At 63.3% G+C, this 57671-nt stretch carries 52 protein-coding genes and 1 tRNA gene (2 of these 53 running past the window's edge); 25 read left to right on the top strand and 28 right to left on the bottom strand.

What is annotated here, in order from left to right:
* Positions 1-530: the start of a GGDEF domain-containing protein gene (locus MLB1_RS21705; protein WP_180751888.1), read on the bottom strand. Its footprint begins 535 nt before the window's first position; 530 of the gene's 1065 nt are visible here — the first part of the coding sequence; it begins with the start codon at positions 528-530; the stop codon falls past the left edge of the window.
* 75 nt (positions 531-605) lie between these two features.
* Between MLB1_RS21705 and MLB1_RS21700 the strand changes: the two genes are divergently transcribed.
* Entirely contained in the window at positions 606-1979 is a 1374-nt protein-coding gene (locus MLB1_RS21700) for a styrene monooxygenase/indole monooxygenase family protein (protein ID WP_180751887.1), read from the top strand.
* Here the strand turns inward: MLB1_RS21700 and MLB1_RS21695 are convergent.
* Genes MLB1_RS21695 through MLB1_RS21685 form a run of 3 tightly spaced genes read right to left on the bottom strand, consistent with a single transcriptional unit; the run spans position 1976 to position 6188 of the window.
* Positions 1976-3730 (bottom strand): long-chain fatty acid--CoA ligase, encoded by a 1755-nt coding sequence (locus MLB1_RS21695; protein WP_180751886.1) that lies wholly within the window; start codon positions 3728-3730, stop codon positions 1976-1978. The two genes, MLB1_RS21700 and MLB1_RS21695, sit on opposite strands and share 4 nt — an antisense overlap.
* 53 nt (positions 3731-3783) lie before the next feature.
* Complete coding sequence (locus tag MLB1_RS21690) at positions 3784-5004, bottom strand: lipid-transfer protein (protein WP_180751885.1); 1221 nt, start codon at positions 5002-5004, stop codon at positions 3784-3786.
* Between the two features lie 23 nt (positions 5005-5027).
* A complete protein-coding gene (locus MLB1_RS21685) occupies positions 5028-6188 on the bottom strand; it encodes an acyl-CoA dehydrogenase family protein (protein WP_180751884.1) in 1161 nt (386 codons plus the stop codon).
* A gap of 79 nt (positions 6189-6267) precedes the next feature.
* Between MLB1_RS21685 and MLB1_RS21680 the strand changes: the two genes are divergently transcribed.
* The 3 genes from MLB1_RS21680 to MLB1_RS21670 all read left to right on the top strand — a co-directional run bounded on the left by MLB1_RS21680 (position 6268) and on the right by MLB1_RS21670 (position 9139).
* Positions 6268-6852 (top strand): TetR/AcrR family transcriptional regulator, encoded by a 585-nt coding sequence (locus MLB1_RS21680; RefSeq protein ID WP_180751883.1) that lies wholly within the window; start codon positions 6268-6270, stop codon positions 6850-6852.
* A gap of 47 nt (positions 6853-6899) precedes the next feature.
* Positions 6900-7529, top strand: a complete 630-nt coding sequence (locus tag MLB1_RS21675; protein WP_180751882.1) for a TetR/AcrR family transcriptional regulator — start codon at positions 6900-6902, stop codon at positions 7527-7529.
* A gap of 119 nt (positions 7530-7648) precedes the next feature.
* Positions 7649-9139: a carotenoid oxygenase family protein gene (locus MLB1_RS21670; protein ID WP_180751881.1), complete on the top strand. Its 1491-nt coding sequence runs from the start codon at positions 7649-7651 to the stop codon at positions 9137-9139.
* Here the strand turns inward: MLB1_RS21670 and MLB1_RS21665 are convergent.
* The 3 genes from MLB1_RS21665 to MLB1_RS21655 are packed head-to-tail and all read right to left on the bottom strand — an operon-like array spanning position 9136 to position 11461.
* The gene (locus tag MLB1_RS21665) at positions 9136-9876 is read right to left on the bottom strand and encodes an ABC transporter permease (RefSeq protein WP_180751880.1); all 741 of its coding nucleotides are present in this window, start codon (positions 9874-9876) and stop codon (positions 9136-9138) included. The genes MLB1_RS21670 and MLB1_RS21665 overlap by 4 nt on opposite strands.
* Positions 9876-10586 carry a fluoroquinolone transporter permease gene (locus tag MLB1_RS21660; RefSeq protein WP_180751879.1) on the bottom strand — a complete coding sequence of 237 codons (711 nt, stop codon included), beginning with the start codon at positions 10584-10586 and terminating at the stop codon, positions 9876-9878. Before MLB1_RS21660 ends, MLB1_RS21665 begins: the two co-directional genes overlap by 1 nt.
* Positions 10583-11461: an ABC transporter ATP-binding protein gene (locus MLB1_RS21655; RefSeq protein WP_180751878.1), complete on the bottom strand. Its 879-nt coding sequence runs from the start codon at positions 11459-11461 to the stop codon at positions 10583-10585. The genes MLB1_RS21660 and MLB1_RS21655 overlap by 4 nt, the downstream gene beginning before the upstream one ends.
* 100 nt (positions 11462-11561) lie before the next feature.
* Here MLB1_RS21655 and MLB1_RS21650 point away from each other — a divergent pair, with 100 nt between their 5' ends.
* Entirely contained in the window at positions 11562-12011 is a 450-nt protein-coding gene (locus MLB1_RS21650) for a MarR family transcriptional regulator (RefSeq protein WP_180751877.1), read from the top strand.
* On the opposite strand, the gene MLB1_RS21645 is transcribed toward MLB1_RS21650, so the two are convergent.
* Complete coding sequence (locus MLB1_RS21645) at positions 12008-12520, bottom strand: MarR family transcriptional regulator (RefSeq protein WP_180751876.1); 513 nt, start codon at positions 12518-12520, stop codon at positions 12008-12010. The genes MLB1_RS21650 and MLB1_RS21645 overlap by 4 nt on opposite strands.
* A 92-nt stretch (positions 12521-12612) precedes the next feature.
* Here MLB1_RS21645 and MLB1_RS21640 point away from each other — a divergent pair, with 92 nt between their 5' ends.
* The 3 genes from MLB1_RS21640 to MLB1_RS21630 are packed head-to-tail and all read left to right on the top strand — an operon-like array spanning position 12613 to position 16748.
* Positions 12613-13599, top strand: coding sequence for a zinc-binding alcohol dehydrogenase family protein (locus MLB1_RS21640; RefSeq protein WP_180751875.1), 987 nt, complete (start codon positions 12613-12615; stop codon positions 13597-13599).
* 57 nt (positions 13600-13656) lie between these two features.
* Positions 13657-16116 carry a glycogen/starch/alpha-glucan phosphorylase gene (locus MLB1_RS21635; RefSeq protein WP_180751874.1) on the top strand — a complete coding sequence of 820 codons (2460 nt, stop codon included), beginning with the start codon at positions 13657-13659 and terminating at the stop codon, positions 16114-16116.
* The gene (locus MLB1_RS21630) at positions 16113-16748 is read left to right on the top strand and encodes a cysteine hydrolase (RefSeq protein WP_180751873.1); all 636 of its coding nucleotides are present in this window, start codon (positions 16113-16115) and stop codon (positions 16746-16748) included. The genes MLB1_RS21635 and MLB1_RS21630 overlap by 4 nt, the downstream gene beginning before the upstream one ends.
* A gap of 11 nt (positions 16749-16759) precedes the next feature.
* On the opposite strand, the gene MLB1_RS21625 is transcribed toward MLB1_RS21630, so the two are convergent.
* Positions 16760-17728 carry a TIGR03620 family F420-dependent LLM class oxidoreductase gene (locus tag MLB1_RS21625; protein WP_371750680.1) on the bottom strand — a complete coding sequence of 323 codons (969 nt, stop codon included), beginning with the start codon at positions 17726-17728 and terminating at the stop codon, positions 16760-16762.
* Positions 17729-17741: 13 nt separating this feature from the next.
* Positions 17742-18881 (bottom strand): acyl-CoA dehydrogenase family protein, encoded by a 1140-nt coding sequence (locus tag MLB1_RS21620; RefSeq protein ID WP_180751872.1) that lies wholly within the window; start codon positions 18879-18881, stop codon positions 17742-17744.
* A gap of 75 nt (positions 18882-18956) precedes the next feature.
* Between MLB1_RS21620 and MLB1_RS21615 the strand changes: the two genes are divergently transcribed.
* On the top strand, positions 18957-19256 hold the full coding sequence (locus tag MLB1_RS21615; protein ID WP_180751871.1) for a hypothetical protein: 300 nt from the start codon (positions 18957-18959) through the stop codon (positions 19254-19256).
* Here the strand turns inward: MLB1_RS21615 and MLB1_RS21610 are convergent.
* The 4 genes from MLB1_RS21610 to MLB1_RS21595 form a co-directional block, all read right to left on the bottom strand.
* A complete protein-coding gene (locus MLB1_RS21610) occupies positions 19253-20266 on the bottom strand; it encodes a M4 family metallopeptidase (protein ID WP_180751870.1) in 1014 nt (337 codons plus the stop codon). The two genes, MLB1_RS21615 and MLB1_RS21610, sit on opposite strands and share 4 nt — an antisense overlap.
* An 81-nt stretch (positions 20267-20347) precedes the next feature.
* A complete protein-coding gene (locus MLB1_RS21605; RefSeq protein ID WP_180751869.1) occupies positions 20348-20611 on the bottom strand; it encodes a protealysin inhibitor emfourin in 264 nt (87 codons plus the stop codon).
* A gap of 10 nt (positions 20612-20621) precedes the next feature.
* Positions 20622-21656 (bottom strand): M4 family metallopeptidase, encoded by a 1035-nt coding sequence (locus MLB1_RS21600; RefSeq protein WP_180751868.1) that lies wholly within the window; start codon positions 21654-21656, stop codon positions 20622-20624.
* 93 nt (positions 21657-21749) lie between these two features.
* Positions 21750-23336 carry an ABC-F family ATP-binding cassette domain-containing protein gene (locus MLB1_RS21595; RefSeq protein WP_180751942.1) on the bottom strand — a complete coding sequence of 529 codons (1587 nt, stop codon included), beginning with the start codon at positions 23334-23336 and terminating at the stop codon, positions 21750-21752.
* A gap of 157 nt (positions 23337-23493) precedes the next feature.
* Between MLB1_RS21595 and MLB1_RS21590 the strand changes: the two genes are divergently transcribed.
* A complete protein-coding gene (locus tag MLB1_RS21590; protein ID WP_255486070.1) occupies positions 23494-24450 on the top strand; it encodes a hypothetical protein in 957 nt (318 codons plus the stop codon).
* Between the two features lies 1 nt (position 24451).
* Here the strand turns inward: MLB1_RS21590 and MLB1_RS21585 are convergent, their stop codons facing one another.
* Positions 24452-25174, bottom strand: a complete 723-nt coding sequence (locus MLB1_RS21585; RefSeq protein WP_371750679.1) for a hypothetical protein — start codon at positions 25172-25174, stop codon at positions 24452-24454.
* A gap of 114 nt (positions 25175-25288) precedes the next feature.
* Positions 25289-25945: a M15 family metallopeptidase gene (locus MLB1_RS21580; protein ID WP_180751867.1), complete on the bottom strand. Its 657-nt coding sequence runs from the start codon at positions 25943-25945 to the stop codon at positions 25289-25291.
* A gap of 50 nt (positions 25946-25995) precedes the next feature.
* Here MLB1_RS21580 and MLB1_RS21575 point away from each other — a divergent pair, with 50 nt between their 5' ends.
* The 3 genes from MLB1_RS21575 to MLB1_RS21565 all read left to right on the top strand — a co-directional run bounded on the left by MLB1_RS21575 (position 25996) and on the right by MLB1_RS21565 (position 28445).
* On the top strand, positions 25996-27030 hold the full coding sequence (locus MLB1_RS21575; RefSeq protein WP_180751866.1) for a catalase family peroxidase: 1035 nt from the start codon (positions 25996-25998) through the stop codon (positions 27028-27030).
* Complete coding sequence (locus tag MLB1_RS21570) at positions 27030-27551, top strand: cytochrome b/b6 domain-containing protein (RefSeq protein WP_180751865.1); 522 nt, start codon at positions 27030-27032, stop codon at positions 27549-27551. The genes MLB1_RS21575 and MLB1_RS21570 overlap by 1 nt, the downstream gene beginning before the upstream one ends.
* A 66-nt stretch (positions 27552-27617) precedes the next feature.
* Complete coding sequence (locus tag MLB1_RS21565) at positions 27618-28445, top strand: glycoside hydrolase family 16 protein (protein WP_180751939.1); 828 nt, start codon at positions 27618-27620, stop codon at positions 28443-28445.
* Here the strand turns inward: MLB1_RS21565 and MLB1_RS21560 are convergent.
* Positions 28427-29317 (bottom strand): helix-turn-helix transcriptional regulator, encoded by an 891-nt coding sequence (locus MLB1_RS21560; protein ID WP_180751864.1) that lies wholly within the window; start codon positions 29315-29317, stop codon positions 28427-28429. The two genes, MLB1_RS21565 and MLB1_RS21560, sit on opposite strands and share 19 nt — an antisense overlap.
* Before the next feature lie 166 nt (positions 29318-29483).
* Here MLB1_RS21560 and MLB1_RS21555 point away from each other — a divergent pair, with 166 nt between their 5' ends.
* Positions 29484-30392 (top strand): alpha/beta hydrolase, encoded by a 909-nt coding sequence (locus tag MLB1_RS21555; protein WP_180751863.1) that lies wholly within the window; start codon positions 29484-29486, stop codon positions 30390-30392.
* Between the two features lie 260 nt (positions 30393-30652).
* Here the strand turns inward: MLB1_RS21555 and MLB1_RS21550 are convergent, their stop codons facing one another.
* Together MLB1_RS21550 and MLB1_RS21545 are read right to left on the bottom strand one after the other, a co-directional pair.
* A complete protein-coding gene (locus MLB1_RS21550; protein WP_180751862.1) occupies positions 30653-31753 on the bottom strand; it encodes a GGDEF domain-containing protein in 1101 nt (366 codons plus the stop codon).
* A gap of 149 nt (positions 31754-31902) precedes the next feature.
* Positions 31903-32673: a S1/P1 nuclease gene (locus tag MLB1_RS21545; protein WP_180751861.1), complete on the bottom strand. Its 771-nt coding sequence runs from the start codon at positions 32671-32673 to the stop codon at positions 31903-31905.
* 124 nt (positions 32674-32797) lie between these two features.
* On the opposite strand from MLB1_RS21545, the gene MLB1_RS21540 reads away from it, so the two are divergent.
* Positions 32798-33094, top strand: a complete 297-nt coding sequence (locus MLB1_RS21540; RefSeq protein WP_371750678.1) for a hypothetical protein — start codon at positions 32798-32800, stop codon at positions 33092-33094.
* Positions 33095-33101: 7 nt separating this feature from the next.
* Here MLB1_RS21540 and MLB1_RS21535 read toward each other — a convergent pair whose 3' ends face one another.
* Entirely contained in the window at positions 33102-35465 is a 2364-nt protein-coding gene (locus tag MLB1_RS21535) for an arylsulfatase (protein WP_180751860.1), read from the bottom strand.
* A 175-nt stretch (positions 35466-35640) separates the two neighbouring features.
* Here MLB1_RS21535 and MLB1_RS21530 point away from each other — a divergent pair, with 175 nt between their 5' ends.
* From MLB1_RS21530 to MLB1_RS21520, 3 genes are all read left to right on the top strand, one after another.
* On the top strand, positions 35641-36456 hold the full coding sequence (locus MLB1_RS21530; RefSeq protein WP_371750677.1) for an RsiV family protein: 816 nt from the start codon (positions 35641-35643) through the stop codon (positions 36454-36456).
* A 267-nt stretch (positions 36457-36723) separates the two neighbouring features.
* Positions 36724-37692, top strand: a complete 969-nt coding sequence (locus tag MLB1_RS21525; RefSeq protein ID WP_180751859.1) for a DUF6602 domain-containing protein — start codon at positions 36724-36726, stop codon at positions 37690-37692.
* A gap of 193 nt (positions 37693-37885) precedes the next feature.
* On the top strand, positions 37886-38920 hold the full coding sequence (locus MLB1_RS21520) for a hypothetical protein (RefSeq protein WP_180751858.1): 1035 nt from the start codon (positions 37886-37888) through the stop codon (positions 38918-38920).
* A 683-nt stretch (positions 38921-39603) separates the two neighbouring features.
* Here MLB1_RS21520 and MLB1_RS21515 read toward each other — a convergent pair.
* From MLB1_RS21515 to MLB1_RS21495, 5 genes are all read right to left on the bottom strand, one after another.
* On the bottom strand, positions 39604-42009 hold the full coding sequence (locus tag MLB1_RS21515; protein WP_180751857.1) for a hypothetical protein: 2406 nt from the start codon (positions 42007-42009) through the stop codon (positions 39604-39606).
* A 541-nt stretch (positions 42010-42550) separates the two neighbouring features.
* Positions 42551-42624: transfer RNA gene (locus tag MLB1_RS21510), tRNA-Ile, on the bottom strand.
* Between the two features lie 50 nt (positions 42625-42674).
* Complete coding sequence (locus MLB1_RS21505; RefSeq protein WP_180751856.1) at positions 42675-44234, bottom strand: DUF4173 domain-containing protein; 1560 nt, start codon at positions 44232-44234, stop codon at positions 42675-42677.
* Complete coding sequence (locus tag MLB1_RS21500; RefSeq protein ID WP_180751855.1) at positions 44231-45253, bottom strand: HAMP domain-containing sensor histidine kinase; 1023 nt, start codon at positions 45251-45253, stop codon at positions 44231-44233. Before MLB1_RS21500 ends, MLB1_RS21505 begins: the two co-directional genes overlap by 4 nt.
* The gene (locus tag MLB1_RS21495; protein ID WP_180751936.1) at positions 45250-45912 is read right to left on the bottom strand and encodes a response regulator transcription factor; all 663 of its coding nucleotides are present in this window, start codon (positions 45910-45912) and stop codon (positions 45250-45252) included. The genes MLB1_RS21500 and MLB1_RS21495 overlap by 4 nt, the downstream gene beginning before the upstream one ends.
* Positions 45913-46167: 255 nt before the next feature.
* On the opposite strand from MLB1_RS21495, the gene MLB1_RS21490 reads away from it, so the two are divergent.
* From MLB1_RS21490 to MLB1_RS21475, 4 genes are all read left to right on the top strand, one after another.
* A complete protein-coding gene (locus MLB1_RS21490; RefSeq protein ID WP_180751935.1) occupies positions 46168-47067 on the top strand; it encodes a metal-dependent hydrolase in 900 nt (299 codons plus the stop codon).
* A 50-nt stretch (positions 47068-47117) separates the two neighbouring features.
* Positions 47118-48191, top strand: a complete 1074-nt coding sequence (locus MLB1_RS21485; RefSeq protein ID WP_180751934.1) for a PDR/VanB family oxidoreductase — start codon at positions 47118-47120, stop codon at positions 48189-48191.
* 82 nt (positions 48192-48273) lie between these two features.
* The gene (locus MLB1_RS21480; RefSeq protein WP_180751854.1) at positions 48274-50115 is read left to right on the top strand and encodes an SDR family oxidoreductase; all 1842 of its coding nucleotides are present in this window, start codon (positions 48274-48276) and stop codon (positions 50113-50115) included.
* Positions 50112-51695 carry an NAD(P)/FAD-dependent oxidoreductase gene (locus MLB1_RS21475; protein WP_180751853.1) on the top strand — a complete coding sequence of 528 codons (1584 nt, stop codon included), beginning with the start codon at positions 50112-50114 and terminating at the stop codon, positions 51693-51695. Before MLB1_RS21480 ends, MLB1_RS21475 begins: the two co-directional genes overlap by 4 nt.
* Before the next feature lie 26 nt (positions 51696-51721).
* On the opposite strand, the gene MLB1_RS21470 is transcribed toward MLB1_RS21475, so the two are convergent.
* Entirely contained in the window at positions 51722-53098 is a 1377-nt protein-coding gene (locus MLB1_RS21470; RefSeq protein WP_180751852.1) for a metallopeptidase TldD-related protein, read from the bottom strand.
* Positions 53095-54609 carry a TldD/PmbA family protein gene (locus tag MLB1_RS21465; protein ID WP_180751851.1) on the bottom strand — a complete coding sequence of 505 codons (1515 nt, stop codon included), beginning with the start codon at positions 54607-54609 and terminating at the stop codon, positions 53095-53097. Before MLB1_RS21465 ends, MLB1_RS21470 begins: the two co-directional genes overlap by 4 nt.
* Positions 54610-54650: 41 nt before the next feature.
* On the opposite strand from MLB1_RS21465, the gene MLB1_RS21460 reads away from it, so the two are divergent.
* The 3 genes from MLB1_RS21460 to MLB1_RS21450 are packed head-to-tail and all read left to right on the top strand — an operon-like array spanning position 54651 to position 57581.
* Positions 54651-55517: a carbohydrate ABC transporter permease gene (locus MLB1_RS21460; protein WP_180751850.1), complete on the top strand. Its 867-nt coding sequence runs from the start codon at positions 54651-54653 to the stop codon at positions 55515-55517.
* Positions 55504-56319 (top strand): carbohydrate ABC transporter permease, encoded by an 816-nt coding sequence (locus MLB1_RS21455; RefSeq protein WP_180751849.1) that lies wholly within the window; start codon positions 55504-55506, stop codon positions 56317-56319. The genes MLB1_RS21460 and MLB1_RS21455 overlap by 14 nt, the downstream gene beginning before the upstream one ends.
* Complete coding sequence (locus tag MLB1_RS21450; protein ID WP_180751848.1) at positions 56319-57581, top strand: sugar ABC transporter substrate-binding protein; 1263 nt, start codon at positions 56319-56321, stop codon at positions 57579-57581. Before MLB1_RS21455 ends, MLB1_RS21450 begins: the two co-directional genes overlap by 1 nt.
* Before the next feature lie 79 nt (positions 57582-57660).
* On the opposite strand, the gene MLB1_RS21445 is transcribed toward MLB1_RS21450, so the two are convergent.
* A protein-coding gene (locus tag MLB1_RS21445; protein ID WP_180751847.1) for an energy-coupling factor transporter transmembrane protein EcfT crosses the window boundary here: on the bottom strand, positions 57661-57671 show its end. Its footprint extends 793 nt past the window's final position; the window shows 11 of its 804 coding nt (coding positions 794-804); its start codon lies off the right edge, out of view; its stop codon occupies positions 57661-57663.

The raw sequence follows: 57671 nt of genomic DNA, 5'->3' as shown, positions 1-57671 counted from the left end.
AGTACCACCGCGGACAGCGCCGGTGCGCCGTAGGTGAACTGCGCGGACAACGTCGCACCGTCAACCATGACGTTCATCGCCACCAGCAGGCCGAACAACGCCAGGGCGAACGCACAGTGGATCACCAAGGCGCGCCTACCCAGGAAGAAGGTGGGCAGGAGCCCGACCAGGCCAAGGTATGCGACCGCACAGAGCCTGGCCGTCGGGTCGGAAAACATGGCTGCCGCAATCGCCAACGTCACATCCGCCCACATCACGAACGCCACCATGCCGCGCCGACTCGGCCAGGAAAACATGATCCAACACAGGCCGACGATCACCGCCATCGCGGCCGCGATCGCCTGGATAGTGCGTGGCCACACCCCCTGGGGCCCTAACGGGTTGAACTGGTTGGCTCCCGCCAGAACCACGATGGAGAAGCACAAGAGCCCGATGCCCACCTTGAGCTGCCTCAACTGCCCCGCGCCTCGAAGCGCATCGGTAACCAGAAGGTACTGAAACCCTGGCTCTAGCTGCTGCCGATTTTGCACACCCGATTATGACCCTTGCAATCACCGTGAGCAGGTGCCTTTCGCGCACAAGATGGCACGCCGATAGTGGCGGGCATGACGACACGACACGGACGCAAGGCGGCCATCATCGGTGCCGGTCAGACCGGCGCTACGGCCGCACTGGGACTGCTGGACAGAGGTTTTGACGTCACCATCTACAGCGATCGTGATCAGCGGAGTTTGCGGCAGGATGTGCCCGCGACCGGCACCGCGCTGATCTTCGGCGAAGCGCAACGTGCCGAGGCGGGCCTGGGGCTGTCTAGCTACCTGGAACCGGGGCCCACCTCGACCGGGCTCAGTGTGCGCCTGGTCGACGGCAGCGATGCCGCGCGAACCGAGCTGATCGCCTTCGACGCCGACTTCGACGCGGGTACGCGCGGCGTCGCAGTGGATACCCGGCTCAAGGCCGATGACCGGCTGACCGAGTTCCGGGAACGGGGCGGGCAGTTCATCGTGGAGCAGGTGGATCCGGAACGGCTCGACTCCATCGCCGCCGCGCACGATCTGACGCTGGTGGCGACCGGCCGTGGCGGATTGTCGTCGCTGTTCCCGGTGGATACCGCTCGCACGGTGTACGACCGCCCACAGCGCCGCCTGTTGATGCTGACGGTTGCCGGGTTGGGTCATGGGCCAGAGGTTTTCGCGCATCGCGGCCCCGCCGGTGGCCGTCACAGCGCGTTCTCGTTCATCACCGATCAGGGTGAGGCGTGGTGGGGTCCGTATCTGCATAAGGACGCCGGACCGTCATGGTCGTTCCTGACCTGGGCCAAACCCGGTAGCGAGTGGGAGCGGCGGTACTCCGCCGTCGACAGCGCTGCCTCCGCCCTGCAGGCGGTGACCGGTGTGCATCGCGACTATCTCGACTGGGACCTACCGGAGGTGTTGTCGCTCAACGTCATCGAGGAGGATCCGCATTCGTGGATCACCGGTGCCGTGACGCAGCTGGTGCGGCACGGGGTGGGTCACACCGCCAGCGGGCATCCCGTCGCGGCGCTCGGCGACACCGCGGTGGCCTATGACCCGATTGCCGGGCAGGGTGCGCAGGGCGGCCTGGTCCAGGCGGCCGCTCTGGTCCACAAGGCCGCCGCGCATGACGGGCACTTCGACACCGCATGGCTCACCGAGGCATTCGAGGAGTTCTACGACCGGCGTGCTCGTGCCGCGCAGTTGGTGACGAGGCTCTATCTCGGCGACGACGAGCTGCACGATTATGGCGACCTGTTCTTCGCGGCCGGTCATGTCCACGAGGGATTCGCGTCGAAGCTGTTCAGCCTGCTCGACGATCCGAAGCCGTTCGAACGGGTTACCTCAATCGAGTCGGCCAAGGAGCTCATCACCGAGTGGGCCGGTGAGCCGGCCGATGCCATCCTGGACCGATTTTCCCCCGCCGGCCGATTCACGCGGTCGGGTCTGGTGTACGCCGCCTAGTACATAGCCTCGATCAGTTCGCGGTACTTCTCTCCAATCGGCTTGCGCCGCAGCTTGTTCGTCGGCGTAAGACAGTCCGATCCGGGCTCCCAGACCTCGGGCAGCACGGTGAAGGTCTTGATCTGCTCGACGCGTGACAGGGTGCGGTTGGCGTTTTGCACACACTCGTCGACCGCTGTGCGCACCGCGGGATCCGATGCGAGCTCGCCATGCGGCCCACTGAGGCCGTGTTTTTCGGCGAACCGCGCCAAGGCGTCGGGGTCCAGCGTGATAAGCGCGGTGTTATAGGGCCGCCGATCGCCGATCACCGCAACCGGCCCGGCCAGTGGCGTGTTCGCCGTGATCGCGTTCTCGATATTGGTCGGCGACATGTTCTTGCCGGCCTCGTTGATGATGATTTCCTTCTTGCGGTCGACGATCTTGAGGTATCCGTCCGCATCGAACTCGCCGATATCCCCGGTGTGCAGCCACCCATCAGAATCGACGGTCTCGGCGGTCTTTTCGGGCATCTTGCGGTATCCACGCATGATGCTCTTACCGCGCAGCAGCACCTCGCCATCAGGACCGAGTGATACCTCGACGCCGGGGACCGGCAGACCAACCGTGCCAATCTTGATCCGGTCCGCACGGCTGATGGTGCCCGCGGCGGTGCATTCGGTCATTCCGTAGCCCTCGCTGATCGGAATCCCCAGGGCGAGCAGGTACTCGTGTACGTCGACAGGGATGGGCGCCGCACCGCTGGCTCCGACCTTCACTTGATCCAGGCCAATGCGGGTACGGATCGAGGACAGCACCAGCCGCTCGGCAATGGCGTGGCGTACTCGGTCGGGCGGCCCGAGACGCCGTCCCTCAGAGTCGGCACGCGCCCGGCGCCGGCCGACGCCGATGGCCCAGCGCGCCAACGCACGCCGCAGCGGGCTGACCTCTTCCAACGCCGCATCGAGTCCCATCTTCGCCTTGACCCAGACCCGGGGTACGCCGAGGAACATCGTTGGGCGCACATCAGCCAGCGCGGTAAGAACCTGCTTGGGATCGGCCACCGTGGTGACCTGCAGCCCGTACAACAGATTCTGGTAGTGGCTGAACCAGCGATTGGCGGCATGCGCGTCGGGAAGGTAGGAGACGGCCCGGTCGTCGAACCCGATCGGCCCCATCTCCTCGGTGATGCGGGCGTTCTCGATGAAGTTGGTGTGGGTGAGCTCGACACCCTTGGGTGGGCCGGTGGTGCCCGAGGTGTAGACGATGGTTAGTAGGTCATCCGGGCGCACCGAACGCCAGGTGTTCTCGAAGTCGAAATCGGCAGCGGGCACCAAAGTTTCCAAGTGCACCGCCCCCGCGACTGCACCGTCCACACAGACGATGTGCTCGACCTTGCCGCCTTGCGTGACGGCGGCCCGGATCTGCGGCAGAAACTGCTGCTCACAGATGACCACCCGGTTGTCGGCGTTATCGAACTGGTAGGCCAGCACCTCGGACGGGTTGGTGTTGTACACCGAGAATGGTGTTGCCCCGCAATGCAATACCGCGGTATCGCAGAGATGGAACTCGGGGCTATTCGTCAACATCAATGCGACGGTGTCCCCTGGGCCAACGCCCAGCCCGGCCAGGCCGGTGGCGATCTCGCGGACCCGGTCGCGATACTGCCGCCAGGTAATCGTCACAACGTCACCGACGGTGCGCAGCGCAACCCGATCGGGCTGCTCCGCGGCGGTCTGCTGAAACGCCTCGCAGAGCGTCGTCGGGCGGGTCATCAGATGCGCCCTCGAGACTGTGTCATCGCGCCATCCTATGGATCAGAGCCCGGTCAACGCTGCGCCGGACGATACGCTGTGACAACCACTGAACCACCGAGCCCGATGTTGTGCTGCAACCCGACACCGTCCTTGGTGGCAGCGCCGGCGACCTGGCGCTTGTCTGCCAGACCCCGTAGCTGCCAGTTCAATTCGGCGCACTGGGCCAGTCCGGTCGCGCCCAGCGGGTGTCCCTTGGAGATCAGTCCGCCGGACGGGTTGACCACCCACTTCCCGCCGAAGGTGGTGTCCTCATTGTCGATCAACTTCCCTGCTCCACCCTGATCGCACAGCCCAAGCGCTTCATAGACCAGAATTTCGTTGGCAGAGAAGCAGTCATGCAGTTCGATGACGTCGATATCCCCGGGGCCGATCTGCGCCTGCTCGTACACCGTGTCGATCGCCGCCTTGTTCATATGCGCGCCGACGATGCCCGCCGCGGTGCCATCGAAGGTGTCGGCGCGGTCGGTGACGGTGGCCTGCCCGACGATCTCCACGGCCTGATCGGCCAGCCCATGCTTGTCCACGAATTCCTCGCTCACCACGACCGCGGCCGCCGACCCGTCGGAGGTGGGTGAGCACTGCAGCTTGGTCAGCGGCCCCACGATGGTCCGCGAGGCCAGGATGTCCTCCAGCGAGTACTCGTCCTGGAACTGGCTGTACGGGTTGTTGACCGAGTGCTTGTGGTTCTTGTACCCGATCCAGGCCAGCTGTTCGACGGTCAGGCCGTACTCGCGCATGTATTCCTCGGCAGCTGCGGCGAACATCCACGCGGTCATCGGGAACTGCGGCTGGCTGATCTCGCCGAGCGCGGTGAGCTGCGGACCCAGCGGTGATTCCCGGTCGGCGAACTTCATGCCGAGCGAACCGGGTTCCATCTTCTCGAATCCCACCGCGAACACCGCATCGGATTGTCCGCTGCGAATGGCGTTGGCCGCCATGAACAATGCGGTGGATCCCGTGGAGCAGTTGCTGTTGACGTTGTAGATCGGGATGCCGGTGTGGCCCAGCTCGTAGAGCGCCCGGTGGCCCGAACACGAGTCGCCGTAGACGTTCCCGATGAAGGCCTGCTCGATCTGCTCGTACCGGACACCGGCGTCGTCGAGCGCCTTGGTGCCGGCCTCCTTGACCATGGCCGGGTAATCCCAACCCGCCGCATGTTCTTTTGGCTGACCCGGCTTCTCGAATTTGGTCATGCCGACGCCGACGACGAAAACCTTGTTGTGCTGCTTCATTGCCACTCCTTACCCGCGCCTCGTCACAAAGACCGAGAGATGATTTCCTTCATGATTTCGCTTGTGCCACCGTAGATTTTGTTGACCCGGGCAGCCGCGTAGGCCCGCGCGATCGGGTACTCCATCATGTACCCGTAACCCCCGAAGAACTGCACACACCGGTCGACCACGGATACGCCCTTGTCCGCGGCGATCAGCTTGGCGATCGAGGCGGTCGCGGGGTCGTTGTTGCCGTCGAGGTATTGCTGGATGCAGTAATCCACCGTGGTCTTGATGGACAGCACCTCGGCCTTGAGCTCGGCGAGCTGGAACTTGGTGTTCTGGAACTTGATGAGCGGCTTACCGAATGCCTCACGCTCCTTGGTGTATTTGATGGCCTCCACCAGCGCACCCTCGGCCATACCGGAGCAGGCCGCAGCGATGATGAGCCGCTCGCGGGCCAACTGGGACATGAGCTGATAGAACCCCTGTCCCTCTTGCTCGCCGAGCAGATTGCCGACCGGCACCCGCATATCGGCGAAGAACAGCTCGCGAGTGTCCTGACCGTGCTGGCCCACCTTCTCCAGCACGCGCCCCCGCTGGAAACCGGGCAGGTCCTTGGTCTCGGCAACGATGAGCGAGACTCCGGCAGCACCTTGGGACGGATCGGTCTTGGCGACGATGACGAGCAGATCGCAGTGAGTGCCGTTGGAGATGAACGTCTTCGAGCCGTTGACGACGTAATGATCGCCGTCGCGGATCGCGGTGGTGCGCACCGCCTGCAGGTCCGAGCCGGTGCCGGGTTCGGTCATCGCGATGGCCAGTACCAGGTCGCCGCTGATGATGCCCGGCATCCAGCGGGCCCGCTGTTCCTCGTTGCCGTAGGTGTTGACATAGTGCGCGACGATCGGCGAGTGCACGGCCCAACCGGTCGAGGTGTCCTGTGCGAGCGCCAGCTCCTCGCCTACCACCGCGGACAGGCCGAAATCGCCACCGGCGCCGCCATACTCCTCGGGCAGGTCCAGGCCCAGCAGCCCGGCGTCGCCCATCTTGTTCCAGAACTCGCGGTCCACTTGGTGCTGCGCACTCCAGCGTTCCTGGTTGGGCGTGGACTCCTTACGCAGGAATTCGGCGGCATGCTTGCGCAGGTCGCGGTGCGCATCGGTCTCCCAGGACGCACGGTAGGCCGGGAAAAGTTCGGACATGTGTTGGACCTCCTCGTCGAGTCAATACAAGTGTATTGTTTCAGATTCATTTGTAAAGGGCTGCGGTATGATCTGCCCCATGGCAAACCCGCGCGCGACCGATGAGGACCTCACCGCAAAGGCGCGTATTCGGAATACAGCGCTGGATCTCTACGCCCAGTACGGCGAAGAGCGAATCTCGTTGCGTGCGGTGGCATCCGAGGCCGGGGTGACCCTCGGGCTGGTACAGCACCATTTCAAGACCAAGGCAGGCCTGCGCGAGGCCGTCGACCAGCTCGTCGTCGACTACTTCGTCGACACACTGCGGTCCGTCAGCGGCGAGAAGGACCCGCGCAAGCTTGCGGCAGCTCGCGACAGCGCGGTGACGCACATGCTTGAGGCGAACCCGCCCGTCGTCAACTACGTGCGTCGAGCCGTGCTGGAGCCTTCCGATTCACAGATGCATCTGCTGGACGCGCTGATCGGGCTGACCCGCGATGAGGTGTCCACACTGCGCAAGGAGGGCATGGCCCCGACGGCTCGTGCCGAATCGACTCAGGTTGTCTCCGTGCTGGTTCGTCAGATGGGCGCGTTGCTTCTGCAGCCACTCATCGATGCCGCGTGGGATCGGGTGCAGCACGGGAAAGCACCTAAGCCGACGCTCTCGATCAAAGTGCTCGACTGACCGCGTGAATTCATCGCACGGGGATGCCGGGCGGTTACGGTATTTGAGTGCCACCACGTAAATCCAGCACGTCGCGACCGACAGGGCGCAGCCCCGGCTACCGTCCGACCGACGATGAGCTGCTCGATCTCGTGCTGCCGGTCGTTGCCGAATATGGTTGCAGCGCAGTGACCATGGAGCAGATAGTGGCATCCGGCCAGGTCACAAAACAGACGCTGTACGCACATTTTGGTTCCAAGGAGGGACTACTCATACGGCTTGTCAGCCGTGAGGCGGCGTTGATGCGCGCCATCTTCGACAATGTGTCAGCACCAGAAATGGTCAACCTCGATGATCCGGTGGCCTCGTTGAGTGCCGCGCTGGAACCGTTCTTCGTCCATGCCGCATCACGCCCACTCGGAATGCGATTACTCGCCGATTCCACGGCACCTCGGATCCCTGGGTTCAATGAGCAGGTTCTCACCGACGCGGTCACCCGGATCACGACCGCCCTTGCGCCATTGGATACGACGGGTGCTGCCGACCCGCAGCGACGCCTGCTGTTGGCGACCATGTCCGCCAGCGCCATACGGTCCGGCGTCATGGCTGCGATTGCGCACGGAATTGACCCGGAGGTCGCGGTGCGCGCATGCGCGACCTTTATCGTGGCCGGCGGCGCTGCCACGTATTACCTGTAGCCCCCGACCGCCGACACCTGGTAGCCAAAATTGGCTCTTGCCACTCCCATTCACAAGGTCTACCGTCGAGCTTGACTATACGTTCTAGCTACAACGGTGTAGAGGAAATGGGTGTCATCATGGAAGTAGATTTACTCTCCGACGAGCACGTGCTGCCCGTCGATCGCGAAGTCACCGCCACCACACTCAAGGTGACAGGCGAGATCCCGAAGTTTCTCAACGGGAGATATGTGCGCACCGGACCCAATCCACTACCCGGACAATATGACCCGAACAACTACTCGGTCTTCGGGCTCACCGGCGACGGCATGGTGCATGGCGTTCGGCTGCGCGACGGCCGCGCCGAGTGGTATCGCAGCCGGTGGGTGCGCACACCGAAAGTGTCCAGATTGCTCGGCGAGAAGCCGAAGCCGGTCAATCACCGCGTCGGCACGTCCCTGGTCGCGCCACAAACGACCGTGTTCGGGTTCGGCGGTAGGACGATCGTCGGCGCCGAGGGCGGCGTCGCGCCCTATGAATTGACCGATGAGCTGGAGACCGTCGGAACCTGTGATTTCGGCCGAACATTGGAAGGCGGCTATACCGGCCATCCCAAACTCGATCCGGTCACCGGTGAGCTGCACGCCGTCACCTACCAGCTCGTCGGCCCCGCAATCGCCCACTACGTGGTGATCGATCCCAATGGGACGGTACGCAAAAAGGTCCCCCTCGACGTTCCCGGCCGTCCGCTCATACACGACATCGCGTTGAGCGAGAACTACGTGATGATCTTCGACTGCCCGCTGGTGGTCGACCTCAACCTGCTGACGCGCAAGGTGGCACCATCGGCAACACCGCCATTCATCACCCGGATGGCGGCAGGGCTCCTCGGCCGATTCGAGCCGCCGGCACTGTTCGGGCCGATGGTGGCCAGAGCACCCCTGCCCAAGACGGCCGAGGTACCGCTTCGGTGGAAGAGCTCGCACCCCAGCCGAATTGGGGTGATTCCCCGCCACGGGCCAGCCACGGTGCGGTGGTTCGAGATCGAACCGTGTTACGTGTTCCACACCCTCAACGCCCACGAAGAGGATGGCACCATCGTCGTCGATGCGTGCCGTATCACTGGGCCCGACGATGACTCCGAGTACCACATCTCCGACGTATTAGGTACGGGGCGGCCACGCCTGCACCGGTGGGAACTCGACCTGGAAACCGGAGTCGTCAAGGAATCATGGACCGACGAACGCCTCCAGGAGTTCCCCATGATCGACCCGCGTCGGGTCAGCCTGCCGCATCGATACGGCTTCACTACGAGCGTCGGCGACACCGATATCGACACCCTGGAAAGCCTCGATGACGCACGCGCCTCACTGATCCGCCACGACCTCACCAACGGCGGCACCACCGAACACAAATTGGAGGCCGGACACATACCAGGCGAGTTCTCCCCCGTACCGCGTTCCGAGGACGCCGATGAGGGCGACGGGGTGCTGATCGGATATGAATACGATCGCAGCACCCGGCTGAGCAATATGTTGATCGTCGACGCTCAGTCGATGGAAAAGATTGCCACCATTCATCTTCCAGCACGGATACCGTTTCAGTTCCACGGCAACTGGATCCCGTCCTAGGAGTTCTTGGCGAGAAACCTCCGCAACAGCAGCCAGGCGATCAACACGTTGTAGACAGCGCCGATGACCACATACGGCCACCACATGCCGTGATCACAGGCCAACCAGAACGCCTTTGCCGCCCAGAACGGTGGCAACACGCCGAACGCGAGCCCCCATGCCGAGGGGATAAACCAGGGCAGGCAGGGCAGCCCGGCGATCAGCATGCCCAGCGCTCGGACCGCCGCCAGGCCCTGAATCTTGTTGTTGGCAAAGGCGATCACCAATAGCAGGGTGACGACACCCGATAACCCCGCGAGCAACCCGATCGGGATGAGAGCAGGCAGCAGGCCGGGGCCGAGGATTCCACTGAGCGACAAAGTGACGACCACATATACCGTGGTGACCAGGACGACCGTCACCGCACGATAGAGGAAGTACCCAGACAACGGCACCGGGGTTACCCGCAACGCGGTCAATGTTCCCGCGTCGACTTCATCGAGAACTAGGAACGCGCCCAGCGCTCCGGGAATGATGATGCTGGTGAGCAGCAGGAACGCCGTCAGCACCAGCGGGTAGTACGGCGCCAGGTCGAATCCCTGGGTGGTGGACAACATTTCAGTGGTACGCGGGGTAAGCACCGCCACCCCGACGGTCCAGATGACGGGTGCGAACACCACCATGATCAGCAGCGGGTCGCGGTAGGTTCCGCGAATATCGTTGCGGCCAAACGCGGCCCACACTCTTGCGGGCATCATCACATGCCTCCTGATTTCGCGACGATATACTTACCGAACGCAGCCTGGGACAACCCGAAGAGGATGCCCACACACAGCACTGGATAGATCAGGGCGTACGCGACCTGCCAAGGTGCCAGCACCACTTGATCGAATGCGGTGCCCAGCAGCAATAATGGGCCGTTCGTGGGGATCAGGTACAGCGCGGGGTTTGGCCAGACGCCCGAGAAACTCAGGATCGGCAGCGTCAGTATCGACAGCGGAATGGTCGCCGAGAGAAACCAATCGCTGATGGATGCGAACGGCAACGAAGTGAGAAATCCGGTGAGCAACATGAGCAGGGTACCGATGACGACCCCGGCCAACAGGGGCAGCGCACGATAGTGGATACCGCTGGCAATGGTGGACACCCCAAACGCGACGAACACCGAAATCGCCAGCAGTACCGTAAGTTTGACGGCAAGGTATTCCCGGAAGCGTAGCGGCGTACAGATCACGGCTCCCAGGGTGTGCTCCTGCTTCTCGAAGAACACCGTGCCCGCGATGAAGAAGAATCCGATGATCGAGATATCGCCGAATATCATGTACGGCTCCATGACCGGCCGCAGGCCGTCGGACATCGGTAACAGCACCGCCAGCCAGATGAATCCGGAGAATATCGCGGCGTGCAGAAACTTCTGCCGCACCTGCAGTGTCAGCTCGAGCCGCAGCGCCGTGCCAAACCTGTTCATGCGAGCTGCCTGCCGGTAACCGCAACGAATACATCGTCAAGACTGGCTTCGGTGCTGTGGATGGTCTCCACGTCGTGGCCGCGCAGCACCGCGTGGAAATCACCGTCATCGGCCAGCCCGTCAAGCGGAAACTCGGCCTCTTCCAGACCCCCATTGACTCCCCGGTATTCGACGCGCACCGCACGGCGTCCGCGTGCCAGTTTCAGCTCCGCCGGCGCATCGAGCGTTGCGATGCGGCCGTCCACCACGAAGGCCACCCGGTCACACAGTTCATCGGCTGTCGACATGTCGTGCGTGGTGAGAAAGACGGTGCAGCCCCGGGCTTTCAGATCGAGCACGATGTTCTTGACCTTGCGCGCGTTCACCGGATCCAGGCCCGAGGTGGGTTCATCCAGGAAGAGCAACTCGGGATCGTTGATCAGTGCGCGCACGAACGTCAGGCGCATTTGCATGCCCTTGGAATAGGCACCGACCCGGGTATGAGCATCGTCGGCGAGGCCAACGGATTCCAGCAGCTCCATGGGATCGAGAGTCGGACCGCCATACAGGGACGCAAAAAACTTCAGATTCTCCAGGGCGGTGAGCTTTTGGTAATGGTTGGGTAGCTCGAAGGACACGCCGATGCGCTGGTAGTAGTTCTTGCCCCAGGCCCGCGGACCCTTCCCCCACACGGTCGCCTCGCCACCATGTCCACGGAGCAGGCCGATCAGCAGCTTCTGAGTGGTGGACTTGCCGGCGCCACTGGGGCCCAAAAACCCGAAGATTTCCCCCGCATCGACACTGAAATCCATTCCCCGGATGGCAGGTTCGGCATGCTTGGAATTGGCGCCGGGATAGGTGAAGGTCAAGTCGCAAACCCGAATTACCTCGGTCATGTGCGCAGTGCGCTCCTCTCGGTGGTGTTCCGTCACTGTACTCAATTTTCAGTAATTTCTGAAGATACTGAATATTAAGAATTTCTAGTAACCTCGCGATGTGGAGGATTCCGCCGAGCAGCTCGCACTGATGCTGACCACCCACGGCATGCAACGCATGACCGCCCGGGTACTGACTGCCTTGCTCTTCAGCGAGGAACCAACCCTTACCTCCAGCGAACTGGCAGACCAACTCCAGGCGAGTTCTGGGGCAATCTCGACCGCCGTGCGCATGCTGACGTCGGTGGGCCTTGCCGAGCGGGTACCAATGCCGGCGAGCCGACGCGACCACTACCGACTGCGCGATAACGCTTGGGCAGTGTTGTTCACCAACCAGAATGTTGTCATCTCCGCCATGCAGGCCGCAGCCGCGGCCGGGATCGCCGAGACGAAAACGGGAAGCCTGGCACGGGCTCGGCTCAAGCAGATGAACGACTTCTATGCGTTCCTGCTCGGAGAAATCCCAGAGCTACTGGAGCGGTGGCGGCAGCAGCCCACCGAGAAGCGCTAGCGACCGGCGACCGCGATCCGCACGCCGTCCTTGCCTGCAGCCAGTAGATCCTGCAACACCTTCTGGACGACCTGCAGGTCCGCATTGCTGTACCGCTGCAGGAAATCGCTTACACCGCATTCCATCTCGTCGTGCAGCTGACGGTGCACCTCGGCGACCGCACGCCCATCGGCGGTCATCGTGAGCTCGATCTCCTTGCGGTTACCGGGGATCGGCGCGCGCTCCACCCAACCCGCGTCCACCAGCCGCTGCACATGCTTGGATACCGTGCCCTTGAGCTGACCCGAGCGTGCAGCCAGGCCCACCACACTGACCGGCCCGTCGGCGATCGCCGCCAGCAGGTGCAGCGACAGTGTCGGCAGGGTTCTGATGAGATGTTCCATCCGCGGCGGAAGCCGTGATGCCATAAAATCCCGCTCGGCGTCCCCGTCGTCATCCGACTCGAACTTGTCCCCCACCGCACCCACCAGGGTGTTGATGCTGCCGATCAGCGCCAACTTGGTTTTCATGGAAACCATATTGCCATCCGGACGGGGGCGTCGTACATTGTTTTCGATGGTTTCGATGGAAACTATTTCTACGGAAACTTGAGGAGTGAGCCATGAAGGCAGCAGTCGTGCATGAGTGGGGACAGCAACCGGCCTATACCGACTTCCCGGATCCGCAACCCCCCGAGGACGCAGTGGGCGCCGAGGTCGCCACCGTCGAAGCCTCCGCCCTGACCAACCTCACCCGGGCCGTCATCTCCGGAAAGCACTACAGCAGCAAGGAAACTCGCCTTCCGGCAATCGCCGGCGTCGATGGCGTGGCCAGGCTTGCCGACGGCAGACGCGTGTACACCGGGGCTATCGCGCCGTACGGCCTGATGGCCGAACGCACCATCGTCTACCCCGCGGGTGCGGTCGAGGTGCCCGAGAACGTCGATTCGGTGACCGCCGCCGCGATACCCAATCCAGGACTGTCGGCCTGGCTGGCCCTGTCCTATGCCGCCGCGGTGCAGCCCGGCCAGCACGTGCTGGTGTTGGGCGGTACCGGGGTCACCGGATCCTTGGCGGTGCAACTGGCGAAATCCGTATTCGGGGCCGAACACGTGACGGTGGCGGGCCGTAACGCCGAGCGGCTGGCCTGGCTGCGTACGGTGGGCGCAGACGATGTCATCGCACTGGGCAGCGACGACCTCACCGAACACGTCATCGCGCAGCACACGAAGCGCCCGTTCGACGCCGTGCTGGACTATCTGTGGGGCTCCCCCGCCGAGCAGACCCTGAACGCACTGGCGGCCAGCCACTCGTCGGCGCACTTCCATGCCACCCGCTTCGTGCAGATCGGCGCGATGACCGGCGAGACCGTCAGCGTCAACGCCTCCACCCTGCGCAGCACCGGCATCACCCTGTGCGGGGTCGGCATCGGCAGTGTCCCGCCCGAGTCCCTGCTACAGGCCCGCACAGAAGCCCTGCCGAAGCTGTTCGCCATGGTCGAGAGCGGAGACCTGCACCTGCAGACGCTGTCCCGGCCGTTGGCCGATATCGAAACCGTGTGGGCGGCGAGTGAGCCGTCCGGAGTGCGCGTGGTGGTCACCCCGCAGTAACCTGCTGGTCGCCTGTTTCCGGTTTCCCTATGCGCCATCCGATGGCACGGTGTGGGCATGGATGAACACTCCCGCACCGGACTGACCGCCGAACCGCTGCAGCGGGCCATCATCGACCACCTGCGGTACTCGATCGGGCGCCCGGCGAGCGTGCTCACTCCCGCGCATTACTACCGCGCACTGGCCCTCGCGGTGCGGGATCGCATGCAGCAGCGCTGGATCGCCAGCATGCAGACCTATCTGGACCTGAGCCGCAAGGTGGCGGTGTACCTGTCCGCCGAGTTCCTGATGGGCCCGCAGCTGGGTAACAACCTGCTGAACCTGCAGATCGAGGCCCAGGCCCGGGACGCCCTGTCGGCACTGGGTCAGGACCTCGATGAGGTGCTGGCATGCGAGGAGGAGCCGGGACTGGGCAACGGTGGCCTCGGACGCCTGGCGGCCTGCTACATGGACTCGTTGGCCACCCTGGACCGACCCGCGATCGGCTACGGCATCCGCTACGAGTACGGGATCTTCGACCAGGAAATTCGCGACGGCTGGCAGGTCGAGAAGACCGACAACTGGCTGGACAACGGAAATCCGTGGGAGATAGCCAAACCCGACCTCAACTTCCTCGTCGGGTGGGGCGGTCACACCGAGCAGTACCTGGACGGGGCCGGAAACTTCCGTGCGCGCTGGATCCCGCAGCGCTTCCTCAAGGGCATCCCCTACGACACCCCCATCCAGGGCTATGGCGTGAACACCTGCAACACGCTGACCCTGTGGAGTGCCCGCGCCGTGCAGTCCTTCGAGCTGGACGCCTTCAACGCCGGTGACTACTACAAGGCCGTCGAGGACGAGGTGGCCTCCGAGACTGTCACCAAGGTGCTCTACCCCAACGACGAGCCCGAGGCCGGTAAACGGCTGCGGCTGCTGCAACAGCACTTCTTCGTCTCATGCTCGCTGCAGCGGGTATTGCACATCCTGGAGGATGTCGCCGAGCGGCCCGTCACCGAGCTCGCCGAGCAATTCTCGTTGCAGCTCAACGATACTCACCCGTCGATCGGTGTCGCCGAGCTGATGCGGCTGCTGCTCGACGAGCGTGGGCTGAGCTGGGATGAGGCCTGGGAGATCACCGTGGCCTCGTTCGGGTACACCAACCACACGCTGCTGCCCGAGGCGCTGGAGACCTGGCCACTGGGACTGTTCGCGGAATCCCTGCCCCGGCATCTGGAGATCATCTACGAGATCAACCGGCGCTTCCTCGACGAGGTGCGCTCGCGCTTCCCCGGTGACGACGCCCGACTGCGGCGGATGTCGCTCATCGGCGAGGAGGGCGGCAAGAGTGTGCGCATGGCGCACCTGGCCACCGTCGGCAGCCACGCGGTCAACGGTGTCGCCGCGCTGCACTCGGAGCTGCTGAAAGAGAGTGTGCTCAAGGACTTCTTCGAGCTGTGGCCCGAGCGGTTCAGTAACAAGACCAATGGGGTGACGCCGCGCCGGTTCCTGGCGCTGGCCAATCCGGGGCTGCGGGAGTTGCTCGACGACACCATCGGCGAGGGCTGGCTGACCGATCTGGACCGGCTGCGTGAGCTGGAACCCTACGCGGAGGACTCGTCCTTCCGGATGCAGTGGCGAGAGGTCAAGCGCCTCAACAAGGCCCGGCTCGCCGAGTACGTCCTGTCGACCACCGGGGTCGATCTGGACCCCAACTGGATGTTCGATATCCAGGTCAAGCGGATCCACGAGTACAAGCGTCAGCACCTCAACGTGCTGCATATCGTCACGCTGTACCACCGGCTCAAGCAGAACCCGGATCTGCGGATCGCGCCGCGCGCCTTCATATTCGGCGGTAAGGCCGCGCCCGGGTACTTCATGGCCAAGCGGATCATCAAGCTCATCAACGCGGTCGCCGAGACCGTCAACAATGATCCGCACGTGAGCCAGTACCTCAAGGTGGCGTTCCTGCCGAACTTCAACGTCAAGAGCGCGCACCTGATCTACCCGGCCGCTGATCTGTCGGAACAGATTTCGACGGCAGGCAAGGAGGCATCGGGCACCGGGAACATGAAGTTCATGCTCAACGGTGCGCTCACCATTGGCACCCTCGACGGTGCCAATGTCGAGATCCGCGAGGAGGCCGGGCCCGAGAACTTCTTCCTCTTCGGGCTGACCGTGGACGAGGTGCAGCGCCTGGTGCACGACGGCTACCGGCCCGAGGATTTTGTCGAGCTGAACGACGAGCTGCGCGCGGTGCTGGATCTCATTGGCGGCGGGCACTTCTCGGGGGGCGACCCGGAGGTGTTCCGCCCGGTGGTGGACTCGCTACGCGGCCACGACCCATTCCTGGTGCTGGCCGACTACTCCGCGTACATCGAGTGCCAGGACCGAGTATCCGAAGCGTGGCATGACGTGACGGCGTGGACGCGGATGTCGATCCTCAACACCGCCCGCAGCGGCAAGTTCTCCTCGGACCGCGCCATCGCTCAGTACTGCGAAGAAATTTGGGGTGTGCAGCCGGTTACTGTGCAGGTGTGACAAGCTTCGTCGCTCCTGAGTGGGACCGGGCCGCGCTGGTGGTCATCGATGTGCAGGTCGAGTTCGTCTCCGGTGTCATGACGGTGCCGGGGACCGCCGATCGGATACCCCAGCTCGGTCGGCTTGTTGCGGCGTTCCGCAGGGCCGGTCGGCCCATCGTGCACGTGGTGCGGCTCTATGCACCGGGCGGCACCGACACCGATTTGCCCCGTCGCGCAGAGATTCTCGCGGGGCGCGAGGTCGCAGCGCCGGGAAGTGACGGTTCACAGATCCCGGCCGAGCTCCTACCGAACGGTGAGCGGCTGGACCCGGAGCTGCTGCTGGCGGGCGGTTTCCAGGAGATCGGTCCCGCCGAGCACATTCTGTTCAAACCGCGCTGGAGCGCCTTCTACCGCACCGGTCTGGAGGAACATCTGCGCTCGCGGGCCGTCTCGACCGTGGTGGTGGCGGGTTGCAACCTGCCGAACTGCCCGCGCGGCACGCTGTTCGACGCCTCCGAACGCGACTTCCGCGCGGTGCTCGTCGAGGACGCGACCTCGCAGGCGACTCCGGAACGGTTACAGGACCTAAGGCTGATCGGTGTCAGTGTGGCCGACACCGCATCGGTGGAAGAGGAGCTGGCGCGGGTCTGAGGTTTGGGCCGCTACTTGCTAGCCGTGATGATTGCGGCGAAGGTATCGAGGAGTTCGTCGGGACTGCCGTCGTCGACGTTGGGGATAATCCCTTGGCCGAAGTAGAGCTGTATCTCCTCGTCCCACTTCTCTGGCCGGCTTTCGATGACCTGTATGGCCACATGGTTGGCGCCCGCAACAAAGTGCTGTTCCAGCTTGGCCACGATGTCCCCCACTGTTCCCGACGCCACAACGGCATCGAGCAGCCTGTCGCTTCCACCATCGGCGAAGTCCGCGTCGGCAAAGCCGTACTTTTTGAGGTTCTGAACGTAGTTAGGCATCTCCCAGTACCTGTGAATGTAGCTGCGGGCCCTGGCCAAGGCGGATGACCGGTCCCCTTCGAGAACCACCTTGTGCTCAGGAATCACGAGAGTGTCGTCGCCGACAATGCTGCGGGCGTTTCCGGTATTTTCTGCCGGAGCGAGGTAGGGCAGTGTCCCGGCCGTGCGGTCAGCGGCCAGACGGAGCATCTTCGGCCCGAGTGCGGCGATAAACCGCTGATCTTCCGGAACATGCTCTGTGTCAAGAACATCAAGATATTCGGCCATCAAGGTCAGCGGCTTGACTTCCCGGCCCGGGAGTTTCTCTTGATGCCCGATCCCCAACCCCAGTGCGACCCGCCCGGGGTAGTCCGCGTTGAGCTCGGCGAACTCACGTCCAACTGCGCGCGGATCACTTCCGAAGATGTTCGTGATACTTGTACCCACCACGACTTTCGACGTCGCCTCCAACGCGGCCCGCACCGGGCCGAGATCGGCAACGGAGCCTCCCAGCCAGATCGCGCCGTAGCCCAAGTCCTCAATCTGCCGGGCCCTCTTGGGAGTAACCCGCCAAAACAAGGACCAGGCACCGTACTTACCCAGAGTGACCATGACTGCCAACAACCTCGCGAAGCCATCGAGAATTCCCGGGGAATACTGCTCGCTCCGCGCCTCGGTCACGTCGCGCGGAAAATCAAGCGAAGCCGTCGATCTGGGATAGCACCCGCATCATCACCTCGTCGGCTCCGCCGCCGATGCTGAGCAGACGCTGATCCCGGAAGAACCGCGACGTCCACGTCTCGGTCATGTACCCCATGCCGCCATGCACCTGCAGGCACCAGTCACCGGCCTCGCGGACCAGCGGCCCGGCGGTGAGCTTGGCGATAGTCACCTTCCGCGTCACGTTCTCTCCCGCCATGTACCGGGCGGCGACATCGCGGGTATAGGTCTCCAGCATGTCGGCCCGCGCGGCCAGGTTTGCGTACTGGTAGGCCAGGTGCTGGTTCTTGGTGAGCGGCTTGCCAAACACCTGGCGCTGCAAGGCATATTCCTTGGTGCGCTGCAACGCCCTGTTCACGCTGGCGGGGATGCCATAGGCGCCGAACATGCGCTCCATCACGAACTGCGACATCTGCTGCTGGAACCCCCGCCCCACCTCGCCGATGGTGTGTGACACCGGCACCCGCACATCGTCGAACGTGATCAGACCGGTGTCGGAGGCGTGCATGCCGAGCTTGTCGAGCTTGCGGACCTCGTATCCGGGAGTCTTGGTTGGGACGATGATCTGGCTCATCCCCCCGTAGCCGCCCTCATTGGAGGTGCGGGCCAACACACACAACCAGTCGGCCTGAACAGAGTTGGTGATGAACATCTTTGAGCCGTTGATCACCCAGTCGTCACCGTCGCGGCGCGCGGAGGTCTTGATGGCGGCCACGTCAGAACCGGCGTCCGGCTCGGTCACCGCGATGGCGGCGATCTGCTCACCCTGCAGCGCCGGTGCCAGGAACTCGCGCTTGAGCTCGTCGCTGCCGTGCTTGTGCAGCGATGGGGTCGCCATCGCCACGTGAACTCCGAATGCCATCGGGAAGGAGCCGTGGTCCACCCGGCCGAGTTCCTCGGCGAGCACCAGGGTGAAGAGGTGATCGGCGCCCTGCCCGCCGTACTCGGGGTCGTATTCGAGACCGACGAATCCGAGTTTGGCCATATCGGCGATCACGTCGTGCAGCGGCATCATCTGCTCGCGTTCCCACTCGTCGACGTGGGGGTTGATCTTCTCCTCGATGTACCGGCGGACGGTACTGCGGAAGTCTTCGTGCTCGGACGAGAACGTCATCGGTCTCTCCTTCATGGGATGTGAGGTCCCATCTTGCCTCAGCCGAGCGAGCTAACATGGAGGCGGAGGTTCGTCATGCGATTAGGTGCGGTGCTTGTGTCGCTGGTAATTGCGCTGTCACTAGCGCCGACGGCTGCCGCGGACCCCAGCTGGCCAATAGCCGGTTCGGGCTCGGCCAGCGAAACCATCTCGGAACTGGAGAGCCAGGGTTACGAGGTCCAGATCAATTGGGTGCAGGGCAACACTCTGACGCCGCTGGAGTTCTGCACCGTCAACGGGATCAACAACCCCGATCGTTCCGGCACGCAGGTCAAGGCGAACACGACCGTCTACGTCGACGTCTCCTGCCCCAACTACTGGGACACCGGCGACTAGAGCCCGACCTCTGCCCAAGCCTCGTCAATCGCCGTTGCGGGCGACCCGACGCTGGGGCGGGCGGCAGCGATCTGCCGGGTGAGTTTCGCGAAGACCTTGAACGTCATGTTCTTTCTTGCCTTCGGGCTGGTCAGCGCGTCATACCAGACTGTCCCCACGGCCTCCCAGGATGCGGAGCCGTGTTTGGTCGCCGCGAGGTAGAACGCGTGGTTGGGGATGCCGCTGCCATCATGCGGGTCACTGCCGGGAACATAGTCGCGATAGTGAGCCGGTTGTGGCGAGAGGCAGTGGCCGGCGCCGGGGTCCGCGAGATCCCGCAGGCACGTGTACCCCTTGTCGAGGGCACGCGGCCCCAGGATGTCCTTGCCTATCAGCCAATCGGCCTTGTCCGCGGTCTGTTCTGCTTGCCATTGCCGGAACATCGAACCGAATACATCCGAGACACTCTCGTTCAATGCCCCGGCCTCGTTCTCATAATTCAGGCCCGCGGTGAATTGCGTAACACCGTGTGTCAGTTCATGACCGATCACATCGTTGGCCTTGGTGAAGTCCAGAAACAACTGGCCGTCACCATCGCCGTACGCCATCTGGGAGCCGTTCCAGAATGCGTTGGTGTACTTGACACCGTAATGAATGGATGAGACCAGCGTCATGCCCGCGTTGTCAACGGAGTTGCGCCCGAAGCATTCCCGGTAGAACCGCACGACCGCGGCCGTTTCAGTGAAAGCCCGCCGGGCGGTGGCGTCATCGGAGGTGGCGGGCTCGGCCACGGCCACGCCCGGCAACGAGGTGGTCTGCCGACAATCGAATACCGGTGTTTCGGGAACCTTGGCCAACGCACCGGCCACCGACCCGGCCTGGGTAGCTCGCGTGTGCGCATTTCGCAAAGTACGCCAAGACAATTCGGATGCCGCCGTGGACAACAGCGCGACTCGCGAGTCTTCGGCGATATCGCCATCCTCGGCCAGTCGCGACAGTACGGCCAGCGGGATGATGAAACGCGTGCACATTACGAGTCACCCTACCCGGCAGCGTGCATGCCCGCTCGGCTCGTGAGCGGTGAACTGTCAGGTCCGGCCTCGAGCCGTCCGTCAGATCCGTTCTTGGACAACCTGCCGGACGGCGTCGGGCAACAGACTCTCCGGGATGTTCCGGGTGGTCCGGTCAGACCCGCTGACCCGGGTCACCGTGTAGGTGAAGCGGTCAGCCCCCGGGTCGCCTGGCAGCGATCCGGGGCTGTCCAACAATCCGTCCAGTGCACGCCGAGCCTCGGGGTCCAGGCTCTGGTCGGTAGCCGTCCCGCTTGCCGGAAGGCCGGTGAATCCGCCCCGTCTGTCGATGAGGTACTCCACCATGACGCCGACGCTACAGTCCGACCGCGGTCCACGCGTCGTCAATCGCCTTATGTACCGATTCGGCGGCCGCGTTGGCTGCGGAGATCTCGCGAGTCAGGTTGGCGAAGGCCTTCATCTTCATGTTCGGACGGGCCTTCGGGCTGGTCAGGGCCTCGTACCAGACCGTCCCCACACCCTGCCAGGAGTACGAGCCGTGCTTGGTCGCCGCGAGGTAGAACGCGTAGTTGGGGATACCGCTGCTCTCATGCGGGTCACTGCCGGGCACGTAGTCGCGATAGTGCGAGGGCTGCGGCGAGAGGCAGTGCCGGGCACCCGGATCCGCCATATCGCGCAGGCAGGTGAAGCCCTTGGCGATCGCACGCGGACCCATGATGTCCTTGCCGATCAGCCAGTCGGCCTGATCCACGGTCTGACCGGCGCTCCACTGCCGGAACATCGATCCGAACACATCCGACATGCTCTCGTTGAGGCCACCGGCCTCGTTCTTGTAGAGCAGGCCCGCCGTGTACTGGGTGACGCCGTGCGTCAGCTCGTGGCCGATCACGTCGTTGGACGCGGTGAAGTCGACGAAGATCTGGCCGTCACCGTCGCCGTATGTCATCTGCGAACCGTTCCAGAACGCGTTGGAGTAGTTGACGCTGTAGTGCACGGAGGACACCAGGGTCATGCCTTCGTCGTCAACGGAATTTCGTCCGAAGCATTCCTTGTAAAACTTTGCAACCGATGCGGTTTCGGTGAATGCGTGCTTGGCGGAGGTATCGGTGGAGGTGCCTGGATTCGCGATCGTGATACCGGGTAGCGAGGTGGTGTGCTTGCAGTCGAACACCGGGGTGCCCGGGGCCGTGGCCAGCGCCTTGGCGACTCCGGCGAATGCATCGGCACGGGCCAACAATCCGGCCTGGGTGGCCTCGGTGTGCGCGTCGCGCAGTGTGCGCCAGGCCGATTCGGACGCGGCCGTAGCCGCCAGGGCCGTCCGCGAATCGTCGGCGACGCTGTCATCGTCGGCCAATCGCAGCAGGACATCTTGGGGGATAATGAAACACATCGTGAGTCTCCTTGACATAGCCGCACGTGCGCGGTGTTGGACATGACGAGCTCAGCGTGCGTGCGGAGTCATCCCCCTGGCGTGCGTACTGCACTACCCCATTACCGGTTCCGCCCTCCAGCGCGCCTGCTCGGCCCCGATGTCCTCAAGGAAACCGAGGTCGTGGCTGGCGACGATCACCGCACCCCGGTAGTCGGATAGCGCCGAGACCAGCGCGTCATAAGACGCGAAGTCCAGGTTGTTGGTCGGCTCGTCGAGCAGCAGCAGCTGTGGTGCCGGGTCTGCCAGCAGCACCGCGGCCAGCGTCGCCCGGAACCGCTCACCACCCGATAGCGTGCCCACCAGGCGGTCGGCGGCGTTGCCCCGGAAGAGGAACCGGGCCAGCCGCGCCCTGATGGTGTTGATATCGGCATGTGGCGCCCGCGCGGCGACGTTGTCCACAACGCTGAGCCCGTCGTCCAGCAGATCGAGACGCTGTGGCAGGAGTCCCAGCGGGACATGCACGGTGACAACACCTTCCGCCGGGGCGATCCGCCCGGCGATCGTATGCAACAGCGTGGTCTTGCCCGATCCGTTGGGGCCCACCAGCCCGACGCGCTGCGGTCCGCGCAGCTCCAACGCGGCGGCCACCCCGTGACGCAGCACCAGGTTGTGGGTGGTGAGCACGTCGCGCCCGGTGGGGACCTCGGTACCCAGCAGATCGATACGGATGGAGCGGTCGGCACGCAGCCGGCTCTGCGCCTCATCCAGATTCTCGCGGGCCTTATCCAGCCGGTCGGTCTGGGTCTGTTTTAGCGCGGCGGCCGATTCCTGCGCCGACCGCTTGCGCAGGCCCATGACGATCTTGGGTTCACGCTTGTTGGCCTGCATCTTGGCGCCGTACCGCTTGCGCTGCGCGATCACGCGTTCGGCCTCGGCCAGGTCGCGACGCTCACGGCGTACCTCGGACTTGGCCGTCGAGATCGCTTGCGCGGCAGCCTCTTGCTCGGCGGCCACCTGGTTGGCATAGACGCCGTAGCCGCCGCCGTACCAGGCGATGGAACCCTCGCGCAGGTCGCCGATGCGCTCGACACGCTCGAGTAGTTCCCGGTCGTGGCTGACCACCAACAGAGTGCGCGGCCAGGTCTCGACAAGATCGTAGAGATGCGAACGGGATTCACCGTCAAGGTTGTTGGTGGGCTCATCGAGCAGCAGGATGTCCGGGCGGCGCAGCAGCAGCCGGGCGATACCGAGCCGGATGACCTCACCGCCGGACAGTTCCCCCAGCCTGCGTTCCAGCACGGCCCTGGGCAGCCCAAGGCGTTCCAGTTCGGCGGCGACCCGGTCGGCGAGATCCCAGTCATCCCCGACGGTGTCGAAGTGCAGCTGATCGGTGGACCCGTTTTCGATGGCCTCGATGGCCGCCAGGACGGGGGTGAGGCCAAGCAGGTCGGGTACCGATTCTTCGGCACGGATGGTGAGATCCTGTGGCAGATAACCAATGTGGCCCGAGGCACGGACGCTGCCCGATGTCGGCTGCAGCTCCCCCGCGATGAGCTTGAGTAGCGTCGACTTACCGGAGCCGTTGACTCCCACGAGGCCGGAACGGCCCGCCGGAACCAACATGTCGAGCCCGTCGAGGGCGACGGCACCGTCGGCGTGAATGTAGGTGAGAGCGCTGGACGTAATGACGGCAGACAAAGAGAGCCTTTCGAGTGAGGTGGGTTTGAGACCGGACCTCACAGCTCCATGTCGTACCTTCCGTCGGGGATAAGGACGTCAGCCAGGCTAGATGCGGCAGCGTTGGGAGACAAGGAATTTTCCTCCCAGGTCAGGCCGCCGCGCGTAGCATGCTGCCATGCCGACCGGAGCAACGTCGGAGGAGCCAGCGCGTCAGCCCGCCGATGCGCCGGGAGACGACGGCACTCCCGCCCCGACCGCCATCGAGGATCCACCGGACCCGGTATCGGTCCTGCGCCCTGTTATCGCGGTCATCACCACGGTGGGTACCCCGTTGACGATGATCACCGCGCTGCTGCTGTATTTCGGGTGGGCACGCAGTGACGCGCAGTCACAGTGGATGGGGATCGAGGTAAGCCTTTTCCGCTTCACCACGCAGGACTATGTGCTGCGCAGTATCAGCACCCTATACCTGCCGATCCTGGCCACCGCAATCATCGGAATCGCCTGGCTAGCAGCGCATCGCGTGTTGACCGAGATGATCGGGCGAGACGGCGTGACCGGTACCGTCCGGGTGATCTGCCGGGCCGCGATGTTCGGTGGGCTGGTTGTCGCGATACTCGGCGTGGTCCTGCCCCCGATGACTCGCCGCTGGGAACCCGGGACGGTGGTGTGGCCGCTCATGATCGCAGTCGGCACCGCGGTGGCGGTATACGGGCGGCACCTGAGCCGCCAGGGACAGGAGCGCACCCGGCCGCGCAGTGTCATTGCCCGCCCCCCAGATGTGCTCGAGGCCGTGCTCATCGGCATCGTGATTGCGGCAGCGGTGTTCTGGGCGGTGCAGGGGTACGCCGATATCGTCGGCCGGGGGTATGCGCAGCGCTACGAACAGTCGGTGTCGACACTGCCCCGCGCGACGGCGGTCAGCGAGAGCCCGCTGGGTATCGACTCCCCCGTCGTGCGGACGGAGCAGATCACCACCGGACCCAAAACGCTGTACCGCACCACCGGGTTACGGCTGCTCGCCGAGTCCGGCGGCCGGCTGTTCCTGATGACCGAGGGGTGGACCATCCAGAAGGGCAGCATCATCGTGCTGGAGGAGGACCAGTCGGTGCACTGGCAGTTCTCCCACTGACTCACCGCCCGGACGGTGTGGTGGCTGTGGTGCTAGAGGTGGTCGTGGATGACGTTGTGGTGGTGCTAGATGTCGTGGAACTGGTTGTGGAGGAATCGGTCTCGCCGTTCTCGTCCGGTGGCACGAAGCTGTTGTTATCACGCGAGCATGCGGTCCGGCCGTCGGTCTGCGGAAACGACAATTCGGGCGCACTGCCCGGATGCTTCTCATGCCAGGCCAGCAGCGTGGTGACCATAGCCGCGATGGTGTCGTCGACGCACTGCGCCGGGCCGATCTCAATGCCGGTGCCACGCGCCGCGAACGCCGTGGCCGCCACATTCCATTGGCTCTGTTCACCGTTCACCGCGGCACGGCATACGGCCACCGCTGCCTCGTAGAGATTGCCCTCGGGTTTCTGGACATTCTTCAGGCTCGCGCAGTCGTGCTTGAGGAAGTAGGCGTAGACGTCCCATCCCGGTGTCGGGAAGGCAGGGTCCTTGGGCCCGTACGGCACCCACGCAAGGCCGTCGTCCTTCGGCGTCGCGGACGAGGACGAACCTCCGCCGTTGGTACTCCCGTGGGAGCCGCCGTCCTCGGTGACGGTCGTCTGGTCGGTGACGGTCTGGGTCACCGTGTGAGTGACGGTTTCGCCGGCGCCGCCGCAGGCGGCCACGAGGGCTCCGGCGAACACCACGAGGAGGGCGCTGCGGCGAAGGCACCCAACGGGAGTCGGTGAAACAGGCATGGCAACCTCCCAGGCGGATCGATCGACCCGAAAAGGAAATTACTCCGGCGGGCCCCTATTGCACTGGGTACTGGACTACTCGACTTTTCCCGAGAAAACGGAACAACCGTCTCGTCAATTGACCGGTGCGTTGAGGAAAGGCCGGTCAACCCCGGCGCCCGGCCCGTCGAAATGCCACCACTCCCCCGAATACACCTGCAGCCCGCCGGCCTGCATGGCGCTGCGCAGCCGGGCACGGTTGGCCTGCTGGTCGGCGCTTACTCCCTCGGTGGCGTAGGCCAGGGAACGGGGTGAGAAATCGTCGAAGCCGGTACCCATATCGACCAGACCCCGCGCGTTGGCGAGGGTGACGTCCACGGAGCGTCCGGCCTCATGGCTGCGCGCGTACTGGCCGGGTTTGGCGACCCAGTTGGGATTCGGCACCACCTGGAACATGCGCACCTGGACTTCATGCGGGCGGTAACAATCCCAGAAGACCAGCCGCTCGCCGGTGGTGCGCAGGGTGTCGGCGGCAGTCTTGAGCCCGGGCGTCATGGATTCGTGCACCAGGCAGCGAGCGTTGGCCGGGTACAGCTGGATACCGGTGAAGTTGTTGGTGGTGGCGTAACGCAGGTCGATGATCGCGTCGGGGACGGCGGTGCGCACGTCAACCAGCCCGGCGGCGCGAGCGGCGTCGCTGACGGGTGGGATACCGGGGTCGGCGCCGGCAGGTGCGGCCTGGCTGAATACGCATCCGAGACCGAAGGCGACGAGGACGAGACGCTTCAACATCGTTTCATTGTCCCCGGTGCACTCACAGATTCGCGTATTAGGCTCGATTCGTGGCCACACGAAAGCTGGACCGCCGCATGTTCATGGGCCTGGCAGCCGCCGGAGCCGTCACCGTCACGGGGCTGGGTGGGTTCTTGGCCTTGGAGGGCCGGGTCGGGTCTCGGTTGACCGGACGCTCCTTCATCAACCTGTTCGAGACCACCGGCGGACGGTTCGTCGGGTATCGACGCAACCACGCCAAAGCTCTTGCGGTGTCCGGACGTTTCGAAAGCAACGGAGCAGGGGCCGAGGTGTCCTCGGCGACGGTGTTCGCCAAGGGCGTGCACCCCGTCGTGGGACGGTTCTCGGTGGGCGGGGCGAACCCGCACCAGCCGGATACCGGTTCCGGACAGGCGCTGGCCCTTGAATTTTCGCTTCCCGGCGGGCAGCAATGGCGCACCGCGATGGCTGCCGCACCGGTATTCATGGCGCCGACGCCGGAGATGTTCTACGGGCTGCTCTCGGCACGACTTTCCGGCGATAAGGACAGGGCTGCGGCCTTTATACGGGATAACCCTGCCGCCGCGGCCGCACAGAAGCTCATCGAGGCCGCACCCAAGGCATCGTCGTTTGCGGAGGCCACGTACAACAGCCTCAACACCTTCATTGCCGTCGGCAAGGACGGTGCACGGACTCCGGTGCGGTGGCAGGTGATCCCCGACGGGAACAATGCCGGTACCCCGGCGAAGATCGGGCCCAATTGGATGTTCGAGGCGCTGGCCAAGGCGATTCGGGGTGGCGAACTGCGATACCGGCTGCTCCTACAGCCTGGTGTGCCCGGACAGGACCCGACGCACGATCCCACGCTGCCGTGGCCAGCCGACCGCCCACAGATCGATGTTGGGACGCTGGTGCTCGGACATGCGATTGTTCAAGAACAGGAACGGATCCGGGATACCAACTTCGATCCGACGGTGCTGCCCAACGGGATTGAGATCTCCGATGATCCGATCCTGACGGCACGTGCGGCCATCTACGCGGAGTCGTTCCGGCGTCGTGCGCGAGAAACTCCCGCGCCGGTGGAACCGTTCGGTCAGGACGCGTGATGGCTGAGGATTCCCGGTTCGGTCTTCCCGCACAGCTTCTGCATTGGGTGATGGCGGTCGCGATCATCACGATGCTAGTGCTGGGCGCGCTGCTCGTCGGATCGCTCGGCGATTACCCGTTGGTGCTCGCCTGGCATAAGGCCGTGGGTGTGGTGGTGTTGGTGCTCGCGGTGCTACGCATCGGGAATCGCATCTGGCATAAGCCGCCGCCTTTGTCGCTGGCGCAGCCGGAGCGGTTTATCGCAGCGGGGTCCGAGCTCGCGATGTACACGTTGTTCCTGGTGCAACCGGTGATCGGGTGGGCGCTGGTATCGGCCTCGGGAGTGCCGGTCGAGATCGCCGGAATGCGCTTTCCGTCGATCGCGCCGACCAGCATCGGGTGGTACGGCACGCTGCGCGAGACGCACGCATGGGTGGCGTACGCGTTGCTCGCCTGTGTGGTCGCGCATGTCAGCGCGGTGCTGTTTCACACCATCGGGTTGCGGGACGGGTTGCTCGCACGGATGCTGCCGCGCCACTAGCAGCCAAAATGGCCGGGGCTGCGCCCAATGGCCAGGTACAACCATTATCGTTTCGGGGTGCCCGAAATGGATCGCCGCAAGTTGATACTCACCATGGGCTTCGGCATTGCCGCAGCCGCCGCCCTGCCTATCGCCACGGCGCAGGCCGATCGGGTGCGTCCGCCGACAGCTCCGCCCGACGCTCAGACGACGGGTTACATCTTCAGCGACGAGTTCAACGGACCCGCGGGTTCGGCGCCGGATGGCTCCAAGTGGGTGGCCTCAAAGTTCCGCGAGAAGATCAAGAACCCGGTGTTCTGGGATCGTCCCGAGAACATGGGCGAGTACCGCGACAGCCGCACCAACATCTTCGTCGACGGAAACTCCAACTTGGTGATCCGTGCGACCAAAGAAGGCAACAAGTACTACAGCGGCAAGCTGCACGGCACATTCCGCGGCGGCATCGGCCACACTTTCGAAGCACGTATCAAGTTCAACTGCTTGACCAACGGTGCATGGCCGGCATGGTGGCTGCTGAACGACAACCCCGAGCGCGGCGGCGAGATCGACCTCGTGGAGTGGTACGGCAACGGAGACTGGCCGTCGGGCACCACGATTCACGCACGCCTGGACGGCACCTCATTCGAGACGCTGCCGATGCCGGTGGACAACAACTGGCACACCTGGCGCTGCACCTGGAACGAGGCCGGGCTGTACTTCTGGATGGACTACCACGACGGCATGGAGCCGTACCTGACGGTCGACCAGAATTCCCTTGAGGATTGGCCGTTTAACGATCCCGGATACACACTCCAGCCGATGCTGAACCTGGCGGTCTCGGGTTCCGGTGGCGGCGATCCCTCCGGTGGTTCCTACCCGGCGGAGATGCTCGTCGACTACGTGCGCGTCTGGTAGGCACCGGTCCCGGATGTTGACTCCGGGCGATCGGCCACAATGCGCGCGAGGGCACTAAGCGCATTGTTCGACTGGGTATTCGGGGTCGGCACCAGAAACGCCAACATCGTTTCGGGAGCCTCGGTGCGCTGGTAGATCTGCCAGTCGAGGGTGAATTCTCCGACAACAGGATGCCGGTAACGCTTGCGGCCGGAGGTGCTGTGGTGCGCGACCGTCTGCGATGTCCACCAGGATTGAAAGTCGCGATCGCCTGCCGACAGCTCCTCTACCAATTCGGCCAGACGGGGATCATTAGGGCGGCGTGCCGCGTCCATACGCAGGTAAGCCACGCACGTACGGCCCACTGACTCCCAATCGAGATACATTGCGCGAACTTGGGTTTCCAAGAACGCCAGCCAGACGAGGTTCCGATGCTCACGCGGCAGTTGCGCGAAGTCCAGAAACAACGCGGACGCAAGGGTGTTCCAACCAAGGACGTCCAGGTAGGGGCCGAGCACCAGCACGGGTACATCAGTGAGGTGAGCCAGAAGGTTGCGGGTTGAAGCATCAACCGTCATATCGCCGGTCGAGTTGGGGATCGCCGGCTTGCGAGCCAGCGTGCGGACGTAGGTTTCCTGGTCCGGATTGAGCCGCAACGCTTCACATACCGCGGCCAACGTGTATTCCGAGACGCTGGAGAGTCGCCCCTGTTCAAGCCGCGCGTAGTAGTCGGCGCTGATCCCCGCGAGCTGGGCCACCTCTTGGCGGCGTAAGCCGCTGACTCGCCTTATCCCCGCTGCGGGAGGTAATCCCACCTCCGCTCGAGTCAGCTCGGCACGGCGCGCCCGCAGAAACGGTCCTAGCTCGATATTGGCCTTTGCGATATCTGCCATGGGCAGAGCATGCCACCCCGGATCATCCTGCCCAGCGCTGCTACGGGTAGGTAAAAAGTACCTAGGGACAGGGCCTGGTTGCACAACGAAATCTCAACCAAGATGAGTTGGTAGCGGCTGGTTGGTGGTCGGTAGCAGAGATCCGTAGCAGAAGAGGATGCGAATAATGCCCGAGAACGTCCGGTTCCCTAGCAAAGGTCTGCAATTGGCAGGGAACTTGTACTACCCCGACAACACCGATGAGGCGGGCCTGCCTGCCATTGTGGTGGGCCACCCGTTCGGCGGAGTGAAGGAACAAACGGCTGGCCTGTACGCGCAGAAGCTGGCCGAGGAAGGTTTCGTGGCGCTGACGTTCGATGCGAGTTATCAGGGTGAAAGCGAGGGCGAACCACGCTTCCTGGAGGATCCGTTCACCAGGGCGGAGGACGTTCGGTCAGCAGTGTCGTTTTTGACGACGGTGCCACGTGTCGACGCTGAGCGAATCGGTGCGCTGGGTATCTGCGCATCCGGTGGGTACGTTCCCAACGCCGCCGCCACCGACGTTCGGATCAAGGCGGTCGCCGCGGTCAGCGGCGCCGACATCGGATCGCTGTACCGCGACGGGCTCGGCGGTGGACAGAGTGTGGAACAGCTCCAACAAGCGCTCGCTGTGGCGGCCGCCGATCGCAGTGCCGAGGCCCAAGGCGCCAAACCAACGCTCGCCCATATAGTTCCCGAGGCCGACGAGATTACCGCTGATACCCCGGTGTTGTTTGCACAAGGATCCGACTACTACCGAACACCCCGGGCGCAGCATCCGAACTCCCCGAATTGGTATGTGGCGTCGAGCATCGTTTCTATCGCGGCGTACTCGTCATACGACCATGTCGATCTCATTTCTCCACGTCCACTGTTGATGATCGCGGGAACGGAAGCGGACACGCTGTACTTCAGCGAGCATGCCATCGCCAAGGCCGGTGAGCCGAAGGAGCTCTTCTTGATCGAGGGCGCGACACACATTGACCTGTACGACAAGCCGGAGTACGTCGATCCTGCCGTCGAGAAACTCGCCGCCTACTTCAGCAAGTACCTGTAACGGGCCACGCGGCGGCAACGGCCGCTTCTCCCAGACAGGCTAGCGGCACCAATCACCGCGCTGTTCCTTTCTGAATTGGGTTAGAAGAGAAGGCTGTTGCCGTCCTGGCGCAGCACGAAACCGCGCGGCTCGGGCTGGCTACTATCCCTGCATGCGGTGAAATCGGGTCCGACCGCGCACAACTCTCCGTTAAATTCAATCTTGTGTCCCGAGGGCAAGATCGGACTATCGAGTAGCCGTGACAAAGTGTCTGATTCGCTTCACATCTGGTCCATATCGCAGGACTTCTTCGCGCGGTACATCGCGCCGTCGGCTTCCACCAGGAGGTACGGGACGATAGGCGCAAGCGAATGGATCACTGTGCGATCCGATTCCGGCAGCACGGTGCTGGCCACGCCAACACTGGCAGCCACCGGCACCTCGTCGTCCTCACCGGACAGTGCCTCATCCACCGCGCGCCGGTAGTCGACGTCACGCGGTGAGTCGTTGAGCGCGACGATGCCGAACTCGTCGCCGCCGAGCCGGGCCAACAGGGCATCTGGTCCGGCCACCGCGCGCAGGCGGTGCGCTGTCCGCTGCAGCACCTCATCGCCGACGTGGTGGCCGAAGGTGTCGTTGACCGACTTGAACGCATTCAGATCGACGACAGCGACGGCTACCTGCATTCCGGGCACGCCTGCCCATGCCTCGTACGCCTCCTGCAGACCGCGCCTGTTCAGCAGACCGGTCAGGTCGTCATGGCGGGAGAGGTGGTCTTTCCCGACGGCATGCTCGGCGAACTGCGCCTTGCCCAAGTAGACCAGCCATCCTGCGATCACATTGGCCAGGAGCATGGTGCACACCATCGCCGTGAGCACCACCACGCTGGCATCCTGACGAAGCACGGCTCCTGCGACCGCCAACACCGTCCCGGCCGCGGTCACCAGCGATTGGGCAACGACCGCCACCCGGCCGTGGAGCACCGACACGTAGACGTTGGCGCCCAGCAGCCATCCCAGTTTCAAAAAAGCGGCGCCCGAGGCCGTCACCACACAGATACCGATCAGAATGGCGACGTCCCAGTACACGACGTATGCGATCGATTCCACATAGGTCACGGGCTTGTTCCGTGCGAATCGGATTCCCCATCCGAACGCCGGAATCGCGATGCAAACACACAGCGTGGGAATGATCGACAAACCGGCGGCTGCCATCAGAATGGCTGCAGCGCCGATCGTCGTGATACAGACCGCGGAGACCAACGAGACCACCCGACGCAGCCGAACCCGTTCCAGGAGTTCATTGTTGGCCTCGTAGATCCGTATGGCTCTGCTGCGCAATCCCGGGCGCGCGTCAACCCGACCCCGACCTGTGATGCCCACTTATCGCCCTTACCAAAGCAACTATCGATATGCGTCAACCGACATTGCCCGACCCGATCAGCAGCTAGCCAACTGTGGTCACTGCCAATCCCCAATTAAGCGATAGTAGACCACTCGGATTAGACCCAAACAGACAGTGCTCTCACGCATTAGCCGAGCGTGCCATTGATCAAGCGCGCGAGACGGTCACCGCCCAGCCGCAGTTGCGCCTCGGCAATGGGCCGGTATTCATTGGTGTAGTCGACGCCGATGGTCGAGGTGCTCGGGTAGGCGCCCACCGCTATCTGACAGGTGGCCTGCGCCCAGTCGACAGGATCGGCGCCGCCGAGATCCGGGGCGGGCAGGCCCAGGATCACCTGGGTGTACTGGGAGTCGTTCAGACCGCGGGTATTCAGTAATCCGCTGTCCCACAGCGAATGCAGATTGGTGGACCGGCCGTTGTAGGTCAGCGGGATGTCATTGCCACCTCTGTCGCGGGCGTACCCGTCATGCATCGGCTGGTGAATATCCCCGACGAAATGCACGACGAACTTCAGCGCCTCCCGGCGTTCTGCATCGGGCTTGGACCGATCCGCAAGGATCGCGGTCTGGTTGCGGATCGCTTCGATGACGTTATTGCCATTGTCGCCATTTATTGCGGGCACGTATTGGCAGTTGTTCTCGGCGATATCGGCGTAATGCCAGGGTGCGGTGTCCGGCCGGCTGGGCCGCACCTGGTCGGCCCAGTTCGCGACCCCGGCCAACGTCGGGTTGGCCTCACCGGCCAGCAGTCGGCTGACCTCGGCGCGGACGGCCGGGGTGAGCTCCGAATCGGCAACCGCCCCCACGATGTTGTGCCCCTGCGGGCCCCATGCGGCGGCCAGCGGGGCCGTCGCCAGCAGTAGGGCGACCGCGACCGCCAACGCACCAAGCCTTTTCATCACCCCTCCACGGTGACATAGTGCGGCGGCGATGGCTCGAGTAGACACCTACTCGTTCTATGTGTTCACCGCATCGTCAATTAGTGCCTGCCTACGGGGCGTGGCAGCGCGTAGCATCCGGTGCGTGAGTGAACCTGTGATCCGCGCAGGCAGCAGCATCTGGCGCCGCACCGATGGGAAGCACACGGGCGTGGGCCGCGACGAGCCCGCGGCCGAGTGCGGCAGCGAGCCGGAGACGATCGAGACCAGCGAGCCTGGCCCCGTCTACATCTGGGATGGCGCGACGCCCGAGGACCGGCAGGGCGGATTCGCGGTCGACGAGTACCACCCGGGGTCGGCGGTGACCGGGCAGATCGTGATCGCTGCTGCGCACAAGCCGCCGTTCGGTGAATGGGAACAGCTCACCGAGTGGCCCGCCTAATCCTTGGCTAGTCCTTTGAGAAGGCCAGCGCCAGCTTCTTCTCCAGGTTTTCGTACGGCTCCCCCGAGATGTCGACAACCACCTGGGCGATGGTTCCGCCGGTGAACGCGTACGGCACTTTGTAGGCCGAGGACACTCCCGAGCCGCTGTTACGCCCGACGGACAAGCCAGCCCCGGCCAACCCGAATGTGCCCGGGTGGGTTTCGACGCCCGGCAGTGACCCGACGACCTGTTCGTCGATGAAGAGCGTCACGTCGCCGACTGGGGTATGACTGCCCGCGACGGTGCCGGTCTTGGTGAAACGGGCGCCGAGCACGTGGGCGCCCAGCGGCACCGCGCCCGACGAGGACACCTTCTGCTCCTTCTCCCCCATGAAGTTGTAGATGTAGTGCAGCCGCCCGTCCTGCATGAACAGCACGTGGCCGCCGTGGGCGCCGCCCTGTTTGAAGATGACGCCCTCGGCCCCCGTCGTGTCGATCGATACCTCGGCGAGCACCGAGAACGACTGTCCCCGAATCTCTACCGCGGCACCGAGACCGACTTCGGCGGTGTTCGGGTAGTAGATGAACGAGGTGCGCTCTCCCGCCAGGTAGGGCCGCCACCTGGTGAGGGTTTCGAGGATGTTCAGGTCGGCCAGCGGCAGGCCGTTGTATTTGGCGGCCTCATCGAACCAGAGCTGTTTGAGCTCTTCGAGTTTCGCGGGCTCGGCCTGCGCAAGGTCGCGACACTGGCTGCGGTCGGACTCGATGTGGAACAGCTCCCAGCGGTCCTTGTCGAAGTTCGACCAGCCCGAGGGCGTGGCGGCGTGCACGGTGTTGGCGAACCAGCCCTTGTGCCAGATACCGCGGGTGCCGAGCATTGTGTAGAACTGGGTGTCCTTGCCGGTCTGTGCTTTTGGGTCCTTAAGTGCTGCGGTGAAACTCACGCCGTCAAGCGGTTTCTGGGCGATGCCCTTCACCGCCTCGGGGGGTGTCATGCCCAGCAGGTCGTAGATCGTGGGGGTGATATCGCTGACGTTGACGTAGGTGTCGCGGACCTGGCCGTGCGCGGCGATCCCGTTGGGCCAGCTGATGATTGCGGTGTCCGCGATGCCGCCCTCGTGTGAGGCGTAGCGCTTGTAGAGCTTGTAGGGCGTGTTGAAGGCCATCGCCCAGCCAATTGGATAGTGGTTGTAGGTGTCGGTGCCGCCGAGGTTGTCGTAGAAGCGCAGGCTCTCTTCGGCGGTGTCGATGTAGCCGTTGAAGAACTTCACCTCGTTGACCGAGCCGTTGGGGCCGCCCTCACCGCTGGCGCCGTTATCGGAGATCACCACGATGATGGTGTTGTCGAGCTGGCCCGACTCCTCCAGGTAGTCCAGGACGCGGCCGATCTGGTCGTCGGTGTAGCTCAGGAACCCGGCGAACACCTCGGCCATCCGGGAGAACAGGCGCCTCTCCTCGTCGTTGAGCGAGTCCCAGGGGCGCACGGTGTCCTGTAGCGGCCAGGGTTCGCCATTGGGTCCCTTGACGTCGAGATACGGGTTGACGGGCGATAATTCGGTGTCCGCGGGTACGATGCCGAGCTTCTTCTGGTTCTCCAGCACAATCTCGCGGTACAGCTCGTAGCCCATGTCGAACGTGCCGGCGTACTTGTCGGCCCATTCCTTGAAGACGTGGTGCGGGGCGTGCCCGGCGCCGGGACACACGTAGGAGAACCATGGCTTGTCGGGCGCGATGACCTTGGCGTCGCGGATGAACTCGATGGTCTTGTCGGCAATGTCCTTTGACAGGTGATAGCCGTCCTCGGGAGTGGCGGGCGGATTGACGGGGTGGTTGTCGTAGACCAGGTCCGGGTACCACTGGTCGGTCTCGCCGCCCATGAAGCCGTAGAACCGCTCGAAGCCGCGCGAGAGTGGCCAATGCCGTTTGGTGGCCGCGAGATTCGCTTCTTCCAGCGGGGTCAGGTGCCACTTGCCCACGCAGTAGGTGTTCCAGCCCTTTTCGGCGAGCACCTCAGAGAGCAGCGCGGTGTCGAACGGGATACGGCCGTTGCAGTTCGGGAAGCCGTCGGTGAATTCCTCGATGGTGGCCATGCCCACGGTGGTGGCGTTGCGGCCAGTCAGGAGCGATGCCCGGGTAGGCGAACAGAGCGCGGTGGTGTGGAACTGCGAAAGCCTGACGCCGCGCTCCGCGATGCGGCTCATGGCAGGCATCTCAACCAAGCCGCCGAAGCAGTCCCAGGTGGCGATGCCGGTGTCATCCCAGACGAGATACAGGATGTTGGGGGCACCCTCGGGAGCCGTCGGAGCGGCGTAGGGAGTCCAGTCAGGCTCGGAATCCCTGATGTCCAAGGCGATTTTGCCGTTGAATCCGGAGTCTGGTGATCCCGTCATGGCCGCTCCCTCGTAGGGGTTTCAAGATCCAAGAACGGTGTGATCGTAGCGAGGTGATGGGGCCGCTGAGAGGGCTTCCACCCGAATATCAGGCAACTCCAAGGGCACAGTCAGTTCGGTGGCTCAGTTCACCGGTCCAGGCACTTGGTTCACCTTGCGAAGTTAGAGTGCATACGTGCCCTCCTTATCCATGCGCTCTGTGAGCGTGTCTGTGCTGGCCACCGTTGCCGCCATCTTTGGTTCTGCTGGCGTAGCGGTGGCGGCGCCGCACGATTACTGCGCCGACCTCAAGGGCAGCAATACCGGCAAGACGTGTGAGATCCGCCTCTCCGATACCGGGTACAGCGTCGACATCACCATTCCGCTGAACTACCCGGACCAGAAGCCGATCGCCGAATACGTTGCCAAAACGCGCGACGCGTTCCTCAACACGGCCAAGTCTGGCGCGGCCCGCAGTACGCCGTCTCAGTTGAGCATCAAGCCAACGGAATACACCTCGGCGATTCCCCCGCGTGGCACGCAGACCGTGGTGTTCAAGGTGTACCAAAACGCCGGCAGCGGGCAGCCGCAGACGACGTACAAGGCGTACAACTGGGACCAGAGCTATCGCAAGGCGATTCTCTACACGGCCGCAGCGGACGACAAAGAAAATGTGCCGCTATGGCGGGTGGACGATCCGCTGAAGACCGTCGCGCCGGTAGTCCAGGCTCAACTGCAGCAACAGCTGGCACCGCCGGTCGCGCCTCCCACGCCGACTACAACCTCGGGACAGCCGACTACCACCACGTCGGCCACCACTACGACGCCACCTCCCCCACCGCCGCTGCCGTTCTCACCGGCTTCGCTGTACAACCCTGCCAACTACCAGAATTTCGCGGTGCTCAACGACGGGGTGATGTTCTTCTTCGACCAAGGCGCGATATTGCCCGACTCATACGGGGCGTTGCAGGTGCTGGTGCCGCGGTCGGCGATCGACCCGATGCTTACGTAGCGCTTTCGACTTCTTCTCGGTCACCGAGATAAAGACGCGGGCGTATCCGGCTTGGCGACAAGGCATCTCATCGCCTCGCTGTCATGCCGACTGCGGGTGGCGTTGCGTCCGTCGAGCAGCGATGCCCCCGACGGGTGAGAGCGCACTTACAGCACAGGCCACCGAAGCCCCCCGTATCTCTCTGTCTCCACGGATCAAAGCCCGGTTGTATGGACGCACCCTTCAAACCTCCGTTGTTCTATCGACGGCGCTGGCTACCATCGGGCCATGCAGCACGAACATCACCAGTGGCTGGAGGACGTGAACCGGTCCATCGTTGAAGCCTACGAACGTGAGCAAGAAGCAGCGCGTCAAGCGAACAAGATCCAAGAAGTTGGCCATGGTGTTGAGTCAGTCTGGGATGAAGTGCTCTCAGATTGGCTACCTCCTGACTATGAGATCCGTAAGCGCAAGTACCTGCTGCTTGAGACGGAAGATGGACCTGCCAAGTCGAGAGAGGTCGATCTGGTTGTGTTCCATCCCCACTATCCGAAGCCACTTCGGAAGAAGCGCGATGTCCTGGCATCGGGAGTCGCCGCTGCGTTCAGCGTGAAGCGCACGGTCAACCGCAAAGAGATCGCTGAAGCTTATGAACAAGCCGCGATGATCCGACAGGGTATGAAGATTCGTGAGGGGACACCACGGGATCACCTGGCACCACCCATGTTTTTCGGCCTTCTGGCCGAGTCGCATAGCTGGAAGAAGGCCGACGATCCGAAGCTCAAGGTGAAGGCTTTGGTTGAGGGGTTCGACAAGGACGTCAGAACGCCTCGTGACGGGCTCGACATGCTGTGCGTAGCCGATCTCGGTTATTGGGTTCGCTCAACATCGATCGTCAAGGGCGAAATTCTACGTTCGATGAGGATGCCGCTCTCGCTAGCGCAGAACATACCCCCGGAGATAGCCGAGCTTATGAGCGGGCAAGACATCGTGATGTCTGGGCTCCGTCACGACTACGACGACGAAGATCCACTATCCCCGCTCGCTCATTTAATTGGATCGCTGTGGGGAAAGCTAGCCATCAATGACAAGACTCTCCGGCCGCTAGCAGATGGTTTCCGAATTACGAAGACCTACCCTGATCGCGGGGGTCTCACGTTCAGGCGGTGGCCCCTTGTTGAGGTGACGAACGAGCACATCGCCAAGAACGTGAAGAGGGGATTCATCCCAAACGCTGATTGGCAGTACTTGTTCTAGCTACTCTCCAAATGCTCAGATCGGCTGCCAGGGAACGCGATCGACCGTTGATTCGACCCACATCACCGCCCGCGACCTGTCCCTGACCGCCAAACTGCGCTTGGATGAAGAGACACGTCGGGCTGCAACGCCAGGACGCCAGGCGCCACAACGCCGGCGACTCATGCCGACACCAGGAGGGGAGGAGACAAAGGTGACCAAGGAGCGCATCGAAGGCGATATGTCATGCGACGCGGGATTTCTGGTCCTGCCCGAGTGTCTGGATCAGAGCTACGAGTCGCGTATGCCCTGCTTCCCGCTGACGGTGAGGCTCCCCAGGTTTGATCCGGACGTGCATCACCACAATCTCATCGCGCCCCACTCCAATTTCCGAGCCGAACGAGATAAAAGGGATGCGGCAGAAGCCCATTACGCCGGTGATAGCGCATGGGGGTCCATGCAAGAGTGGAGCGACCCGGACCCCTCGGAAGACTGGAACACTGCCGTCCTCCCGCCGAAATACTTCGTAGTGGAGCAACTTCGCTTCATCACAGAAGGCGCAGCAGGCGATGATGACGAGTTTCAGCACACTCGCGACCATCTGGTCACACACCGAACTACCTGGTGGTCGTTGCTGGCGGACTGGATCGGAGTGGTAAGCATGCAGGACCTGATCGAACTCGGCAGACAGCGGCGTCAGTCATTCAGTCGGACAACTATGTGGATCACTGAGCCGCGGTACGGGCAGGAGCCAGGGTTTTCTTGGGTTCAGATGCCTCAACTACGGCCGTATGTCGGAGATCCTTTGACTAAGGCTCAGCTGGAAAGGTGCATGTCGCTTACCGGCGAAGCGAGGCAGCCACCCGATGCCCGGCTGATGCTTCGGGATGCGCGCTCACTCCTGAACACAGGGGAATATCGTCGAGCCATTCTCGACGCGGGTACGGCCGCGGAACTTGCCCTCACGGCAAGACTCGACGCGCATCTCGCGGTCAACAGCAACCCCGACATGGCCGAAGCGCTGATGGACAAGCACAGGATGCTTGGGCCCCTAACAGAGCTTGCGAGGAAGTTAAAGGTCGCCGCACTGCCCGACCGGTTCGGGCCGCAAGTGATCGAGCCACGAAACAAGGCCGTGCACGGCGGTAAGGAGATGACGAAGGACGTCGCCGAGAAGGCGGTGGCGACCACTTCGGAATTACTCCAAGCAACCCACCCGCTGTCAGATTTCGACTTTCCGTCAGCCTGAACACAGGTTTCCTTGCCTGTTATCGCCACACAACGCCGCACAGCATGGCGCAGGTGTTCGATGCTCCCGTCCTATCGCATCGCTGGGGCCGGTCACACAGATCACGCAGACCAGCTTTACCGGAGCTGGCGTATCGCCTGACTGCTCTGAACTACCACCACGCTCATCGCGTAGCACTTGCGACGATTCGATTCGTTAGCACGATGTCGTGGATAACCGCTGCTATCCAACTGGTTTCGGATATGTGTTCGCCACCGCTAACAGACCTGCGAAACGGGTGGGCGCCGGCTATCTTGCGTTAGGTCGAGCCGATCCGCCAGCGTCAGATGCCGGTTCACCGATAACACCCCACTATGGCACGGTCGGGAACTATCGGACTGTCGGTTCGAATGGGTTGCGCACCATAGCTGGCCATCGCAGGTCCCTCTGTACTAAGCGTCGGCCCCAACCCTGCCATCCGTGACGCTCTTCCAGACAACTCGCGGCCTCGGTGCTTGCGGCCATTTGTGCAGCCGATCAGATGCTGGCTCGGGAAGTGTTGGGCCTATGGCGAGCAGACCAACGCCAGCTCGCCCAACGCGCCGGGCGAGGCAGCTTCAGTGGGTCACCTGCGATGGACGACTTGTATCTGGCGGAACCACCGATGCACCTAGCGGCTCACGTTCTATCGATTCAAGACAAATTCACCTCGAGGCCTGGACGTCAGACTTATGTGCAGGCGCATCCTCGGCCGCCAAGGAGCCGGGCCCTCGACGTCGTCGGTTGGGAAACCCTTGCCAGATCTCCGAGAACTCGCTTGGGTACCTGGGCGTGAACCTCAGAACTTCGTTTGGATCGCCAAAACTTGCTGCGCGAAGAAGATACTGGGCCTCCACTAGTCGCGGCAGGCCCATCCAATCAAGTGTTGTAGGCCTCGCAAAGAAATGCTCGTAGCTTCGAGGTCCGATGAATTCATGGATTCGTTGACCCCACCGATCTTGGACCACGGCTGCTGGGGAGAACATAAGACGACAGAAGCCCATGTTTTCGATCTTACTAACGCTTTGCCGGGTCGCCTCAAGGGCATTCTCAATACGGGTGACATTAGGCGCAATTCGACGATAATGCATGTAGTCGTTACGGACTTGGTTGACTTCAGCTTTGGCCATCGATTGCGAAATTTGCTCTAAACTCTCTATGATGCGATCTTGACTGGGTCTGGAGAGGTCAAGAAACGGCAAAGTTGAACGCAAAAGGTAACGCTTAAGTTCGGTCTTACCATCAAACTCCGGAATCTCCGCGGCCGGACGCTCGTAAAGTTCTGGTGTAACGCGGCAGCGGTCGAGATGCTTAGCGAGCACCCGAAAGCCGTCCATGAGAGCTCGAAGATCGACGCGCGAACCGGTGTAGTCGATATCGTAAGTACCGCCAGCGGATTCTATAACCCAAGCACTTTGCAGTAGAGCCAGACCCGCCTCACGGTCATCCGAGTTATCGTAAGTGAACGGCATGTCCGTTCTGGTGTGATCTACAAGCAAGGCCCATGATGTAAACGCGAGAGAATCGAGCAGAAGACCCTCAAGTATCGTGAAATAGGGCATTGCGGTTTCTTGAAAACGCTCCGAACTGCTTGCCACCGTCAGCGACTGTGTAAGCGCCCAGAGACGTTCGTGCCGCTCCCAAAATGACTTATGCGGATCCTCGTCCGACTCGATAGGAAAACCGAGTTTCCAGAGCAGCGTCTCGATAAGGGCCGTATCCGTTAATCCTTCATCGTGATCAACCCCGACTTCATGGCAGGCGGTGACTGCATTAGATTTGCGTGCCAAGACAAGGCGTCTGAGCGCTTCCGTAGGAGCCTTAGTTTGGTAAAAATGCTCTAACTTTTCATCAAGATCCTCGATATCGATCCCCCGCAACTGCCACTCGAGCTCTTGAACGTCGGTACCCGGTTCGCGCACATAGAGCTTGTTGAGGAGTCGACGTTCTCGCAGCAGTGCAAGACCAGGATCATCCGAGACGAAGCGGACTCCGTAATGCCCCAGCTCGGCATGCAGGCGGAACGCGCCTGAACGGACGTTGCGGTTGACGACGGGTCTGCGCACATCACCCCGCGGCACCTTAATATCTCCCGCACGAACCAACCGATCGAGAGCACAAGCAATCGGTTCTTCTCTTGCAAGTAGAACTATTTGAAGCAACTCGGCCCTACCGAGAGCCTCGACACATGATCTGGCGTCGCCAACGTTCAGAAATGGCGAGACGGCCTCACGAAGCTGACCCTTAGTGTTGTCAAACAGATTGGATACCAGGCTCCGCAACTCGCCATCCGACAACGTATCGCCGACTAGTGGCAGCAATACCGCAATCTGCTGGTCGCCGTAGCGAGTGCTTGCTCCACCGCTGAGCTCTGCAGCGTATTGCCACCAGTCGCTAGCGTCTGCAGGCATATTTTGGAGGGCGTCTTCCAACTTCACACGATCGCGATTTATTGACGCGTTGCTTCCCGTTTGTAACGAAACTGGATGGATCGCAAGGCACGCAGGAACCGAGCAGTGGTAACCGGGTACGCGTCGACTTGCCGATATCTTCCGGGGCTCAGAGCTTTGGCATACTCCGTAGGGACCAATCGTAAAAACTCCATATTGGAAGACACCGCTAGGCAGCTTCTCTAAAAGTCGAAGAGTCTCTTCGTTGGACAGGAATTCCCGCTCGTCATCGAACATTTCTGCATAGGTATCATAGAATTCACGGCCATAGATAAATGGGAATCTGATTGCACCCTTCTTAATCCCCGCGTCGATAGCCTCAGAGAGCTTGATGATGTCGGTCGCATCGATATCAACGAAAATTTCATCATGCCCCAGAGTTAGCGCGCACATGAGGCGCGCGTCCTTCGCATTTACTTTTTGCCGAAGCAGTCGGCCCATTAGCTTGTTGCCGGCCTCGCTCAACTTTATAGCCGCGTTTAACTCATCCGAGACAACATAGTTGTCAGAAATGATGCAGTCTGCGAGAGCCTCCATCAGTCCACAGAACTCTATGAATTTTTCCCGCCAATCTACATCCGGGTAGTCAACTTTGAGCTGATCGACCGTTCGGCCCGCCATCGCACCTCCATCTAGTCAAGCGGATGCTGGTACGTCCTAACGACGCACGCCACGAGGTCACCACTTTAGGCTCAATTGGTAGCTGATCGATCAGATTGCACGAATCAGTCCCCGCAAGCCGATACAACCTGGCTTTCATCAAGACGCAGCAGCCAAGCACAGCTTGCCGACTCACGTCACTGCAACACTGCGCAATCAACACTCGCTGCCCGCAGATCGCGCGAAACCTCCGACCCAAGTTAGGACACCACTGTGAAGGCCGGCTAGAACGCAAAAGCAGCAGAGGCAGATCGAAGTACCGATCGGTGTGCATAAGGCCAGCGCATCGCTTCGCCGTCGCATCTATTCTCGATAGCTAGGTTAGAGGCCAAGTCACCGCTTTGCGCCCACCGAATTAAGGAGCCCGCTGACGCCACAACAAAACGACGACCGGGAGCACTCATAATCGGACCCCAGGACTTAAAGCCATTGCGTCGGATGTGTGTTCTCAGGCCACCTGCACCCCAGTGCAGAACATCAACCCCGGCCAACCATTCAGAAGTAGGGCGGGCGGGGCTCGAACCCGCGACCAATGGATTATGAGTCCACGGCTCTAACCAACTGAGCTACCGCCCCTAGCAGCACTGAACTCTAGCCGATCTGCCGCCAAGGCCCTGGAAGCCAGGTCACCTACCGTCGCGATCCACGTTGCACGAGGTCGGCTTCACCTCAGCGGCCCGGACCTTCTCCCGGCTCACGTTGTACTCGTACCAGGGCGCCGTCGCCCGCTGTTGCTCCGCCATCCGTCCCTGCACGCATTCCCGCACCTCCTCGGGCAGCGACTTCGTCGCCTCGAAAGCATCCGAGGATAGGCTCCCCATGTACCACTGATCGATCTTGCCGGTCTGCTCAAAGAACTGAACGTTGCGCTGCGCCACATAGCTTTCCGGGTTGAAGATCGCCAGCCCCAGCATCCCGAACGCACCGACCGCCACCACCGCGGTGGGCAGCCACCGGGCACTCATCCGGATTCCCGCCACCAGGATCAGCACCAGTACAAGACCCATGCCCAGTTCGATCCAGCGCACCAACAACCGCTCCACGCTGTACCCGTACGCGTTCTCGTACAACGACATCCGGTGAATGGCCGAGGCCACGATCACCAGCGTGGTGATACACAGCCCGCCGATCAGCACCCGCAGGTAGAGTCGGTCGCGGGCATCGTCACGCCCCGCCACCCGGATCGCCACCGCGATCACGCCCATCACCAGGATGGTGACAAACAGCAGCTGCCAAAAGCCCTGCCGCGCATACTCCGCGTAGGTCAACCCCTCAGTGACCTGCACATGCTCATCTCCCCCAAACAACACCGAGATCTGCACGCCCACAAACGCGATGAACAGCAGGTTCAGCGCGGCCAGCGGCAGGCTCCACTCCCAGCGCGGCAGCTTCTTGGGCTCGGTCGGTGCCAACCGGTCAAAGCTCGGAGGCTGGGCCAACACGTAAATGGCGCCCAACGCGAACCCGCCGACCAACACACCGACGACAACCCGCCCGACCACATCCCCGAACGACACGAACGGCAGGACCCCGCTGATCAATACGCTGAACCGCGCATCGGCGTCGGCCAGCAGTGCGCCAAACGCCGCCACCAGGCCGAGCGTCACCAACACGACGATCGCCGCCCGGTCCGGGCTGATCTTGCGTCCGCGCGACATCGTGCGGGTCCCCCGGCGCATCCAGCCCGCCACCCGAAACGGCGCCCTCAGCATCACGAACTGCCCGTAGATCAGTCCCGTCCAGGTCCGCGCGGGAGCCAGTGCGTACACGAACAACGCCCCCGACGTCAGGACACACAGCGCGACAAGCCATCCCGCATCACGCACGGTTGGCACCACCGCCAGGCACAGCGCCAGCAGCAGTGCACCGATGCGCGTGGCCGTCCACTGCACCCTCTGCGACGCGAGGGCCGCCAGAGCCACCGTGAACGCCGTCAGCGTCCAGCCCAAGCCCGGAAGCGAGGACCGCCAGCACAACGCCGCCACTAAACCCGCGCCCGTACCGCTGAGCAGTGCGCCCTGGGTCATCTTGGAGCGGATGTCCCGCGGCCAGGCCGTCAGGAACCGCGACGGCGGCCCGAAGATCGGCACCGGCGGGCGCGGCACGGGCGGCCCTGCAGGCCCAGCCGGAACTGGTGCCCCCGGAGTCGTATACGGCGGCGGCGACACTATCGAACCAGTTGTCATGAATTCCCCTCCTGTGAATCTGAATCAAACTGCGGCAATGTGACTCGCACCCGGCAGCCGGGTGCGTCCACGATTTCGATACGGCCGCCGTGTAGATCGACGGCCCATCGCGCGATGGCTAGCCCCAAACCGGTGCCGCCGTCGCGCGATCCCCCGTGGGTGAATCGCTCGAACACTCTTGATCTTTCGTGCGCGGCGATGCCGGGCCCGGTGTCGGCGACCTCGAGTAACAGCGCGCCGTCCTCGGCGCGGGCGAACACCGACACCTGTCCCCCGGGCGGGCTGTGCCGCGAGGCGTTGTCCAGCAGGTTGGCCACCACTTGGTGCAGCCGGGCGGTGTCGGCGACCGCTTCCAGATCGAATGGCTCGACGGTCACGTGATAGCGCACCGGGCGCCCAATCGTCTTCACCTCCGCGACTGCGTCGTCCACGAACTCACGCACCGCGAACGATCTGCGTTGCACCGGAACCGATCCGTTTTCCAGCTTCGACAGATCCAGCAGATCATCGACCAGCCGGCCCAGCCGCTCGGTCTGCGCCAGTGCGGTTTTCAGCGTCGCAGGGTCCGGCTCGGCCACCCCGTCGACGATGTTCTCCAGCACCGCCTGCAGCGCCGTGATCGGCGTACGCAGCTCATGCGAGACATTCCCGACCAGCTCACGCCGATATCGCTCCGCGGACTGCAGCTCGGCCGCCATGTGATTGAAAGCCGTTGCCAGCTGGCCTACTTCATCGCGGGAGGTCGAACGAATCCGGCGCGAGTAGTCGCCTTGCGCCATCGACCGAGCCGCTGCCGTCATATCGCGCAGCGGAGAGGTCATCCCGTGCGCCAGAAACCATGTCACCCCAAATGACACAAACAGCGCGAGCGTGAGCGCGTACCGCAGCTTCCACTCTGCGGTGATCCAGAGAAGGCACGTGGCAATCAGCAGCGCCACCCCCACCAGCACCGCGGTCTTGAACTTGAAGGAGCGCAACGGATCCAGCGGGCGCGGTAGAAGTTCCAGCAGTTGACTCATCGCGGCACCTCCAGTGCATACCCGATCCCGTGCACGGTGCGAATCAGCTCTTGACCGAGCTTGCGACGCAGCGCCTTGATGTGGCTGTCCACGGTGCGCTGGCCCGACGGCAGCCCATCGCTCCAGCCCCACACCTGATCGAGCAGGCGCTCCCGGGTGATCGCCACCCTCGGATTGCCGGCTAGGTACGCCAGCAGATCGAACTCGGTACGGGTCAGATGCACCTCATCGTCTCGGTGGTACACCCGGCGTTCGGAGACGTCGATCCGCACGTAGCCCACCTGCATATCGGTGCTCGGCGCCGCGGCTCGCTCGGTGCGGCGCAGCAGCGCCGCGACTCGGGCAACCAGCACCCGCATGCTGAACGGCTTGGGCAGATAGTCGTCGGCACCCACCCCCAGGCCCACCAGCATGTCGGTCTCGGTGCCGCGCGCGGTGAGCATCAGCACGGGAATCGGCGCGTGCGCCTGCACCTGGCGGCAGACCTCCAGCCCGTCGAGCCCGGGCAACATGACGTCCAGCACCATCAGGTCCGGCGGGTTTTCGCGGCAATGCCGCACCGCATCGAGGCCGTTGTCCTCGGTGTCTACCGAATATCCCTCGGCGCGAAGCCGCGCGGAGATTGACGCACAGATAGTGGGCTCGTCATCGACAACCAAGATTCTTCGCTGACTGGGCACATGAACAGCCTATTTGACGCTTGTGGCGATCGCTGGAGCCTTTTGTGGAGGTTCTGTGGAGGTTCACCTAACTACTTCCCCATCGCCTACACATTAGTCATACTTCATGTATCCGATACCAGCAGTATGCCTATTCGTATAGACTCCGTTCTGCTCAGCAAACCGCACGAATAAAGACTCTTGACCAGGAGAAACAGGATGAGGGAACAGGCACTGACCGCCACTGCGATCTCCATGGAGACTCCCGACGTGGCTCCGCCCGTCGACGCAGGCCACGTCGCATTGCACGCTCGCAACGTCACGTTCGACTTTTCACACTCCCCCCTGACCTGGGTTCCGGGCGAACCGATCGCCTCCTACGCCCTCTCGGCGTTGAACCTGATGCTCCCGGTCGGCGAGCAGATGTTTGTCGACGTGTTCAGCCGTGCCCTGCCGTACATCAAGGACGAACGCCTGCGGGAAGACGTCATCGGATTCATCGGCCAAGAGAAGATGCACTCAGACACCCACGACCACGCGCTGCGTGAGTACTTCACCCAGCACGGCATCGACCTGAGCGTGTGGATCAAGCACTCCGAGCAGCTGTTCGAACAATTTCAGAAACGCATGGACTCGCTGCCGCCGAAACTCCAGTACCGCGTCATGGTCCAGGGCGTGACGATGATCGCCGGTCTGGAACATCTGACCTCCACCGCCGGCGATTGGCTACTCAACTTCGACTTCGAGAAGTTCGGGGCCGACCCGGTCATCACCGACATGTTCCGCTGGCACGGCGCCGAGGAGGTCGAGCACCGCAGCGTCGCCTGGAATCTCGCCCGTTACTTCGGGGCCAGCCGTACTCGGCTGATGGTCTACTACCTTGCCAGCTGTGTGCCTATTGTCGGCGGACTGGTCACCGGAGGCTGGCTGCTGGCCCGCGCGGACCCGTCTTTACCCAAGTTCGGTGCACGCCAGTTTGCACGAGAACTAAGACTCGCCATGAAGCGAGAGGCGACGCTGAGTTTCGCTCTGCTCGGAAAGGCGTTCAAGGCCTATCTGCGGCCCGATTTCACCCCGGAAGCCATCGGCGACACAGCGCAGGCCGTCGCCTATCTCGCGAAGTCTCCGGCGGCCAAAGCCGCCACCGCCGCATGACGAGACCTCATCCGTCGCCACCGCACGCCCCGGGCAGGCTGGACACCCTGATGCGGCTCATGGATCGCGTGGCGCCGCCGGTGTTGACGGCGCTGGACAAGGCGATGCCGGTCGTGTTGCGGTTGGCGCCACTGATTACTCCCAAACCTCCCGAGCCGGAGCTGATAGACCGGACGCTGCACCTGGTGGTGCGCAGCCGATCGGTGGTGGCCGCCGACGACAACGTGGTGAGCCTGGTATTCACTGCACCGGACGGCGGCGAGCTGCCCAGCTGGCGGTCTGGTGCACATCTCGATGTCACCCTGCCCTCCGGTGCGCTGCGCCAGTACTCGCTATGCGGTGACCCACGCAATCGCTCCTACTACCGGATCGCGGTACGGCGCATCCCCGACGGCAATGGCGGCTCCGTCGAGCTGCACGACGAGGTCCGAGTCGGCGACACTCTGCAGATAAACGGGCCACGAAATGCCTTCCCGCTGGCCACTTCCGGACATCTTAATACGGCCAAACGCCAGTTCCATTTCATCGCGGGCGGTATCGGTATTACTCCCATCCTGCCCATGCTGGCCACCGCCTCCGACCTATGGCTGCCCTGGACGATGACCTATGTGGGCCGCAGCAAGGAGTCGATTCCGTTCCGCGAGGAGCTCGCTCGCTACGGCGATCGCATCACCATTCGCACCGATGACGAGTTCGGGCTGCCCACCGCCGAAGACCTGATCCCGGAGCTCCACTCGAACCTGGCGGTCTACTGCTGCGGACCGGGACCGATGCTCAAGGTGGTACGGGACGCGGTCGCCGAATACCCGGGTGCAGAGCTGCATTTCGAGCGATTCGCCGCACCACCCATCGAAAATGGGGTGCCCTTCGACGTCGAGCTGAAGCGCAGCGGCGCAGTCATTTCCGTCCCCGCCGACCGCAGCGCCCTGGAAACGATACTGGCCACCCGCCCCGGTACCGCCTACTCATGCAGGCAGGGATTCTGCGGTACCTGCAAAGTACGCGTGCTTGACGGCGTACCCGATCACCGCGACACCATCCTGACCGACCAGCAACGCGCCGCCGGAGACATGCTGATCTGTGTCTCACGCGCCGAAGGTGGACGTTTGATTCTGGATCTCTAGGCAGCACACCGATATTCGGTGATTTTTGTTCATTCCGGGTGACCGGGAGTCACCACAACAGAAAGCGCGAACGGAAGCCACCATGACGAGCACCATCGATCCCAAACCCACATTGGCCGGGGACGACACCACCGAAATAACCGAGCATGTGGTGCGCAATGGCGACATCCACGTGGCCTACTTCGTACAGGGCAACCCCACCGGAGAGACCATCCTGCTGACGCACGGCTGGCCCGACACGCATCATCTCTGGGACGGCGTGACCCCGCTGTTGCGGGACCGGTTCCGGTTGGTGGCCATCGACAACCGTGGCGCAGGAAAAACCACCAATCCGAAGAATTTCCGTGATTTCCGGCTCACCGAAATGGCCAGCGACTACGTCGCCGTGGCCAATGCCGTCAGTCCCGACAAGCCGGTGCACGTACTGGCCCACGACTGGGGCAGCGCCGCCTCGTGGGAGGCCATCTGCGACCCCGAACTGGAGCACCGGTTTGCCTCGTTCACGTCGGTGTCCGCGCCGTGTGCCAGCCACATGAGCAAATGGGTGCGGGCTCGGCTAGCGCATCCCACCCCCAAGAACCTGGCGTTGGCTCTGGGCCAGATCGGATCTGTCCTCTACATGCTGGCGTTCGGCACGCCCGGTCTCCCCAACCTGCTCATGAAGCTGCTGGTCAACGAGACACGTTGGCGTACCGGTCTTTCCATAGGGGAAGGCGCACCGGCCGAACAGATCCACCTCGGCCCCACCTTCAGCAGCGATATCACCAGGGCGTTGCGCGTCTATCGGGCGAACGCCATTCCCGCCGTCTTACACCCCGAAGATCGCTACACGAACGTCCCCGTTCAAGTCATCGTCGGAAAGCGCGATCCCGCCATCAGGCAGTCGTGCTACGACGACGAGCCCATCTGGAACAAGCAGACCTGGCGTCGGGTGCTCGACGGCGGTCACTGGCTGCCGTTCTCGCACCCGCAGGTGCTGGCGGCGGCGACCGTCGAGCTGATCGACGCGGTAAGCGGTAAGCCGCCGGCGCGGGCACTGCGACGTTCCGAGATGGGCAAGAGCCGCAAGCCTTTCGAGGATCATTTGGTGGTCATCACCGGCGGCGGTAGCGGTATCGGGCGGGAAACCGCCCGGGAGTTCGCCCGTGAAGGCGCCGAGGTGGTGCTCTCGGATATCAACCTCGACGGCGCCAAGGAGACCGTGGCACTGATCGAGCAGGACGGCGGCATCGCACACGCCTACCAGCTCAACGTCGCCGACGAAGCGGCCATCAACGCGCACGCCGACGAGGTATTCGCCAACCACGGCGTACCCGACATACTGGTCAACAACGCCGGCGTCGGCGCTGCGGGCGGGTTCCTGGAGACACCGGCCGCGGAGTTCAAGCGCGTCATCGACATCAATCTCTACGGTGTGGTGAACGGCAGCCGTGCGTTCGGTGCCAAGATGGCCGAGCGTGGCCTTGGCGGGCATATCGTCAATCTGTCGAGCATGGCCGCGTATTCGCCGCAACAGAAGTTCTCCGCGTACTCGACCAGCAAGTCGGCGGTCTTCATGTTCTCCGACTGCCTACGTGCGGACCTGGCCACCCACGGAATTGGCGTGACCACCATCTGCCCCGGCATCGTGCACACCAACATCATTTCCACAAGCAAGATTTCAGGTGTGAGCGCCGAAGAAGAAAGTCGCATGCAACAGGCCGGCGACAAGGCGTATGCGATGCGTCGCTACGGCCCCGAAAAGGTGGCCAAGCAGATCGTGCGCGCGGTCCAGAAAAACAAGCAGGTCGTTCCGGTAACACCGGAGGCGCGCCTGCAGTACCTCAATAATCGGGTCGCTCCCGGCTTGGGCCGCTTCTTCGCCAGCAAGGGCGGCATGACCGACCTGATGAAGCTCATTCCCGGACAGAAGGAAGGTCGATGACGACGTTCTCCGCGGCCCGCGCGATAGGCAACGATGCCGTCCCGGCGTACAAGGATCTGCTGGTACCTGATCTGGTCGCGGTCGTCATCGGAGCCGGGTTCGGCGGACTCGCCGCCGGAAACCGGCTCCGTAAGAAAGGTATCGAGAACTTCCTGATCCTCGAGAAGTCCGACGGGGTCGGTGGAACCTGGAGGCACAATACGTATCCGGGCATTGAGGTGGACATCCCCTCGATGGCGTACTCCTACGCGGAGGCTCCCAACCCCAAATGGTCCCGAATGTTCGCACCCGGCAGTGAACTTCGGCAATACGCGCAGGACTGCGCCGACAAATTCGGGCTGAGGGAAAAGACACGGCTGAACACCACCGTCCGTGGCGTCGTCTTCGATGAGATCAACGACCTCTGGCGGGTCCGCGCCGTGGACGCCGACGGCGAATTCGAGATCACCACCCGATTCATCGTGTCCTGCCACGGCGCCTTGAGTACACCGGCCGTGCCGGATATTCCCGGGCTGGAATCCTTTGCCGGCAAGACGATCTTGTCACAGGAGTGGGATCATGACTATCCACTGGCAGGCAAGAGGGCCGCGGTGATCGGTACCGGAGCCTCCGGTATCCAGATCATCCCGGCGATCGCCGATACGGTGAAGCATCTGACGGTGTTCCAGCGCACCCCCATCTACGTGGGCCCCAAGACGAACCCGTCGATACCTCCCGTCCTTCGGCGGGTATTGCGATACACCCCATTTCTGCTGCGGTCCATCAGGTTCGGTGGTGCGCTCGGCGGCGATCTGGTACAGACCGTCGGCGTGGTGCACTACAAACAGTTCCCGTATGCCACCAAGGTCGCGGGCGCCGTGGTCAAGGCCAGCATGAGAGCTCGCATCAAGGATCGTGAGCTGCGTAAGAAGCTCATTCCCACTTACGGTTTCGCGTGCAAACGGCCCTCTGCGTCGGCCAACTACCTTGAGACATTCGCCCGCACGGACGTCGATCTGGTCACCGACTCCATCGCCCGAATCGTCCCCGAGGGAATCGAAACCGCCGATGGCGTCCTGCACCCCCTCGATACCCTGATCCTCGCTACCGGGTTCAAGGTGTTCGACCTGCCCTACACGGTGCAGGGTATCGATGGAGAGGACCTCGGCGACTTCTGGGAAAACAACCGCATGCGCGCCTACCAGGGTGTTGCGGTGCCGGGATTCCCCAACTATTTCCTGGCACCCGGACCCTATGGCGTGGTCGGGTTCAACTGGTTCGACACCATCAAGATGTGCACCAGTCACGCCACCGAGATGATCGCCGACGGCATCATCCGGCATGCGACACGCGTGGAAGTCAGTCAGGAAGCCTTCGACCAATTCTTCGAACGGGCCGTGACCGCGACCGAAAACCTGGTATTCAAAAGCCCCAACTGCGCGAACTCCCACAGCTATTACGTCAACAAGGACGGCGACACCCCATTCCTGCGGCCGTTCGCGATCGCACATTCGAATGCGATGATGCGTTCCGCGGGAGAGGCTTACGTCCAGTCCCGCAGATATCCGGATACGGACGGACGGGTAACCGTCTACCCGTAGGGTCGGGCCCCGGACTCTGCCGCGAGCTACTGGGCGGCGCTCACCGACGACATGTGGAAGTCCGGGATCCGCAGCGCCGGCATGGCTTGCCGGGTCGCGTAATCGCTCCACTCGCGCGGCAGCGTGTACTCGGTGGCACCCACCTCGGTGACCCGCCGCAGCAGATCGATCGGGCTCTCGTTGAACCGGAAGTTGTTGACGGCGCCGGTGATCTGACCGTCGCGCACCAGGTACACCCCGTCGCGGGTGAGTCCGGTCAGCAGCAGCGTCGTCGGGTCTACATCGCGGATGTACCACAGCGTGGTCAGCAGCAGACCGTTCTCGGTGGTGGCGATCATCTCCTCCAGCGTCGCCCCGCCTCCCCCGGTCATGATCAGGTTATCGGCGCCCACCGTTGGCGCGGCATCGAATTCGGCCGCATCGGCGCGCGTGTAGCTCAGCGCGTTGATCACGCCGTCCCGTACCCAGTCGACCCGCTCGATGCCCACGCCGTTGTCGAAGACCGACAACGATTCCCGCGAAATGGGGGTCGCCACAAACGGGCTGCTCTGCAGTCCCGGGTACGACGGATCCGAATAGACTGTGACCGGCAGGTCGGTGAGCCGTTCACCGATCCGGGTGCCACCCGGCCCCGCGAAGGCGTTGCGGCCCTCGTGCGCACCGCGCCCACCCATCGTCCACACCAGGTACTGCATGAGATCCCCGGTGGCCGACGGCGGCAGCAGCGTCTCGTAACGCCCGGCCGGAAGCTCGATCTGGTTCTGCGCGGCCGTCAGCCTCTCCGAGAGCTGACGCAACAGCGATTCCGTTGGCACATTGATAAATTCAGGAGTGCATACACCGGCCCAAGCGCTGCCGACACCGCGTTTCGCGTTGATCTCCACCTGCCCCGTCGGCTGGGTGAACCGACGGCGCAGCCCTGTCGACGAGGCCAGGAAGGTGGTCTGACGCTCGTGCCTGGCGTACCCGTACAAGGTGTCGGGACCATCGAAGCCGGTCGATAGGTCAGCGGCCAACGATCCGAACACGTCTGCGCCGGTGGGCGAGATCTCCGCATTCCACGCCTCGCCCGCGGTATCGCCGGGGCCCAGCAGCGGCATGGCGTCACGCGATGGGGGTGCCGACGCGGCCTCGGCCTGGCTGGCTGCCACCAGAGCCGCGAGCGCAGCCGGATCGGCATCCTCGGTGAGCACCGAGCCAACCCGGACCTGCTCCCCCTGCCGGACAATAGAAACCACCGCGATGCCGCGTTTGACGGACTCACCGTTGGTAGTCATGGAGCTGCCCGCCCAGCGCAACGATGCCTCGCTGCTGTCCTGAATCAGGACGATGGTGTCATCGGCACCGCCGCGGCGCGCGGCCTCGGCCAGCACATCCTCGGCGAGCTGCTGTGCGGGAATCATGCGGCACCACCTTCCTGCTTGGTGTTCAGCACGCTGACGCCGCGGAACAGTGCCGACGGGCAGCCATGGCTCACCGCCGCCACCTGCCCGGGCTGGGCCTTACCGCAGTTGAACGCTCCCCCCAGACGCCAGGTCGATTGCCCGCCAACGGCTTCCATCGACCCCCAGAAATCGGTGGTGGTGGCCTGGTAGGCGACATCGCGCAGCTGCCCGTCCAGCTTGCCGCCGCGGATGCGGAAGAACCGTTGCCCGGTGAACTGGAAGTTGTAGCGCTGCATATCGATTGACCACGACTTGTCGCCGACGATGTAGATGCCGTCCTCCACGCCGGAGATCAGATCGTCGGTGCTGCGCTCATCCGGGGAGGCCAGCAGCGACACGTTAGCCATGCGCTGGATGGGCACGTGGTGCGGCGAGTCGGCGTACGAGCAGCCGTTAGAGCGCTCCTGCCCCAGCCGTGGTGCGAACACCCGGTCCAGCTGGTACCCGACGAAGATGCCGTCGCGCACCAGATCCCAGCGCTGCGAGGCCACCCCCTCGTCGTCGTATCCCACCGAGGCAAGCCCGTGCCGCTCGTTGCGGTCGGCGGTGACATTCATGACGGGCGAGCCGTACTTCATGGTGCCGAGCTTGTCGGGAGTCGCGAAGGAGGTGCCCGCGTAGGCGGCCTCATAGCCGATGGCCCTGTCGTATTCGGTGGCGTGGCCGATGGATTCGTGAATGGTCAGCCACAGGTTGGTCGGATCAATCACCAGGTCGGTGGGGCCCGCGACAACGCTGGGTGCCTTCACCTTCTCGGTAAGCAGCTCGGGGATCTCGCGCAGCTCGGTGCTCCAGTCCCACACCCCGTCGCTACCGATGGCTTCCCAGCCGCGGCCCATCGGCGGGGCCAGGGTGCGCATGGTTTCGAAGGACCCGGTAGCGGCGTCGACGGCGATCGCGTCCAGCTGCGACATGACCCGGACCCGCTGCTGGGTGATCGACGAGCCGAAGGTGTCGGCGTAGAAGGTCTGCTCCTTGACCGCCGTCAGCGTCGCCGAGGCGTGGTCCACCCCGTCGGAGGCCAGCAGCCGCCCCGAATACTCCTGCAGCACCGCGATCTTGTCGGCCTGCGCCACCTGGAACGGGTCGATCTCGTATTCGGACACCCACTGAACGTCGGCATAGACCGGCTCCGCCGCCAGCTCGACGCGTTCGCGGTTCAGGCTGTGCAGTCCGCGCGCGACGGCCACGGCCCGGCGCGCGGTCTCGGCAGCGGCCGTCATGTCGAGCTGCACGTGGGAGGCGAATCCCCAGGTGCCGTCGACGATCACCCGCACCGCCAAACCGATGGTGCGTCCCGATACCGCCGTCTCCACTTGCTCATCGCGAAGCACCAGCTCCTCGTTGATCAGCCGATGGATGCGCAGGTCGGCATAGCTGGCGCCAGCGGTGCGCGCCGCGTTCAGGGCGGCGTCGGCAAGTTCGGCGCGGGGTAGCGCCAGGAAATCAGGATCTACGGACCGAGTCACGCGCTCAACCGTACCTACGCTGTCCACGGTTTAATGTCCCAGTGACACGCTCCCGGCAGACAGCCGTCGCGTACGGACTGCTGGCCCCGAGCCTGTTCGGGGTGGCGGCGTTTCTGCTGCTGCCCATCCTGGTGGTGATGTGGCTGAGCCTGTGCCGCTGGGATCTGCTGGGCCCCATCGAGTTCGTCGGCCTGGACAACTGGCGTTCGGTGTTCTCCGATGGCGCCTTCGGCCATTCCCTGCTGGTGACGCTGCTCTTCGTGGCGCTGGTGATTCCGGTGCAGACGGCGCTCGGGCTGGCTGCGGCGACGCTGCTGGTGCGCGGCCTGCCCGGCACCGTGCTCTTCCGGACCATCTACGTCATCCCGTGGATCTGTGCGCCGTTGGCCATCGGCGTGCTGTGGCATTGGATGCTGGCGCCCACCGATGGTGCGATCAACGCGCTGCTGGGGCAACGCATCGAATGGCTCACCGACCCGAACCTGGCGCTGCCGGTGGTGGCGACGGTCAGTGTGTGGACCAACGTCGGCTACGTGGCGCTGTTCTTCATGGCGGGTCTGTTGGCTATCCCCGGCGATGTGCACAACGCCGCCCGGGTGGACGGCGCGACGTCGTGGCAGCGGTTCCGCCGGATAACCCTGCCGATGCTGCGGCCCACGTTCTTCTTCGTCCTTGTCACCGGTGTGGTGAGCGCGGTGCAGACCTTCGACACCGTGTACGCGCTCACCAGCGGCGGCCCGCAGAACCGCACCGACCTGGCCGCGCACCGCGTGTACGCCGAGGCGTTCGAGTCTGCCCATGTCGGACGCTCGGCCGCCATGTCGCTGATCCTGTTCCTGATCCTGGTCACCATCACGGTGATTCAGCACCGCTACTTCCGGACCCGGGTGAGCTATGACCTGGTCTAGGAATGCTCTGGTGTATCTGCTGCTGACCGTCGGCGCCGCGATCACGCTGGGCCCGTTCCTGTTGGCGGTCTCGGCATCACTGAAGTCGACGCGGCAGTTCGCCACCGACTCTCCGCTAGCGGCGCCGAATCCGTTCACGGTCGCCAACTACACCGGCCTGGCCGATGCCGGGTTCGGGCGCGCGGCCCTGGTGACGGTGTTGATGACGGCGATCATCGTGATCGGTCAACTGACGTTCTCCGTGCTCGCCGCATACGCCTTTGCGCGCCTGCAATTCCCGGGACGCGACGGACTGTTCTGGGTGTATCTGGCCACGCTGATGATCCCGGCGACAGTGACCGTGGTGCCGATGTATCTGATGCTCACTCAGGTCGGATTGCGGAACACGTTCTGGGCATTGGTCATCCCGTTCATATTCGGTTCGCCCTATGCGATCTTCCTGCTGCGTGAACACTTCCGCACCATTCCCGACGACCTGATTCGGGCGGCCCGCCTCGACGGCGCCAACACCCTCGACATCCTGTGGCATGTGGTGGTGCCGATAAGCCGTCCGATCCTCATCACGCTGACCCTCATCACCGTGGTCTCGCAATGGAACAACTTCATGTGGCCGTTGGTGATCACCAGCGGAGGCACCTGGCGGGTGCTCACCGTGGCGACGGCCGGGCTGCAATCCCAGTTCAATGCGCAGTGGCCCATCGTGATGGCGGCGACCACCGTGGCGACCGTGCCGCTGGTGATCCTCTTCGTGGCATTCCAGAAGTACATCGTCCGTTCCATCACCCTGTCCGGACTCAAGTGATGAAATCCTCCACCCGCGCCGTCCTCACCCTCGGGCTGGTCGCCCTGCTGCTCTTCGGACTTGCGGCATGGCTCGGGATTCCCAAGACACCGCATGGGAAAACGGTTGTCACCGTGCGGGTGTGGGATGAGCAGGTGGCCAACGCCTACCGCAGCTCCTTCGATGAGTTCACCCGGCGCAATCCCGACATAACCGTGGTGACCACGGTGACGTCCTATGCGGGCTACTTCAACTCCCTGCGCACCGATGTGGCCGGGCGCGGCGCCGACGACATCTTCTGGCTCAGTAACGCCTACCTGTCCGACTACGCCGACACCGGCAATCTGATCCCCGTTGACCCGCAAGCCGACTGGGATCCGTCCGTCGTCACGCAGTTCACCCGAGCAGGCAAGCTCTGGGGTGTCCCCCAGCTCAGCGACGCCGGGATTGCCCTGTACTACAACAAGAACCTGCTCGACGAGGCGCAGGTCGACCCGGACGAGCTCGCGGATCTACGGTGGGACGCCGACCCCGCCGTCGACACCCTGCGCCCGATGCTGCACCGGCTCACCGGGCCCGGACACTGGGCATACAACGCCGCCAACGACTTACAAGGCATCTACCTGAACTACCTGGGATCGGCGGGTGCCGTCTTCCAGCAGGACGACAAGTTCGCGTTCGCCAATCCCCAGGCCGAGATGGCGTTCAGATACCTCGTCGACCTCATCAACGTCGACAAGGTGGCGCCGTCGGCCGCCGATACCAACGACAACAACGACTTCTCCCGCAACCAGTTCCTGCAGGGACGGATGGCGCTCTTTCAGTCGGGCACCTACAACCTGGCCCAGATCCAACAGAACGCGACCTTCCCCTGGGGTGTGGCGATGATGCCGGCGGGCCCGGAGGGCCGCGTCAGCGTTACCAACGGCATTGTGGCCGCCGCGAACTCGTCCTCACCGCATCCCGAGGCCGTCAAGAGGGTGCTGGCCTGGATGGGCAGCACCGACGGGAACTCATCCTTGGGCCGCAGCGGCTCGGCCATACCCGCCGTGCTGACCGCACGCGAGCCATACCTTCAGCACTGGGCCGACAAGGGTGTCGATGTCGGCCCGTTCTTCGAGGTGTTGAACGGTGCACAGATCGCGGCCCCGGGTGGCCAAGGATTCGGGGCCGGATTCGCCGCGCTGAAACCGTATTTCGCGGAGATGTTCCTGGGCCGCCTCGATGTTCACACCGCACTGCAACAGGCACAGCAGGCCGCGAACAGGGCTCTCGAGCGGTAGCCCCGCGCCGAGTGTGCCAATAGTGTCGAAACTCAGCCAAAAATCGACACAATCCGCACATTCGACATCAAGTCCCGCGCTACAGCACCT

Origin of the sequence: Mycobacteroides sp. LB1 (assembly GCF_013449725.1) — a bacterium.
Classification (GTDB): Bacteria; Actinomycetota; Actinomycetes; order Mycobacteriales; family Mycobacteriaceae; genus Mycobacterium.
This window is presented reverse-complemented; position numbering and strand designations above follow the sequence as displayed.

Bases quoted from the DNA above. Each gene is read 5' to 3' on its own strand.
- MLB1_RS21680 (WP_180751883.1), top strand. From the start codon at position 6,268: ATGGCAAACCCGCGCGCGACCGATGAGGACCTCACCGCAAAGGCGCGT.
- MLB1_RS21500 (WP_180751855.1), bottom strand. From the start codon at position 45,253: ATGAGTCAACTGCTGGAACTTCTACCGCGCCCGCTGGATCCGTTGCGC.
- MLB1_RS21645 (WP_180751876.1), bottom strand. From the start codon at position 12,520: ATGAAAACCAAGTTGGCGCTGATCGGCAGCATCAACACCCTGGTGGGT.
- MLB1_RS21600 (WP_180751868.1), bottom strand. From the start codon at position 21,656: ATGTGTTTCATTATCCCCCAAGATGTCCTGCTGCGATTGGCCGACGAT.
- MLB1_RS21545 (WP_180751861.1), bottom strand. From the start codon at position 32,673: ATGAAAAGGCTTGGTGCGTTGGCGGTCGCGGTCGCCCTACTGCTGGCG.
- MLB1_RS21570 (WP_180751865.1), top strand. From the start codon at position 27,030: ATGGCTGAGGATTCCCGGTTCGGTCTTCCCGCACAGCTTCTGCATTGG.
- MLB1_RS21670 (WP_180751881.1), top strand. From the start codon at position 7,649: ATGGAAGTAGATTTACTCTCCGACGAGCACGTGCTGCCCGTCGATCGC.
- MLB1_RS21470 (WP_180751852.1), bottom strand. From the start codon at position 53,098: ATGATTCCCGCACAGCAGCTCGCCGAGGATGTGCTGGCCGAGGCCGCG.
- MLB1_RS21585 (WP_371750679.1), bottom strand. From the start codon at position 25,174: ATGCCTGTTTCACCGACTCCCGTTGGGTGCCTTCGCCGCAGCGCCCTC.
- MLB1_RS21565 (WP_180751939.1), top strand. From the start codon at position 27,618: ATGGATCGCCGCAAGTTGATACTCACCATGGGCTTCGGCATTGCCGCA.
- MLB1_RS21535 (WP_180751860.1), bottom strand. From the start codon at position 35,465: ATGACGGGATCACCAGACTCCGGATTCAACGGCAAAATCGCCTTGGAC.
- MLB1_RS21615 (WP_180751871.1), top strand. From the start codon at position 18,957: ATGCGATTAGGTGCGGTGCTTGTGTCGCTGGTAATTGCGCTGTCACTA.
- MLB1_RS21690 (WP_180751885.1), bottom strand. From the start codon at position 5,004: ATGAAGCAGCACAACAAGGTTTTCGTCGTCGGCGTCGGCATGACCAAA.
- MLB1_RS21475 (WP_180751853.1), top strand. From the start codon at position 50,112: ATGACGACGTTCTCCGCGGCCCGCGCGATAGGCAACGATGCCGTCCCG.
- MLB1_RS21700 (WP_180751887.1), top strand. From the start codon at position 606: ATGACGACACGACACGGACGCAAGGCGGCCATCATCGGTGCCGGTCAG.
- MLB1_RS21515 (WP_180751857.1), bottom strand. From the start codon at position 42,009: ATGGCGGGCCGAACGGTCGATCAGCTCAAAGTTGACTACCCGGATGTA.
- MLB1_RS21555 (WP_180751863.1), top strand. From the start codon at position 29,484: ATGCCCGAGAACGTCCGGTTCCCTAGCAAAGGTCTGCAATTGGCAGGG.
- MLB1_RS21660 (WP_180751879.1), bottom strand. From the start codon at position 10,586: ATGAACAGGTTTGGCACGGCGCTGCGGCTCGAGCTGACACTGCAGGTG.
- MLB1_RS21490 (WP_180751935.1), top strand. From the start codon at position 46,168: ATGGAGACTCCCGACGTGGCTCCGCCCGTCGACGCAGGCCACGTCGCA.
- MLB1_RS21610 (WP_180751870.1), bottom strand. From the start codon at position 20,266: ATGTGCACGCGTTTCATCATCCCGCTGGCCGTACTGTCGCGACTGGCC.
- MLB1_RS21580 (WP_180751867.1), bottom strand. From the start codon at position 25,945: ATGTTGAAGCGTCTCGTCCTCGTCGCCTTCGGTCTCGGATGCGTATTC.
- MLB1_RS21450 (WP_180751848.1), top strand. From the start codon at position 56,319: ATGAAATCCTCCACCCGCGCCGTCCTCACCCTCGGGCTGGTCGCCCTG.
- MLB1_RS21695 (WP_180751886.1), bottom strand. From the start codon at position 3,730: ATGACCCGCCCGACGACGCTCTGCGAGGCGTTTCAGCAGACCGCCGCG.
- MLB1_RS21635 (WP_180751874.1), top strand. From the start codon at position 13,657: ATGGATGAACACTCCCGCACCGGACTGACCGCCGAACCGCTGCAGCGG.
- MLB1_RS21620 (WP_180751872.1), bottom strand. From the start codon at position 18,881: ATGACGTTCTCGTCCGAGCACGAAGACTTCCGCAGTACCGTCCGCCGG.
- MLB1_RS21560 (WP_180751864.1), bottom strand. From the start codon at position 29,317: ATGGCAGATATCGCAAAGGCCAATATCGAGCTAGGACCGTTTCTGCGG.
- MLB1_RS21665 (WP_180751880.1), bottom strand. From the start codon at position 9,876: ATGATGCCCGCAAGAGTGTGGGCCGCGTTTGGCCGCAACGATATTCGC.
- MLB1_RS21655 (WP_180751878.1), bottom strand. From the start codon at position 11,461: ATGACCGAGGTAATTCGGGTTTGCGACTTGACCTTCACCTATCCCGGC.
- MLB1_RS21605 (WP_180751869.1), bottom strand. From the start codon at position 20,611: ATGGTGGAGTACCTCATCGACAGACGGGGCGGATTCACCGGCCTTCCG.
- MLB1_RS21480 (WP_180751854.1), top strand. From the start codon at position 48,274: ATGACGAGCACCATCGATCCCAAACCCACATTGGCCGGGGACGACACC.
- MLB1_RS21485 (WP_180751934.1), top strand. From the start codon at position 47,118: ATGCGGCTCATGGATCGCGTGGCGCCGCCGGTGTTGACGGCGCTGGAC.
- MLB1_RS21640 (WP_180751875.1), top strand. From the start codon at position 12,613: ATGAAGGCAGCAGTCGTGCATGAGTGGGGACAGCAACCGGCCTATACC.
- MLB1_RS21505 (WP_180751856.1), bottom strand. From the start codon at position 44,234: ATGACAACTGGTTCGATAGTGTCGCCGCCGCCGTATACGACTCCGGGG.
- MLB1_RS21455 (WP_180751849.1), top strand. From the start codon at position 55,504: ATGACCTGGTCTAGGAATGCTCTGGTGTATCTGCTGCTGACCGTCGGC.
- MLB1_RS21525 (WP_180751859.1), top strand. From the start codon at position 36,724: ATGCAGCACGAACATCACCAGTGGCTGGAGGACGTGAACCGGTCCATC.
- MLB1_RS21685 (WP_180751884.1), bottom strand. From the start codon at position 6,188: ATGTCCGAACTTTTCCCGGCCTACCGTGCGTCCTGGGAGACCGATGCG.
- MLB1_RS21590 (WP_255486070.1), top strand. From the start codon at position 23,494: ATGCCGACCGGAGCAACGTCGGAGGAGCCAGCGCGTCAGCCCGCCGAT.